The sequence below is a fragment of the Streptomyces sp. NPDC003379 genome, from assembly GCF_053589195.1.
In genome coordinates this window covers 1-55,789 of the sequence record NZ_JBSFRK010000037.1, presented here as the reverse complement: position 1 = coordinate 55,789, position 55,789 = coordinate 1, and the positions used below count along the sequence as shown (strand labels likewise).

Here is a 55,789-nt window from a genome sequence, read left to right as displayed (position 1 = left end):
CCCAGCTGAGCGGTGCGAAGAAGCCGAACGAGGCCAGCGGGCTCGCGTTGTGCAGTGCGCCCTCGGAGTCGAGGGTGAAGCCGCCCAGCAGCCAGTGCCCGGTCGGCACGGCGAGCAGGGCGAGGGCACGCAGCCCGTCTATGGCGCGGTCGCGGTGGAGCGGAGTCTTGGCGTCTATGGCGGACGTCGCCCGGAGCAGTCCGCTCAAGGTCGGAAGGCTCATGTCCGCGCTCCGATGGTTTGAGTGCTGCCGGTGGAGTCGCCTCCGTCGGCGATGCGGGCGAAGGCCCGCAGGGAGTCAGTGCCGGGGGCGAAGTAGCCGGTGTGGCCCTCGGCTCGCTCGGCGGGGACGTGTCGCGCTCCGAAGCCTGGGGCGGTCGGGTCCTCGCCGTGGCCGAGGCCGAACAACTCGACGTTCGGCACCTTGCCGATCCAGTCGCTGTCGTCCCGGGCGGCCCAGACGCGGGCGGCGGTGTGCAGGTCGGCCACGCTGTCCGCACGCATACCGGGGGAGCCGAGGACCACCAGGTCGCTCGCGGGGAGCCGGGGAGCGGCCAGGCCGCACACCACCGAGCCGTAGCTGTGGCAGAACACGGAAGGCCGCGGGGCACCGGACGCCGTCAGGCCCTGCGCGAAGCGTGCGAGGCGCGGCGCACCCGCCTCGGCGAGCCGTCCTGTGGCGGCGTCGGGGCCGAGGCCGACCGGCGTGGTGTACCCCACCCAGGCCACCACGGCGGTGCGGGCGCCCGCCGCCGCGTGCAGGGAGCGGCCCATCCCAGCCGGTGTGCCGTACTTGTCCTTGGCGCGGTCGAAGCTGTTCAGGTCGATGTCAGAGCCCGGCACGACGATGGAGACGTGTTCGGTCCGCTCCAAGTCCCCGTACACTTCGGCGATTTGGCCCCGCCCTCGCGGGTCGAATGCCAGTATCTGCCGACCGTGGGTGAGCAGTTCGTCGTAGCGGACGATCAGGGCTCGGGCGCGCTCACGGTCCTGCACGGTGAGATCGGGATCGGTCGACCGGGCCTGCTCGCGTACCCGCTCGGTTCTCAAGCCGCGTGAGTTGGCCTCGTACCGAAGCGCTATGGGCGTTCCGTCGAGATTTCCGACGACCGAGGGATGTCGAGCCACCAGCTCTTGGCGCTGGGCAACGCTCAGCGAGTCGAAGAACGCGGCTATACGGGCGGGTGAAGCGGTCTCGGGGTCCGGCAGCCGCACCCCGAGGGCATGGTCCGCGCGCCACGAGCTCGTGCCTGGCGGTGGGCCCGTGAGCGGCTGCTGTTCATTGCCGACCGTCCAGCCCGCCGTGCCGGCCACGACCGTCGTCGTGAGCGCGGCGGCGACCAGCGCCCTCTTGCTCCGTGCTTTCCATGACCGAAGCCGCATGGCCGGTCTCCCTCCCCGCTTCGTGGCGCGCTGTGGCCTGACGAAGTGAAGGTAGGGAGACGGTGGGTGGCGGCACGTCACACCGCGGAGCCAACTCTCAGGTGATACCGGGGTATGCGGTGGTGATACCGGGGTAGGGGGTGGACTACTGCTCGCCGGGTGTGACGAGGCCCGCCTCATAGGCGAAGATCACGGCCTGGGCGCGGTCCCGCAGCCCCAACTTGCTGAGTACACGGCCGATGTGGGTTTTCACCGTCTGCTCGGCGAGCACCAGGCGCTCGGCGATCTCCTGGTTGGACAGACCGCGGGCGATCAGCACCAATACCTCGGTCTCACGCGGCGTCAGGCCGTTGAGCTGAAGCGACTGGTCCTTGCGCGGTGCGGGGCGCTGCTTCGCGAAGTCCGCGATGAGACGGCGGGTCACCGAGGGGGCGAGCAGCGCCTCACCGGACGCCACCACGCGTACGGCCGAGATCAGATCGGCGGGTGGCGCGTCCTTGAGCAGGAAGCCGGAAGCCCCGGCACGCAGCGCCTCGTACACGTAGTCATCCACGTCGAACGTGGTGAGCATCAGCACCTTCGGCAGGTGCACCACGCCCGGTGGCGGGTCCAGAAGGGCGCGGGCGGCGGCGAGTCCGTCCATCTCCGGCATGCGGACGTCCATCAGGACGACATCGGGATGAGTGCTGCGGCTGACCTCGACACCCTTCTTGCCGTCCGGTGCCTCGCCCACGACGTCGATGTCGCTCTGTGCCGACAGCAGGGCGGCGAACCCCGCCCGCACCATGGCCTGGTCGTCGACGATGATCACGCGGATGGTCATGCGGTGCCGGAGTCCTTCGGGAGGAGGGGGAGCCGGGCGGCCACGCGGAAGCCGCCGTCGGGCAGCGGCCCGACGTCTACCGTGCCGCCGACCAACCGTACGCGCTCGCGCATACCGACGAGGCCGTGCCCCGTGCCGCTGCCCTCCAGCGGGGAGACGGACTCCTTGGAAGGGCCGTTGACCACGAGGATCAGAAGGTTCTCGTCGTCCAGGCTGAGCGTGATCCTGGTCTGCGCACCCGGCGCGTGGCGCATCACGTTCGACAGGGCTTCCTGGACGATGCGGTACGCGGACAGGTCCACGGCCGGTGTCACCTGGGCCAGTTGTGTGAGGATCGCCAGCTCGGGGCGCGACAGGTCGATCGGTATACCGGCTCGTATCGTGGCCTCGACCAGGTGCGGCAGCCGGTCGAGACCGGGCTGGGGCGCCCGCTCGCCGTTCACCCCCTCGCTGCGCAGCACCGCGAGCAGCCGCCGCATCTCGGTGAGGGATTCCCGGGCACTCGCCGCTATGCTCCCGAACTCCTCGCGCGCCGCGTCGGGAAGGCCGTCGAGTCGGTAGGGCGCCGAGTCCGCCTGGACGGTGATCACCGACATGTGGTGGGCGACGACATCGTGCAACTCGCGGGCGATGCGGGCGCGTTCCTCAAGAAGCGTGCGCTGGGAGCGCTCGGCCTCACTGATGGTCTCCTGCTCGACGAGCCTGCGCCGGGCGTCACCGCGCTCACGCAGCAGGGCCCCGAGCAGCAGCACGGCCCCGCTCAGCACGGTCAGCAGGACGCCGGTGTCCTGGCTTCCGCCGCCGCGGAACGCCCCGAGCACCAGCCCGGTGACCACGGTGACCAGCCAGACACCGAGGAGCGTGCGGCGACTCTCCCGCAGGGACAGCGCACAGCAGAGGACCAGATAGCCCACGATGATCATGGGAGTCCAGGGGGCGGGACGGCTGGAGTCCGCGGCCATCGTGGCGATCGCGCCGATGAGGTCCGCGACGATCACGATCCACCACGCGGGAAGCGGCCGGGTGACCGCGAGGAACAGCGGAGCGGACTGGGCGACGGCCAGGGCACCCGCCAGTCCGCCGGCCACCCCATAGTCATGCGTCATTACCTGGACGGTGACCGGGATGAGGACGACGACGAAGCCCAGCGCGATCACATGGGGCAGCGCCCGCACCCAGCGTTTGGGAGCGCCCGCCAGCAGCGGCTCGGTCGAGCCGGCGGGCGTCGAGAGCGAGGCCCCCGCTGTCCGCAGGCCGTCGACGACCGCCGCGATCGCACGCCGGAGGCCGGGCCCGCGTCGCCCCGGCTCGGAGGCCGGGCGGCGGGGCCCTTGGTCGGGAGGTCTCGTCGTGCTGCTCATGGCCTGATCAGCGTAGGCATGAAGTCCCCCTCGCGCCGTCATACCGGGGAGCTGGACCGCACCCCATACCCAGGTATCACCGTCGCCCCACGGGTAGCACCAGGGACGGCGCGGATTACAGCTCCGCCAGCAGCTCGGCCTTCTTCATCGTGAACTCTTCGTCCGTGAGCAGCCCCGCTTGATGCAGCTCGCCCAAGTGCCGGATGCGATCCGCGATGTCCGCCGGATCGCGCCGGACGGCCGGCGAGGACGTGGCGGCTACGCCGTCGGACGTCAGGGCCGGGCCGGAGGTCCGCACCGCGGCGAGGACCGACGCGGCGAACGGCAGCGACTCGTGGACCGGGCCGTAGCCGAGCCCGAAGACGACGGCCGCCGGGTCCTGGTCGGCCTGCGCGGGCTGCGCCACGGGAGTCTCACGGCGCAGCAGCCGCAGATGCCCCTCGAAGACCTCCGGGGAGCGCCACTCGATGCCGCTCAGGTCCGTGACGGGAAAGCTCTGGTCACCGGCCTTCCACTTCGCCGACGAGGCGCCCGTCCAGAACCACCGGAAGGACACCAGCTTGCCGTCGAAGGACGCCTTCCCGTCGTACGCCTTGAACTGCAGCGGCGCCTCGGGCGCGGCCACCAGATAGCGATCACAAGGCCCGCCGTCGTCGTCCGCCGCGATCTGCGCCCGCAGCTCGTCCGCGTAGTACTCGGCGAGCACCTCCCGCTCGGCGGGCAGCACCAAGCGGTACGGGTCGCAGCCGTCCTTGAGCTGGCCGGCCGCCACCTCCATCAGAGGATCGGCGCCAGGTCTCGGCACGGCATGCAGAACGACGGTCCCGCGTTTCCCCGGGGAGAGAGTCACCGCTGCGATCGCCTCATGCGGGATACGCCGTTCACCGAGCGCTTGGTAGAGCTTCGGCGTGCGGATCCCCCGTTCGAAGCGGATGAGCACGGAGTCGGACTCGAACTCCCAGGCGGCATGAAATCCGGCCAATACGTCACCCATGCGGCTCATCGTAGGCGGCACGCGCGCCTCCGTCCCTCCTGCGGCGGGCCGCTGTTTCGTCGATTTCTACGCGCGTCAGGCCGCTGCCGCGCCGGAAAAGCCCTTCCGGCAGGCGTCGTCCCCACTCGCGCAGCGCACCCCGTGGTACGAGCCAGTGCCGATCTGGGCGAAATTGCGCAGACTCTCCGTGCCCGGCTCGAAATAGCCGGTGTGTCCCTTGGCGTCCGCCGCGGACAGCACCCGCGCACCGAAACCGCCGGACACCGGGTCGGCGCCATGGCCGAGCCCGCCGACCTCCATGTACGGCACATCCTGAATCCAGTCGTCGCTGTCCCGGGCGGCCCAGATCCGGGCCCCCGTACCCAACTGCGATGCCCTGTCGGCGCGCATGCCGGGGCTGCCCGCGACCGTGATGTCGGCGACCCGCGAGGGCAGGGTCCGCGCGGCCACACCGCACACCACGGAGCCGTAGCTGTGGCAGTACAGCGCGACCGGCGAGCGCCCGGGGAGCCCTCGCACCATGGAGTCGAGACGCATGGCCCCGCTCTCGGCGCGCATGGCCGTGGCCGCGTCCACGCCGATGCCCACGGGCGCGGTGTAGTCGGCCCAGGCGATCACGGCGGTGCGCGCGCGTGGGCTCACAGAGCGCTCCTCGCGGTAGAGCGCTTTCGCCATGCCCACCGGTGCCGAGTACTTGCGGAACGTCCGCTCGAAGGTCAGCACGTTGGTGTCGACACCGGGCACCACGACGGAGACACGGCGGGCCTTGTCGAGGTTCCCGAAGACCTCCGCTATGCGCCCGGAGCCCATGGGGTCGAAGGCGAGGACCTGGCGTCCGGGGCGCATCATGACTCCGAACCGCTTCATTCTGCGCTCGGCCTCCTGCTGTCCCAAAGGGGAGAGGCGTTTGTCGTGCATGCGCTCCCGCTCGACCTTGCGGGCCTGGCCCAGGGCGATGCGGTTCGCGCGATAACGCAGCTCGGAAGGCGCGCCGTTCATGTTGCCGACCGCCAAGGGGTAGCGGCCGGCGAGCCGGTTGCGCTGCTGCTTGTCGAGCGAGGCGAAGAAGTGGGTCAGTCGAGCGGCGGGAGCATCGGGGTCGGGCAGCGCGTGCCCGTCGATGTTCCCTCGCTCCCATGCGGAGAGCGCGGCTTCGAGAGGCGACGAGTCGCCTCTGTTGTTGCGCACGGCGGTCCAGCCCGTGGTCGCCAGCATGACGAAGACGACGGCCAGCGCAAGCAGAGCGCGCCAGGCGTTGAGTTGGGGGGATGAGTCGAAGGAAGTCACTGCGGAACACCCTAGGAGAACCCCGATGCATACCGTGCATCGCGTGATGCAGATCACGTTTCCGTAAGGGTAATTGTGGCAAAGCGGGCGCATTCCAAGCGCTCCGTCACGCTCCGTCAATTGGGCGGTTCTCCACCACCGGGACGGCTAGTGAGTGTGCCAGTCCTGCGCCAGCGCAGGCCCCAAGTGGTCGAGATACTGCTCCGTGAGCTCGCGGATCGACTCCACGCTGGTGTCCTCACCCGCGCCCCACAGTCGGCCCGAGACCCGCATCACGCCGCTGAACGCCGCCACGGCCACGCGCGGGCGCGGATCGGTGTCGACGTCGAGCCCCTCACGTTCGGCGATCACCCGGGCGATCTCGTCCTCGGTCTCCATGGAGCGGCGCAGGTGGGCGGCGAGCAGGGAAGGCGTCGATTCGATCATTTGGTACGTGCTCATGTGGAGCTCGACCGGCACGACCTCCTTGATGGACTGACCCATCGCCTCCCAAGCACCCAAGGTGGCCCCGCGCAGCGCCACGAGCGGCGCTTCATGGGCGGGGCGTTCCCGCAGGGCCTCGACGAACCGCGCGTCCACCATCTCCTGGACGGCGAAGGCGGCCTCTTCCTTGTTGGCGAAGTACCGGAAGAACGTGCGCTGGGACACGTCGACGGCCTCGGCGATCTCGTCAACGGTCGTCTCCTCGAACCCCTTGGTCGTGAAGAGTTCGAGCGCCGCACGCAGGAGCGCGTCCCGGGTGCGCTGCTTCTTGCGCTCCCGCAACCCCGGCCGCTCCCGCAACCCCGGCCCGGCGGGTTCGGGAGAGGCGCCCTTGGGGGCTCCGGTGGCCTCGGCCCGGGTCTCCGCGGGGTCTGTCGCTCGCTGCCCGGTCTTCACGCCATGGCCCTCTCTCCGACTGTTCGCCCAGCTCAGCATATCGGGGGGCCGTGTGACGGCTATGTGGCAGTTACCGACTAGTGAATTTGTTTGTCAACTGTCAGCGACTGTCACTAGCCTGGGTGCATGACTAGTCAGACCACCGTTGACAAGGCGGACAAGGCGCCGGAGCCCGTGCCCGCTCCGGCACGGGCCAAGGGGCTCCGCGGCCACCCCTGGCTGACGCTCTTCTCTGTCGCGATCGGCGTGATGATGGTCGCCCTGGACGGCACCATCGTGGCGATCGCCAACCCCGCCATCCAGAAGGATCTCGGCGCCACCTTCGCGGAGGTGCAGTGGATCACCAACGGCTACTTCCTGGCGCTCGCCGTCTCGCTGATCACCGCGGGCAAGTTGGGTGACCGCTTCGGCCATCGTCAGACGTTCCTCATCGGCGTGGTGGGCTTCGCCGCCGCCTCGGGAGCCATCGGGCTGTCGGACACCATCCCGCTGGTGGTCGCCTTCCGCGTCCTCCAGGGACTGTTCGGCGCTCTGCTGATGCCTGCCGCACTCGGCCTGCTCCGCGCCTCGTTCCCGGCCGCGAAGCTCAACATGGCCCTCGGTATCTGGGGCATGGTGATCGGCGCGTCCACGGCGGGCGGCCCGATCCTCGGCGGCCTGCTCGTCCAGCACGTCAGCTGGCAGTCCGTCTTCTTCATCAACGTGCCGGTCGGCGTCCTCGCCGTCGCGCTCGGCCTGGTAATCCTCAAGGACCACCGCGCCGAGAACGCCCCCAAGTCGTTCGACATCCTCGGCATCGCGCTGCTGTCGGCGGCCACGTTCTGCCTGGTCTGGGCGATCATCAAGGCTCCGGAATGGGGCTGGGGCGACGGCATGACCTGGACGTTCATCGGCGCGTCCGCGCTGAGCTTCGCGGTCTTCGCCGTGTGGGAGTCCAAGGTCAAGGAACCGCTCATCCCGCTGGCCCTGTTCCGTTCCGTGCCGCTGTCCGCCGGTGTGGTCCTCATGGTGCTCATGGCCATCGCCTTCATGGGCGGACTCTTCTTCGTCACGTTCTACCTGCAGAACGTGCACGGGCTGAGCCCCGTCGACAGCGGAATGCATCTGCTGCCGCTCACCGGAATGATGATCATCGGCTCGCCGCTGGCCGGAGCCATGATCACCAAGACCGGCCCGCGCGTTCCGCTGGCCGGCGGCATGCTGCTCACCGCCGCCGCGATGTACGGCATGTCCACGCTGGACGCGGGCACCGGCAGCGGCCTGATGTCGCTCTGGTTCGCGCTCCTCGGCCTCGGTCTCGCCCCGGTGATGGTCGGCGCGACCGAAGTCATCGTCGGCAACGCCCCGATGGAACTCTCCGGTGTGGCCGGTGGCCTCCAGCAGGCCGCGATGCAGATCGGCGGCAGTCTCGGCACGGCGGTCCTCGGCGCCGTCATGGCCTCGAAGGTCGACAGCGACCTGGCCGACAACTGGGCCGACGCGAAGCTTCCGCCGCTCAGCCCCACCGAGCTCGACAAGGCCGCTGAGGCCGTTCAGGTCGGCATCGCGCCGGTCCCGCCGAAGGCGCCGCCGTCGGTCACCGACCAGATCACCGCGGTCGCACACGACACGTTCATGTCGGGCATGGGCGTGGCCTGCCTGGTCGCGACCGGCGTCGCGGTCGTCGCCGTGTTCGTCGCGTTCCTGGCCAAGCGCGGAGCCAACGCCGAACCCGGCGTGAGCGTGGGCCACATCTAGGACATCGTGGGCCGCATCTAGACGTGGGCCGCGCCGCGCAGCGACATGGGCGCGCCGCACAGTCGCGGACAGCCGCGGACAGCCGTGTGACGACGAGAGTCGACGAAAGTCAGGGAAAGCCCCTCAGGGACATCCTGGGGGGCTTTCCCCTATCCGGGTGACGCACATTCGTACCCCTTCCGATGGCACGGTCGGCCGGTCCACAGTTCAGACAGGAGATCCGCACGACGCGGACAACTGAGCCACACCACACGGGGGTTGAGCCATGCGTACGACCATGCCCACGACCATCACCGCCGCCGCAGTCACCGCCGCACTCGCCGCGGTGATCCTCCCTTCCACGCACGCCGCGGCCGCGACCCCGCCGACGCTCGGCGGATGCGGCCCCGGCGAGCTGTGCCTCTGGGAGAAGGCACAGTTCAAAGGCGCCCGGCACACATACGAATTGGCGGACATCGACATCGAGAGCTGTATCGCGCTGCCGGAGGGGGGCAGCGCGCAGGCCATCGCCAACCGCACCGGCCGGCCCGTCACCGTGTACCAATCCGCGGAGTGCGCCGAGACCGGCGAATTCAACACCTACCCGGGCAGCGGCACCTGGGCGCCCCAATCCCCTTATCGCGTACGGGCCTTCAAGGTCTGGGAGAGCTGAATGGGGGTACTCGCGGATCCGAGCCCGAACCGGCTGACTCAAGGAGTGACGATGGCGGGCTTCGGACACACCACGCGCAAGTACCCCCGCTCACGCGGCCGTACGTGGTCGCGGAGCGGGCCGGACCGCGCGACGCTCGGGATAGTGGGAGCCATCTGCGCGATCGCCGGCTTCTTCGTGCTGGGGATCATCCTCGGCCCCATAGCGATCGTCTGCGGCTGGCTCGGCCTGGGCCGCAGCTGGGCCGGTGCCCGCCCGGCACCGGCCCTGGTCGCCCTCGTCCTGGGCGTGATCGACACCGTCCTCGCGCTCATATGGATAACCGCGGGGACCACGATGAACGGCATGTTCTGAGCCCAAGGGCGATCCGGCGACCCGCCCCCGCCTTCGCTCAGGACCTCCCCGTCTCGCCGAGCGCCTCCGCCCCCTTGGCGGCGGCCTCGGCGGACATGGGGTGAGGCACCGCGCCCGCCGACTCCGGACCAGATAGGGGGCGAGGTGCCGCGCCCGTCAACGCCGAGCCCGACCCTGAACCCGACCCCGACCCTGAACCCGACCCCGGCCCCGACCCCGAAAGCGACAGGGCCGTCACCTGCGCCCGCAGCGCCTTCACCTCGGCCGTCAACGCCTCGATCGCCGCTGTCTGGCGCCGCTCCTCCACATCGTCCTTCTCGAAGCGGGCGATGAACCACGTCGCGATGTTCGCGGTGACGACACCGAGCAGCGCGATGCCCGACAACATCAACCCGACCGCGAGCACCCTGCCGAGGCCCGTCGTCGGGGCGTGATCCCCGTACCCGACCGTCGTCATGGTGGTGAAGGACCACCACACCGCATCACCGAGCGACTTGATGTTCCCGTTCGGCGACTCCCGCTCCACGGAGAGCACCGCCAGCGAACCGAACATCAACAGGCCGACCACCGAGCCCACGACATACGTCGTCAGCGTTATCTGCGACGCCATGCGGGCCCGGCGGCCGACGAGCATCAGCGTGGAGACGAGCCGAAGCAACCGCAGCGGCTGAAGCATCGGAAGGATCACGGCGCACAGGTCGAGCCAGTGAGTGCGGACGAACCGCCCGCGGTGATCGGTGAGGAGGAGACGCACGAGGTAGTCGAACGCGAACGAACCCCAGACGATCCACTCCACGACCGTGCAGGTCTTCGCCACCGCCCGGTCGGCGTCGGGCATGACGATCGGTACGGCGTAGGCGACGGCGAACGCCACCGCGAGCACGAGGAGCGGGCGTTGGGTGCGCCGCTCCCAACGGATCTGTGCCGGTTGTTCCTTCATGGAGGCATCGTAGGAAGCGTTGGGCTCATCGTAAGAACGCTGGACGCATCGCAGGAACCCCGGGACGCGCCGCAGTCGTCCCAAGGCACACCGCAGGAATCCCGGGACGCACCGCAGTCGTCCCAAGGCACACCGCAGGAATCCCGGGACGCACCGCAGTCGTCCCAAGGCACACCGCAGGAATCCCGGGACGCACCGCAGGAACCCGGGACGACGCACCGCAGGAAACGCCAGAGGGCGACGAGACCCGCCACGGTCCGCCGCCCTCTGGATAAGACGTGTGCTGGATGTCCGGGTTACGCGTCGCCCCCGGCCGCGCCGGGGTCGGCGGCCGTGACGTCGAGGAGCTGGTAGCGGTCGATCGCCTGCTTCAGGACGGAGCGGTCGACCTTCCCGTCGCGGGCCAGTTCGGTCAGCACGCCCACCACGATCGACTGGGCGTCGATGTGGAAGAAGCGGCGGGCCGCGCCACGCGTGTCGGCGAAGCCGAAGCCGTCCGCACCGAGCGACTGGTAGGTGCCGGGCACCCAGCGGGAGATCTGGTCGGGGACGCTCCGCATCCAGTCGGAGACGGCCACGAACGGGCCCTGGGCGCCGGACAGCTTCCGCGTCACGTACGGGACGCGCTGCTCCTCCTCGGGGTGCAGGAGGTTGTGGCGCTCCACGTCCACGGCCTCGCGGCGCAGCTCGTTCCAGGAGGTCGCCGACCAGACGTCCGCCTTGACGTTCCACTCCGAGGCGAGGATCTGCTGGGCCTCGACCGCCCATGGCACCGCGACGCCGGACGCGAGGATCTGGGCCGGGATGGCGCCCTGGTCACCGGTCTTGAAGCGGTAGATGCCCTTGAGGATGCCGTCGACGTCCACGTCCGCCGGCTCGGCCGGGTGCTGGATCGGCTCGTTGTAGACGGTGAGGTAGTAGAAGACGTCCTCACTGTCAGGGCCGTACATCCGGCGCAGGCCGTCCCTGACGATGTGCGCGATCTCGTAGCCGAAGGCGGGGTCGTAGGCGACGCAGCCAGGGTTGGTCGAGGCGAGCAGCTGCGAGTGGCCGTCGGCGTGTTGCAGGCCCTCGCCGGTCAGCGTCGTGCGGCCGGCGGTCGCGCCGAGGACGAAACCGCGCGCCAGCTGGTCGGCCATCTGCCAGAACTGGTCGCCGGTGCGCTGGAAACCGAACATCGAGTAGAAGACGTACACGGGGATGAGCGGTTCGCCGTGGGTGGCGTAGGCCGAGCCCGCGGCGATCAGGGAGGCGGTGCAGCCGGCCTCCGAGATGCCGTCGTGCAGCATCTGGCCCGTGGGCGACTCCTTGTAGGCGAGGAGCAGCTCGCGGTCCACGGCCTCGTACTGCTGGCCGAGCGGGTTGTAGATCTTCGCGCTCGGGAAGAACGCGTCCATGCCGAAGGTGCGGTACTCGTCGGGGGCGATCAGTACGAAGCGCTTGCCGATCTCCTTGTCCCGCATGAGGTCCTTCAGGATGCGGACGAACGCCATGGTGGTGGCGATCGACTGCTGGCCCGAGCCCTTCTTCGCGGCCGCGTACGTCTTGTCCTCGGGGAGCGGCAGGGGCTTCGAGCGCACGACGCGGGTCGGGACGTAGCCGCCCAGACCCTTGCGGCGGTCGTGCATGTACTGGATCTCTTCGGAGTCGCGGCCCGGGTGGTAGTACGGCGGGGCGCCGCCCTCCAGCTGCTTGTCCGTGATCGGGATGTGCAGACGGTCGCGGAAGCCCTTGAGGTCGTCGACCGTCAGCTTCTTCATCTGGTGCGTGGCGTTGCGGCCCTCGAAGTTCGGGCCGAGGGTCCAGCCCTTGACCGTCTGGGCGAGGATCACGGTCGGCTGGCCCTTGTGGGCCTTGGCCGCCGCGTACGCCGCGTAGACCTTCTTGTGGTCGTGACCGCCGCGGCCCAGGTGCAGGATCTGCTCGTCGGTCATGTGCTCGACCATGGCGCGCAGTCGGTGGTCGTCGCCGAAGAAATGGTCGCGGATGTAGGCGCCGGTCTCGGTGGCGTACGTCTGGAACTGGCCGTCGGGCGTGGTGTTCAGCTTGTTGACCAGGATGCCGTCCCGGTCCTGGGCGAGCAGCGGGTCCCAGCTGCGGTCCCAGACCAGCTTGATGACGTTCCAGCCGGCGCCGCGGAACTGCGACTCCAGCTCCTGAATGATCTTCCCGTTGCCGCGCACCGGGCCGTCGAGGCGCTGGAGGTTGCAGTTGACGACGAAGGTGAGGTTGTCCAGGCCCTCGCGGGCGGCGATGGAGAGCTGGCCGAGCGACTCGGGCTCGTCCATCTCGCCGTCGCCGAGGTAGGCCCAGACGTGCGACTTGGAGGTGTCGGCGATGCCGCGCGCCTCCATGTAGCGGTTCATCCGGGCCTGGAAGATCGCGCCGAGCGGGCCGAGGCCCATGGAGACCGTCGGGAACTCCCAGAAGTCCGGCATCAACCGGGGGTGCGGATAGGAGGAGAGGCCGTGGGGCGCCTTGGACTTCTCCTGGCGGAACGCGTCGAGCTGCTGCTCGGAGAGCCGGTCCAGGAGGAAGGCGCGGGCGTAGATGCCGGGGGAGGCGTGGCCCTGGAAGAAGATCTGGTCGCCGCCGTCGCCCTCGTCCTTGCCGCGGAAGAAGTGGTTGAAGCCCACGTCGTAGAGCGAGGCGGAGGAGGCGAAGGTGGCGATGTGGCCGCCGACGCCGATGCCGGGGCGCTGGGCGCGCGAGACCATGACCGCGGCGTTCCACCGGGTCGCGTTCAGGACCTTGCGTTCGATTTCCTCGTTGCCGGGGAAGAACGGCTCGTCCTTGGTGGCGATCGTGTTGACGTAGTCCGTGCTGCGCATTTCTGGAACGGCCACGCGCTTCTCACGTGCGCGCTCGATCAGCCGGAGCATCAGGTAGCGGGCCCGCTCACGGCCGCGTGCGTCGACCGCGGCATCGAGGGAGTCCAGCCACTCCTGGGTCTCTTCGGGATCGAAGTCCGGGACCTGACTCGGCAGGCCGCCAATGATGATCGGGTTGCGATCGGATCCGGAAGCCACGCTGTTCCTTCGCTGTTGGGGCTTTCACCTGGGTTCTGCCTGGCCGTGCACCGCTCCCATCGTGTACCCGACGGACGCGAACGTCATCTCTACCGACGCGAACATCATCTCTACCGATGGGTAACCGAGGCGTTCCCCCGGCGTCCCTGGGGTAGGCTCGACCAAATCGCAACGATACGCCCATCCTGCCTAGCCGCTTCGCAGAGCCGTTCGGTCCCGTACGGATGAGGTGGCAGTTGCGGCGACACGGCGGGGAACGTCACCGTTTCGGCGGTCTCGGCGGCCGGGTACTTGCGCGATCCGTCCCGCCCGTGTGGACTACGGCCAACGCCCCGCGCACGCGCGTGGCTGAAGGCATTCCCGAAAAACATGATCAGGAGGCAATCCGTGAGCGCGACCGCGGACCACGCGGAGACGAACCTTGCCGTAAGGCTTGGTTTCCAGCCCGACCAGGTGGTCCAGGAGATCGGCTACGACGACGACGTCGACCAGGAGCTCCGTGAGGCCATTGAGGAGGCCACTGGCACTGAGCTCGTCGACGAAGAGTACGACGACGTGGCTGATGCCGTGGTGCTCTGGTTCCGTGAGGACGACGGGGACCTGACTGATGCGCTGGTGGATGCCATCGCGTACATGGAGGAGGGCGGCCAGATTCTGCTGCTGACTCCGAAGACCGGTCGTGACGGCTACGTCGAGCCGAGCGATATCGGCGAGGCGGCCACCACCGCGGGTCTTTCCCAGACCAAGAGCATGAACGCCGGCAAGGACTGGAGCGGTACCCGCCTGGTCACGCCCAAGGCGGCCGCCAAGAAGCGGTAGCCACGCGCGCGCCGAGCCGCGATCCCAGCAGAGACAGCCGTGAGGCCCTCACCGACGACCATCCGTCGGCGAGGGCCTCACGTGTGTGCCGGGAGCGTGTGTGCCGGGAGCGTGTGGGTGGGGAGCGTGTGGGTGGGGAAGCCCCGTGCACGTGCCCCAGAAGGCGTAGATCGGCGCACGTAGGGTGGGTCTCACCCGAACGGCCCCACCCGAGGGGCCCCGTCGAAGGGATGCGTACTCATGGCGCTCGCTGGAATCGCGACCGGCACCAAGGCCCCGGAGTTCGAGCTCAAGGACAACCACGGCCGGACCGTGAAGCTCTCCGACTTCCGCGGCGAGAAGAACGTGGTGCTGCTCTTCTACCCGTTCGCGTTCACCGGCGTGTGCACCGGCGAGCTGTGCGCGCTCCGCGACGAGCTGCCGAAGTTCGTCAACGACGACACCCAGCTGCTCGCCGTCTCCAACGACTCCATCCACACCCTGCGCGTCTTCGCCGAGCAGGAGGGCCTGGAGTACCCGCTGATCTCCGACTTCTGGCCGCACGGCGAGGTCTCGCGCGCGTACGGCGTCTTCGACGAGGACAAGGGCTGCGCGGTGCGCGGCACCTTCATCATCGACAAGGAGGGCGTCGTGCGCTGGAGTGTCGTCAACGACCTGCCCGACGCGCGTGACCTGAACGAGTACGTCAAGGCGCTCGACACCCTGTGATTCTTGAGGTGCAGAGCCTGTGGTCGCCGGGAACCGGTCACTAGGATCCATTCGTTGATCCGATGGCAACGCAACGCTTGGGGCTCCCCGCCCCTGGACACCAATTGGGAGGACTCGTGGGAGTCAGCCTCAGCAAGGGCGGCAACGTATCGCTGAGCAAGGAGGCGCCTGGCCTGACCGCGGTTCTGGTCGGTCTCGGCTGGGATGTCCGCACCACCACCGGTACGGACTTCGACCTCGACGCCAGCGCGATCCTGACGAACGCGGAGGGCAAGGTCAGCAGCGACCAGAACTTCGTGTTCTTCAACAACCTGAAGAGCCCCGACGGCTCCGTCGAGCACACCGGTGACAACACCACCGGTGAGGGCGAGGGCGACGACGAGGTGATCAAGGTCGACCTGGCGGCGGTGCCCGCCGACATCGAGAAGATCGTCTTCCCGGTCTCCATCTACGACGCGGAGACGCGCCAGCAGTCGTTCGGCCAGGTCCGCAACGCGTTCATCCGCGTCGTGAACCAGGCGGGCGGCGCGGAGATCGCGCGGTACGACCTCTCCGAGGACGCCTCGACGGAGACCGCCATGGTCTTCGGTGAGCTGTACCGCCACGGCGCCGAGTGGAAGTTCCGCGCGGTCGGCCAGGGCTACGCGTCGGGCCTGCGCGGTATCGCGCAGGACTTCGGCGTCAACGTCTGAGCCGAGCAGCCCCTCCGCCTTGTCGTCCGGCGCCGCACACGCACCAGGTGCGGCGCCGGACGTGCTCACCACCGCTGCTCACCACCGCGTGTCCCCGCCACCGTGGGGGCGCTCCCGTCACCTCGGGGAGGACCACGAACATGGGCGTCACACTCGCCAAGGGAGGCAATGTCTCCCTCTCCAAGGCCGCACCGAACCTCACCCAGATCCTTGTCGGCCTCGGCTGGGACGCGCGCTCGACCACCGGCGCCCCCTTCGACCTCGACGCCAGCGCGCTGCTCTGCGACGCGGGCAGGGTCCTCGGCGACGAGTGGTTCGTCTTCTACAACAACTTGAAGAGCCCTGACGGCTCCGTCGAGCACACGGGTGACAACACCACCGGTGAGGGCGACGGCGACGACGAGTCGCTCCTGGTGGACCTCTCCAAGGTGCCGGCCAACTGCGACAAGATTATTTTTCCGGTCTCGATTCATGACGCGGACAATCGAGGGCAGGCGTTCGGCCAGGTCAGCAACGCGTTCATCCGTGTGGTGAACCAGGCGGACGGGCAGGAGCTGGCACGCTACGACCTGAGTGAGGACGCCTCGACGGAGACCGCCATGATCTTCGGTGAGGTGTATCGGTACGGAGGCGAGTGGAAGTTCCGTGCCGTCGGGCAGGGGTACGCGTCGGGCCTGCGAGGTATCGCTCTAGACTTCGGGGTCAACGTTTCGTAAAGCCGGGGACCGGCGCGGGGGAGACCGCTAAACGGGAGCCCGTACACACACGATTGGGTAACCAGTGATTCTGAAAACCTTCGGCTGGTCGTTCGCGGTGACCGCGCTCGGCCTTGTCGCGGCGGTGCTCTACGGGGGGTGGACCGGGTTCGGCGTCGTCGCGATCCTGTCCATCCTCGAGATCTCGCTGTCCTTCGACAACGCGGTGGTCAACGCCGGAATCCTGAAGAAGATGAGTGCCTTCTGGCAGAAGATCTTCCTCACCATCGGTGTCCTGATCGCGGTCTTCGGCATGCGGCTGGTCTTCCCCGTCGTCATCGTGGCCATCAGTGCCAAGACCGGCCCCATCGAGGCGGTGCGGCTCGCGCTCAACGACAAGGACCGGTACCAGCAGCTGGTCACCGACGCCCATCCGTCGATCGCCGCCTTCGGTGGCATGTTCCTGTTGATGATCTTCCTCGACTTCATTTTCGAGGACCGTGACATCAAGTGGCTGGGCTGGCTGGAGCGCCCGCTCGCCAAGCTCGGCAAGGTCGACATGCTGTCGGTCTGCATCGCGCTCGTCGTACTCATGATCACCGCGATGACCTTCGCCACCCAGGCCCACCAGCACGGTGGCGTCCATGTGGACAAGGCGCAGACCGTCCTCATCTCAGGGATCGCCGGTCTCATCACCTATCTCGTGGTGGGCGGCCTCTCCGGCTACTTCGAGAACAAGCTGGAGGAAGAGGAGGAGCGCGAGCACGAGGCCGAGGAGGAGGCCAGGAAGAGCGGCAAGAAGGTGCCTGCCGTCGTGATGGCGGGCAAGGCCGCGTTCTTCATGTTCCTCTACCTGGAGGTCCTGGACGCGTCCTTCTCCTTCGACGGCGTCATCGGCGCCTTCGCGGTCACCAACGACATCGTGCTGATGGCGCTCGGCCTCGGCATCGGCGCCATGTACGTCCGGTCGCTCACGGTCTACCTGGTCCGTCAGGGCACCCTCGACGACTACGTCTACCTGGAGCACGGCGCGCACTACGCGATCGGCGCCCTCGCCGTGATCCTCCTCATCACCATCCAGTACGAGATCCACGAGGTCATCACCGGTTCCGTCGGTGTCATCCTGATCGGCTGGTCCTTCGTGTCGTCCGTACTGCGCAACAAGCGGCTCGCGGCGGCCGAGGGGCAGGGCAGCCCCGGTGAGAAGACCGAGGTCTCGTCCGGAGTCTGACGCTGACTGATTCCCTCGCCGAACTGTCCGATTCCGTACTCCGGAGTGTGACGGCGGCCAGGGTGAGGAACGCTCTGTGCGGGGCGGCCGTCGAGGAGATGTCCTCATGGCCGCCCCGTCGCTGTACGTACGTGGCACGAGGACACTTGGGGGCGGCATGTCCTTCTGGGACGGTCTGTGGCGAGGGCGTTCGATGGACTTCGAATCGGGCAGCGCCGCGACCAACTCCATCGAACTGACCAAACGGAACCCGACGGTCTCGCTCAGCAAACAGGGCGCGGCCACCGGCAATCTGCGCGTCAACCTCTCCTGGCAGATGCGTACGTCCGACATCATCGGCAAGCAGCGGCGCAGCGGCAGTCTGCTGCGGCATCCGCTCAAGATGTTCCAGCCCGACGTGGTGCAGGCGCACACCCAGGGCGTGGTCAACGTGGACCTCGACATCGGCTGCCTGTACGAGCTGATGGACGGCACCAAGGGCGTCGTGCAACCGCTGGGAAGCTTCTTCGGCAGCCTCAACGCGCCGCCGTACGTGAAGCTGAGCGGCGACGACCGGTTCGGCTCGCCCTCCGGCGAGACGATCTACGTCAACCTCGACCACCGCGAGTCCATCAAGCGGCTGCTGGTCTTCGCGTACATCTACGACCAGACGCCGGCCTTCGACCGCACGCACGCCAAGGTCACCCTCTACCCCAGCAACGGGCCGAGGATCGAGATCGACCTGGACGAGCGCCAGCCGCAGGCCCGCTCGTGCGCCGTGGTCTCCATCGAGAACGTCAAGAGCGAGCTGATGGTGCGCCGCGAGGTGAAGTTCGTTTACGGCTTCCAGGCCGAGCTCGACCGGCTCTACGGCTGGGGGCTCCAGTGGGGCCGGGGCTACAAGACCAAGGTGGGCTGACCCCGTGCCGCCCGCCGCGCCTGCCGCCCCCGCCGAGCCCGCCGTGCTCTCAGCGGGGCAGGAACTGCGGCCCCTGCGGAGGCAGCCGGAAGTTCGGGTCCGGCATCGGGGCCACCGGCTGCGGATAGCCGTACGAGGGCTGCGCGACCGGTGGCGGCCCGCCGATCGGCGCGGGCTGCGTGGGCGCCGCCGGAGGGTAGCCGTACGAGGGCTGCGGCGCCGGGTGCCGGGGCGGCTCGGTCGGATAGCCGTAGGCGGGCTGGGGGAGCGGCTGGGCCACGGAGGGCGGGGGCTGCGCCATGGACGGCTGCGGCTGGGGCGCGGGCGGCTGGGGCGGCAGCGGGAAGTCCGCCGAGGGCAGAGGCACGGAGGGCTCGGGCGCGCCGGAGTCCGTGTCGTCCACGGAGATCCCGAAGTCGGAGGCGAGCCCCTCCAGGCCGTTGGTGTACCCCTCGCCGAGCGCCCGGAACTTCCATCCCTCGCCGCGGCGGTAGAGCTCCCCGCAGATCAGCGCCGTCTCCTCACCGGTCTGCGGAGTGATGTCGAAGTACGCGAGCGGCTCACCGTCGGCGACCGCGGCGTCGTACAGGAGGATCCGCAGCGACGGTACGCGTTCAAAGGCGACGCCCTCCGCCGACGCGGTCAGGAGCACGCGGCTCACCGCGCCCTCCATCCCGGCCAGATCTGTCTGGATCGTGTCGGTCAGACCCTCGGCGACCCGCTTCTTGCCGAGCCGCCAGACCTTGCCGCCGGGGTGGCGCGGCTGGTTGTAGAAGACGAAGTCCTCGTCCGAGCGCACCCGGCCGTCGCCCCTGAGGAGCAGCGCCGACGCGTCGACGTCGGGGACGCCCTGTCCGGGGGTCCAGCGCAGCACGGCCCGGACCGCCGAGGCCTCCAGAGGGACGTTGGACCCCTTCAACATCGCGTGCGTCATGCGATCATCCTGCCTTCCCCCGCACGGGCGGGACAACGCGGGGGGCTCAAGGTCCCGACCGCGTCGGCAGGCGCCTGACCTGCGGGTGGTGCGAGCGTGCGACGGTTGTGTGGTGAGCGTGTGCGACATGGCCGGGTTACCTGAAGTTCATGCCCGGAGGGAACCCCCGGCACCCGTCTCTACGTACTATTACCGGCCACATCAGAACGGCCCATGTCGACGGAACAGGCGATAGCAGGGGAATCTCATGCGTCATTTCGGGCACATCGCCCCAGAGGTGCGACAGCGCCTCTTCCATCGGGAGCCGTGTGCCTTCACCGCGGACTCCCCGCCCCACCTGCTCGCGTCCGCCCTGGGGGCCACGCTCTACAGCCCGGCCACCCGCCCCCGCCTCGCCGACGACATCCTGAAGCAGGCAGGCCGCGGCGTGACGTCCATGGTGGTCTGCCTGGAGGATTCCATCGACGACGCCGAGGTGGCCGACGCCGAGGAGAACCTGATCCGGCACTTCGCCGACCTGGCGGGACGGGGCGTCGAACCCCCGCTGCTCTTCATCCGGGTCCGCGCCGCCGAGCAGATACCCGACCTGACGCGCAGGCTCGGGTCGAGCCTTCGGTTGTTGTCCGGATTCGTACTGCCCAAGTTCACCGAGGAGCGGGGAGTCCCGTTCCTGGAGGCGATCACGGTCGCCGAGGCGGCCGACGTGGCCGGCGGGCGGCGGCTCTTCGCCATGCCCGTCCTGGAGTCGCCCGAGCTGCTGCACCTGGAGAGCCGCGCCGAGACCCTCGCCGGGATCGCCCGCACCGTCGACAAGTACCGCGACCGGGTGCTCGCGCTGCGCCTGGGCGTCACCGACTTCTGCTCGGCGTACGGACTGCGCAGACCGCCGGACATGACCGCCTACGACGTGCACATCGTGGCCTCCGTCATCGCGGACGTGGTGAACGTGCTCGGCAGGGCCGACGGCACGGGATTCACCGTGACCGGGCCCGTGTGGGAGTACTTCCGCGTCCAGGAGCGCATGTTCAAGCCGCAGCTGCGCCGCAGCCCCTTCCTGGAGGGCCGGGCCGAGGAGCTGCGGCAGGCCCTCATCGAGCACGACATGGACGGCCTGCTCCGCGAGATCGAGCTCGACCGCGCCAACGGCCTGCTCGGCAAGACCTGCATCCACCCCTCGCACGTGCCGCCGGTGCACGCGCTCTCGGTCGTCAGCCACGAGGAGTTCAGTGACGCCGAGGACATCCTGCGCCCCGAGCGGGGCGGCGGCGGGGTGCTGCGCTCCTCGTACACGAACAAGATGAACGAGGTGAAGCCGCACCGCGCCTGGGCCGAGCGGACCCTCAGGCGCGCCGAGGTCTTCGGCGTCGCCAAGGAGGACGTCGGCTTCGTGGAACTGCTCACCGCCGGGTTGCCCGGCTGATGAACGTAAGGAACATGACGTACGTGACACAAGAAGCGGTGTGGTCGGGGAGCTGGGTCGCCGAGCGGCTCGGGGTCGGGCTCGACGGCGACGAGGCGCTGCCCGGCCTGCTGGGGCTCGCGCTGCGCCGCAACCCCAGGCGGGCACACCTCCTGGTGTCGAACGTACTCGGCAAGCATGTGCCGCAGCGCCCCTCGGTCGTGTACGCGGCCGGGCACGGCCTCGGCGTCCGGGTGCGGGAGCTGCTCGGCGACGACGAGGCCCGGCGCGCTGTCGTCCTCGGCTACGCGGAGACCGCGACCGGCCTCGGCCACGCGGTCGCCGACGGTGTGGCGTTCGCGCCCTACCTGCACTCCACGCGGCGCCCCGTCGAGGGTGTCGAGCGCGCGGGCGGCTTCGAGGAGTCCCACTCGCATGCCAGTTCCCACCTGGTGCTGCCCGAGGACCCCGGGCTCCTCGCCGGGGACGGCCCGCTGGTCCTCGTGGACGACGAGTTCTCCACCGGCAACACGGTCCTGAACACCATCCGCGCCCTGCATGAGCGCTTCCCGCGCGAGCGGTACGTGATCGTGGCCCTTGTCGACATGCGCTCACCGGACGACCGGGGCCGCCTTGCCGCCTTCGCCCGCGAGATCGGCGCCCGCGTCGACCTGATCGCGACGGCGTCCGGGACGGTGCGGCTGCCCGACGGCGTCCTGGAGAAGGGGCAGCGGCTGGTCGCCGAGTACGAGAAGGCTGCCGACGCCGTTCCGCGGCCCGGCGGGGAGCGCGGGCCGGTCACCCGCGTCGAGCTCGACTGGCCCGCCGGGGTGCCGGACGGCGGGCGGCACGGATTCACGCCCGCGCACCGCTCGCGCCTGCGCGACGCGCTGCCCGGCATGGCCGAGCGCATCGCGGAGGCCCTGCCGGACGGCGCGCGTCGCGTACTCGTCCTCGGCTTCGAGGAGCTGATGTACGCGCCGCTGGTCCTGGGCGTGGAGCTGGAGCGGCGGATCGGGGCGGGGGCGTCGGGTGGGGTCGAGGTGCGGTACTCCACTACGACGCGGTCGCCCGTGCTCGCCGTGGACGATCCCGGCTACGCGATACGCACCCGCCTCGTCTTCCCCGCGCACGACGCGCCCGCCGACGGGGCGGGGCCCCGGTTCGCGTACAACGTCGCGGGCGGTGGCTTCGACGCGGTCGTCGCGGTCGTGGACTCCGTGGCGGACACGCCCCAACTGCACGCCGAGAACGGGCTGTTGGCGCGGCTCTCGGCGCACGCCGGGCACGTCCTGCTGGCCGTCGTCCCCTCGTACGTCCCTTCGTGCGTCCCTTCGTGCGTCCCCGAAAGGTCCTCCATGCTGCCCGAGCCACTCCGTGGCCCCGCCTTCTCCTCGTACGCGCCCGAAGACGTCGGCTGGCTGCTCCAGGACCTCTCCGACGTGACGCTCGAGGCCCCCACGGAGGAGCGCGAGGAGGCGATACAGAGCGGTGGCGCGCACTACGCCGAGTCGCTGCCGGTCGAGTACCAGCCGAGCGAGCGCTACCAGGAGCTGTTCCGCGCCGCGCTCGACACCTCCGCCGCCCGCATCGCCCAGGCCGTCGGCACCGTCACCGATACCGTGCTCGCCGAGCGGGCGCCGCGTCCGGTCGTCCTCGTGTCGCTGGCCCGTGCCGGTACGCCCGTCGGTGTCCTGATGCGGCGCTGGGCCGCGCACCGGCACGGCCTCGACCTGCCGCACTACGCCGTGTCGATCGTGCGCGGGCGCGGCATCGACGCCAACGCGCTGCGCTGGCTGGCCGCCCACCACGACCCCGCCGACGTGGTCTTCGTCGACGGCTGGACCGGCAAGGGTGCGATCACCCGTGAACTCGCCGACGCGGTAAGGGAGTTCGAGGAGGGCGGCGGTCCGGTGGGCTTCAGCCCGGAGATCGCGGTGCTGGCGGACCCCGGCTCGTGCGTACGCACCTACGGCACCCGCGAGGACTTCCTCATCCCCTCCGCCTGCCTCAACTCCACGGTGTCCGGACTGATTTCGCGCACCGTGCTGCGCAAGGACCTCGTCGGCCCGGACGACTTCCACGGCGCCAAGTTCTACCGCGAGCTGGCGGACGCCGATGTGTCCGGCCACTTCGTCGACGCGGTCGCGGCCCGCTTCGACGAGGTCGCCGACGTGGTGGACGCACAGGTCAAGGAGGCGCTCTCCGCCGACCGGGCGCCGACCTGGGAGGGCTGGGCCGCCGTCGAGCGGATCAGCGAGGAGTACGGCATCCACGATGTGAACCTCGTCAAGCCGGGCGTCGGCGAGACGACCCGGGTGCTGCTGCGCCGCGTCCCCTGGAAGATCCTGGCCCGCGCGGGGGCGGGGGCGGACCTCGACCACGTACGGCTGCTCGCCGAGCAGAGGGGTGTCCCCGTCGAGGAGGTCGGCGAACTCCCGTACACCTGTGTCGGGTTGATCCACCCGAAGTACACGCGGGGCGCGACGGGCGCGGACGGCAAGGCGGTCGCCGCGGGTGGCGAGACGGTGGCTGCGGGTGGCGAGGCGGTGGCTGCGGGCGGCGAGACGGCCGCCGCGGACGGCGAGGCGGTGGCTTCCCAGTGACCAAGCTCGTCGCCAGCGACCTCGATCGCACGCTCATCTACTCCGCCGCCGCCCTCGGCCTGACCATGCCCGACGCCGAGGCGCCGCGCCTGCTCTGCGTCGAGGTGTACGAGGGCAAGCCCCTGTCGTACGTCACCGAGACCGCCGCCGGGCTCCTCGACGAGCTGGGCCGCAGCACGGTCTTCGTACCGACCACGACGCGGACGCGCGAGCAGTACGGGCGCATCCATCTCCCGGGCCCGGCGCCGCGGTTCGCGATCTGCGCCAACGGCGGGCACCTCCTCGTCGACGGCGTCTCCGACCCCGACTGGCGGGCACGGGTCGCGCGCCGCCTCGCCGACGAGTGCGCCTCGCTCGACGAGGTCCGCGCGCATCTCGTGCGCACCGCCGGTCCGGCCTGGCTGCTCAAGGAGCGCGTCGCCGAGGACCTCTTCGCGTACCTGGTCGTCGAGCGTTCGCTGCTGCCCGACGGCTGGGTCAAGGAGCTGGGGGAGTGGGCCCAGGGCCGCGGCTGGACGGTGTCGTTGCAGGGCCGCAAGATCTACGCGGTGCCGAAGCCGCTCACCAAGAGCGCGGCGGTACGGGAGGTCGCGCGGCGGATCGGCGCGGAGGAGATCCTCACCGCGGGGGATTCCCTGCTCGACGCGGACCTGCTGCTCGCCGGGGACCGCGCCTGGCGCCCCGGCCACGGCGAGCTGGCCGACACGGGCTTCGTGGCGCCGGGGCTCACGGTGCTCGCGCAGCGGGGTATCGCGGCGGGGGAGGAGATTCTGCGGGCCTTCCTCGGGGCGGGTGCCTCGGGGCCCGGCTAGCCTGTTCGTATGCCTCGATACGAATTTCGCTGCCGGTCCTGTGGTGACACGTTTGAACTGAGCCGGCCCATGGCCGAGTCCGCCGATCCCGCGGTGTGCCCTGTGGGGCATGAGGACACGGTGAAGTTGTTGTCGACGGTGGCTGTTGGGGGGTCGTCGTCGGCGGCGGCGCCTCGCGGTGGCGGTGGTGGTGGCGGTGGTTGCTGTGGTGGGGGTTGTTGCGGCTGAGTTCGCCGTGAGGGGTGCGGTGGTCGGGCCGGGGACAGTCGTCCGGGCAGGCGGGGGGACCTCAGTACCTCAGGAGTACCTCAGGTCCCATGCCCCCGCTCCTCCCGGATCTGCGCGACCACGCGCGCCACTGTGGAGCGGACCGACTCGGTCTCGGTCAGGAAGTGCCAGTAGTCGGGGTGGCGGCCCTCCAGGGAAGCCACCGCGCGGTCCAGACGGGCCACCGAGTCGTCCAGCGGGCGGGCGTGGCGCGGCTCGGGGGTCTGGCGGCCCGACATCGCGAGGCGCTGCGCGTCGCGGATCGCGAAGCGGGTGCGCTCGATCTCCCGCTGGGGGTCCTTCGCCACGGCGTTGAGCCGCTGGAGGCGGTCGCCGGCGGCGGAGACCGCCTCGTCCGTGGAGTTCAGCAGGGCCCGGACCGTGGAGAGCAGTGCCGTGGCGTCCGGCCAGCGCTGCTCGTCGCGGGCCTGACGGGCCTCCTTGAGCCTGGTCTCCGCCTGCCGCACGCTCTCCGCGGCCTGGTCCGGCACGCGCTGCAGGTCCTGCCAGCAGGCGAGGGTGAACCGGCGCCGCAGCTCGCTGAGGATCGGCTCGACCTGACCGCTGCGGGTGGTCAGGGCCTGCGCGCGGGTACGCAGCGACACGAGCCGCCGGTCGATCTCGGCGGCGCGCTCGGGCAGCCGCTCGGCCTCGGCGCGCACGGCCTCGGCGTCGCGCAGTACGCGGTCGGCGCGCTGCAGGGTCTCCGGCACGCCGTGCCGGCCCGCGCCCTGGTTGAGCTTGGTCAGCTCGGGGCCGAGGGCGGCGAGGCGGGCGGCGAGGTCGTCGGCCTTCAGCCCGGCCGCTCGGACGGCATCGAGGGCGTTGCTCGCGGCCAGCAGCGTCTGGCGGGCCCGCTCCACCGCCGGGGCGAGCCGGGCGAGCTGTGTCTCCGCCTTGTCGAGCAGCGGGCCGAGCCCCTGCTGGAAGCGCTCCAGGTCGGCCTTGGCCCTGCCCAGCTCGTCCTTGGCCGCCGTCAGCTCGGTCCTGGCACGGGCCGCGACCGACGCCTCCAGGTCGTCCCGGTCGAGGTCGTGGGCGTCCACCGCGCTGATGTACTGGTGACTGACCTCGTCGATGCGCCGCCCCATCGCCTCGAAGTCGGAGACGGCGCGCTGGGCGGCCGGTGAGGAGTCCACGGCGACGATCGTCTCGATGGAGATCCGCAGGTCGCGCTGCGAGGTGTCCAGTTCGTAGAAGGCGGCGGCAGCGGCGTCCTTCGCGGCCTGCGCCTCGGCGCGCACGCTCTCGCCACGGCCGCCGAACCACCGGCGCGTGCCCCCGCCCGCGAACGCGGCGGGAGCGGTGGCGGCGAGCAGCGGCAGGGGGAGGAGGACGAGGGTGAGGACATCACGCAGGGCCGCGCCGGCCGCGCCGCGACGACCAGGGATACCGCCAGGACCACCGCGCCCCATACGGCTGAGACCACTGAGACCACTGAGACCGCGCCTGACGCCACTGAGACCGCGCCTGACGCCGCTGAGACCGCGCCTGACGCCGCTGAGACCGCGCAGCCCGGGCCGCGCGCTCCCGTGGGACGGCCGGGCGGAGGCGTGCGGCGCGCCCACTGCGCCTGGCGCTGCCGTCGTGGTCTCGGCCCCCGCTCCGTCCGGTGTGTACGGCCGCCAAGGTGTCGCCGTCACTGTCCCTCTCCCGTGCTGTCATCCGCCCTGCCCGGTGTCACATTCTCCCACCGGTTAAGGACGAACACACGGGTCGGTTAGTTCGCGCTGCGCACGGTGACTTCGCCGTCTTCGCTGCGGGCGGACAGGTGGTGGGGGCTGTTGCCGTCGCGCGGCACCGAAATGTCGGTGGCGCCGTCGCCGGACTCGACCTCCACTTGGTACGAGGCGGCCTCCCCGCCCTCCTTGCCGGGCACCGCGATGTCGAGGGACCCGTCCTGCGTACGGGCGTCGACGCGGTCGGGCACGGCGGCCAGTGCGAGCCGCACGGCACCGTCCCGGGAACCGACGGTGACGCGCCGCGAGGTGATGCCCTGCGCGGTGACCGAGCCGTCCTCGCTCTGTACGTCGAGCGGCCCGGCGGAGTCCTCGACCGTGACGGAGCCGTCTTCGCTGCGCAGTTCGAGCGGCCCGCGGGAGTCCTTGACGGAGACGGAGCCGTCCTCCGTGTGCACCTTCAGGGTGTCCCGGAAACCGCGGGCGGTGACTTCCCCGTCCCCGTTCTCGACGGTGACGGCGACGCCGCGGGGAACCTCGACGCGGTGCTTGGCCGAACAGTCGGTGATGACTCCGGAGCAGTTCATGCGGAGTGTCAGCCGGTTCCCGTCCATCGTCCACGTCACCTCGGGGTCGCCGCCGAGGGCCGTCCGCGCGTCGAACCACCGGGTCACCCGCACGCCTTCGGCGCCTTTGCCCGCCGGCACCAGTTCGACCGCGGAGTCGTCGGAGTCGACGGTGAGCGTCTTCCCGGCCAGGGCGAATGTCCGGTGCTCCGGGTCGGCGTCGTCCGAGGCGTCTGCTCCGCACCCTCCGACGAGCGTGACGACGGCCACCGTCGCGATGGTGGCGGCGAGTGCGCGCGGTGCGCGCGGGCGACGGGCGCGGACAGGCATGACGGTTCCCCCTGGAATGATCTTGGGCTTCTCTTCCCGACTGTAGAGGCAGGACGGCGTCGGGAGGATGCGGCCCTCTACCGGGTCCAGGGTGGGGTTAACCCCCGTCCGCCGACCTTGTGCGGGCGAGGCCGCCACGGGATTGCGAGGCACCGCCTGCGGCAAGGTAGGCTGTCCACTCGTTCCGGGTGCGTAGCTCAGGGGTAGAGCGCCTCCCTTACAAGGAGGATGTCGGCGGTTCGAAACCGTCCGCGCCCACCGGGTCCCAACAGCAGCGGAGCCCCTTACCGAACTCGGTAAGGGGCTCCGCTGCGATCGTTCGGGAGGAATCCGGGAGGTCGTCTCAGCGGCCCGTCAGCGGCCCGACCCCGGATGCGTCCTGCGGTACCTCCGGTCCCAGCGCTCCTGGCGTTCCTTGCGGAGACGGTAGTCGCGGTAGGTCTTGGGGTAGCCGCCGCCGCCTCCGCCTCCGGAGCTGCCTCCGCCGCTCGTGCTGCCGCCTCCGGTGGTGCCGCCCGAGCCGTTCTTCGTGGCCGAGTCGCCGCCCTCGTAGAACCTCACCAGGTAGAAGGCGAGGGCCGCCGCGGCCAGCCAGAGCAGGGGCTGGTCGAAGCCGAGGCCGATGAGGGCCAGGATCGCTACGACGATCAGTACGTTCATTGCGTGCACCTCCGCGACCCACAAGGGCCGACAAGGGCCGACAGGGGGCTGGTAGGGGCGAGTCAACGCCCGCCCACCCTGGCTGTCAATGGCTTGGTGAGGGCGGATCGTCCGGTGTCTCGTGGGCGCGCTTGAGGCCGGACCTCGCGGTCACCACGTCGGGGCCCGAGAGCTGTTCCCAGTAGCGGTGGCAGGTCACGAAGACCGCCAACTCCCGTTCGCGCGCGCGGAGTTTCTCGACCTCGGCCTGTTCTTCCGGGGTCCAGCCGGGGGAGGCGGGGCGTTCCGTGCTGCGCCAGCCGCCGGTGTCGCTGAAGCCGTCGAGGGGTTCGACCGACCACGGGAGGCGCTTGAGCAGGGCCAGCAGCTCGGAGCGGACCTGGTGCAGTTCCTCCTGGCCGGCGAGGAGGTCGCTCGGGAAGTCGTGGGGAGAGGTTGGAGGCACACGGGTAATGGTACTCCTGTTCGAATTACGTGTGCGAGCGATGGGGCGAATGACGGTGCGGACGACATGAGGGGGGCGGGGGCGAGGGCGGTGAGCGGCTTGGTGGGAGCTTCGGCCCCGGCGCCACGCCCGCCCCCGCGGTGGCAAGCTGAAGGCATGTGCCGAAGCATCAAGACGCTGCGTCCGCCCGCCATTCCCGATGACGCCACCGAGGAGGAGATCCGGGCCGCCGCGCTTCAGTACGTGCGCAAGGTGTCCGGGTTCCGCGCTCCGGCCGCGCACAACCGTGAGGTCTTCGACCGGGCCGTCGACGCCGTGGCCGAGGCCACCGCCGAGCTGCTCGGCGGGCTTGAGGTGCGCGGGGCCCGCGCGTCGTGAGCCAGGGTCAGCCGGTCGCCCTGGGGTGCCGCACCAGGAACGCCGCCGCCCCGCCCGCCGCGAACAGCGCGAGCACTGAGACGCCCGTCGCCAGCCAGGTCGCGCCGAGCCACTGGCCGCCGAAGTAGCCGAGCGCGACGCTGTAACCGGCCCAGGCCAGGCCCGCCAGCACCGACCACGGCAGGAACTCGCGCAGCCTGCGATGGGCCGCTCCCGCGCCGAGCGAGACGATCGAGCGGCCCGCCGGGGCGAAGCGCGCGATGACGACGAGGACGCCGCCGCCCCGGGAGAGCGCCGCGCCCAGCCGTTCCTGGGCGGTGGTCAGCCGCCGGGAGCGGGCGATGGCGCGGTCGAGGCGGTCGCCGCCGCGCCAGGCCAGGCGGAAGGCGGCCATGTCGCCGAGCACGGAGGCGGTGGCGGCGCTGAGCGTCAGCAGCAGGATGTCCGGGACGTTGTGCGGAACGCGGCCGGTCCCCGCCGCGGCTGCCGCGGTGGCCGACATGATGACGAGGACGCCGCTCGGCAGGACGGGGACGAAGACGTCGAACAGGACGGACAGGGCCACGACCGCGTAGATCCATGGGCTGCCGGTCAGCGCCCCCACACTCTCAACAAGCACCGCGACTCCCCCTGATTCCCCGATCGGCAGCGCGTTGCCGCTGTGTCGCGGGGAACGGCAGGGGCGGCCTGATGACAGCTGTACAGCGTACGCCGCACAATGCGCCCTAGATCCACAGGGGCCTCATATGTCCGCCACCGCCACGTCACGTGAAGGCGGCAAGCAACGGCGCCCCCTTTCTCGTACGTACGAGTCTCGTACGTACGAGATACGTGCGAGACATATCAGATACGTAGGGGAAAGGGGGCGCCGTCGAGCGTGGAGCCGCGCGTGGAACCGAGCGTGGAGCCGTCAGGCCGCGACCGGCGTGCGCTCCGAAGCCTTGTCGTCCTCGCTCCCGCCGCGCGAGGCGAAGAGCCGGTCCAGGCCGAGCGCGCCCGAGCCGGTGAAGACGAAGAGCAGCATCGCCCAGCAGAAGATCGCCGACGCCTCGCCGCCGTTCTCCATGGGCCACAGCGCCTCCGGCTGGTGGACCTTGAAGTAGGCGTAGGCCATCGAGCCGGACGAGATGAACGCCGCGGCGCGGGTGCCGAGGCCCAGGAGGACGAGGCCGCCGCCGACGAGCTGGATCACGGCCGCGTACCAGCCGGGCCAGGTGCCGGCGTCGATGGTGCTGCCGTCGCCGCCCGCGCCGCCGAGGACGCCGAAGAGGGAGGCGGCGCCGTGGCAGGCGAAGAGCAGGCCGATCACTATGCGGAACAGGCCTATGGCGTAGGGCTGGGCGCTGTTGAGACGTCCAGTCATGGTGGGGGACTCCTTCGGTTGGGGACGGAACCGAGCGGAGGCCCAAGATTAGGGCAACCTAATTATGCTTGCAAGTTCAACATTTGGTCGGTCGCGGATTCCGCTTCCGGCGTCGGCGGCGCGTTCTCGCTCCCGGTCGCCGTGCGCAGGGCGGCCCGCGCCACCGCGTCCGCGTCCGACAGCGTGACCGAGTCGACGCCGGGCCGGGCACCGGCGGCCGTCACCCAGTGCACTCCCTCCGTGGGCACGCCGAACGCGAACCGCCGTGCGTGGGCCCGCCCTTGACGGTCGATCAGATGGTACGGGCGCGGTGTCACGTCCAGGCCCCCGGTTTCGTAACCGCCGACCACATGGGGGCGGCACCGGCCGGCTTCGAGGAGCCGGCCGAGCAGGTCGTCGGCGGTGCGGCGCAGGTCCGGCTCGGGCAGCCGGGCCTCGATGAGTGTGGTGACGCGCACATCGGAGCCCGGCACGTCCGGGGAGTGCGCGAGGAACGCCCCGCCGTCGGGCCGCACCGTCAGACGCGGGCCGAGCACGTCCAGGACGCCCGCCTCGATCAGCGCCGCCATCTCCTCGATGCGGCGGCGCGGCGGGCCGATCGAGAGGAACGCGTTGAGGGGCGTGTACCAGCGGTCGAGGTGGTCGCGGCGCGAGGCGCCGGGGAGACCGCCGTGGTCGACGGTCCTGCGGAGCTCGTTGCGCAGGTCGCGCAGCACATCGAGCGCGGCCTTCAGGGGGCCCGTGACATTGCCGAGCGCGGCCTGCGCGGCGTCCTCGCGCAGATGGCCGAGGAGCCAGGCGCGGTGCTCGTGCGGGGAGGTGAAGGGGCGGGCGGGGTGCGGCCGGGAGAGCCGGTCCCAGGACCAGCGGTCGGCCTCTGGCACCTGGAACTCGGTGAGCAGCAGGGACTCTTGAGGGCTGTGGTGGGGCGTGGCGAGAAACCGTTCCCGGAAGTCTTCAAACCGTTCCCGGAAGTCTTCGGAGTCTTCAGGGTTGCCGTGGTTGCCGTGGCCGCCTCGCGCGGCGAGCAGCGCCGCGTAGTAGACCGTCTCCACCTCCTTCGCGACCAGGGGCCATATCTCGTCAAGGAAGTCGGGGGCGTCACCGTTGTCGGCGCGCTTGCGGAAGCGGGATATGACGTCGTCGGTGAGGACGGCGGGCTCGTGCCGTCCGTAGGGACCCTTCGCGTTGTCCCCGCGCGCCTGGTACGGGACGCCGCGCCGCGACCCCGCGTACAGCCGCGGCTCATGCCCCGAGGGCTCGTAGCGCAGGGTGCCGTCCGCACTCCGTACGTACCGGCCGCCGCGGCCGGCGCTCAACAGGGCCATGTGGTCGAAGAAGTTGAGCCCGAGGCCGCGCAGCAGTACGGGCTCGCCGGGGGCGATCGCCGCCAGGTCCGTGTCCAGGTCGGCGGGGTTGGCGGGCGGGAGGTGGCGCAGGCCGTGCAGCTTGGCGTGCTCGGTCAGGCGTTGCCCGTCGCGATCGGGGCGGGTCGGCAGATGCCCTTGCGCGAGGACGACGGCGGAAAGCCCGGCCAGTTCAAGGCCGTTGTCCAGTACGAGGGTCTGGAGCCCGTCCGCTGTCTCGTCGAGCCGCAGAGCGCGCGCCGCGTGGACCCGGACGCGGACGGAGTCCGGCGCGGCGCGCACCACCTCGGCGAAGACCCACTCCAGATAGCGGCCGTAGCAGGCGCGGGTCGGGTAGTCGTCGGGACCGAGCCCCGGCACGCGTCCGGCGGCCGCCCATTCGTACAGGCTCGGACCCGGCCGTATCGGGCCGGAGCAGTCGACGCTCTCGTCGGTGAAGAGGGTCACCTGCGAGGCGACGGTGTTCATCAGGAGCTCGCCCGGCTGCGCCGTCCGCCAGACGCGCCCGGCGCCCGGCGGCGCGGGATCGACGACATGCACCGACAGCCGCGTCCCCGCGGCGAGGAGTTCGGCCGCCGACGCGCAGAGCCGTTCGAGCACGCTGGTCCCGCGGGGGCCCGCGCCGACCAGGGCGAGGGCGGTCACGTCCGGTGCGGTCGCGTCCGGTGCTGTCGCGTCCGGCTGGGCCCCGTCCGGCTCGTCCGCGACCGGTGCGGGCGAGCGAGGCTCGGGCGGTCGAGGCTCGGGCGGGCGCGGCGCTGGCAGAGATGCGGACAAAAGCAAGACTCCCGGGGCATAGGGAACGCTCGGCGAACGCTGGAAGCGGACGGTCCGCCTCATCATGCCGCCGGAACCCCGGATGCCGAACCCTGGGTGGAGGATCCGGATGTGGGTGTGGGGTGTGTCACATGCGGGCTGACTCGCCTACGACAGGCGCCGCTCCTCCGCCGTCTCCAGGCGTACGTCCGCACCGCGTGCCGCCCGCGCCTGGTCCAGGCGGAGTCGGGCCGAGCGGCCGCGCAGCGTCAGGGTCATGAGCTGGTTGCCGAACCAGGGGCCGCCCGTGCGGCGCCAGTCGATGCCCGCCTGGGTCACCCCGCCGTGCCGTGCGAAACGGCGGCCGAGTGCGCGGCCCACGCGGCTCCAGCCGAAGCGGAAGCCGAGCTTGATCGACGCGGGGATGGAGTTGTGGACGGGGGAGCAGGTCAGCTGGAGGACGCGGGCGTCGGGACCGGTGCCCTTGGGCCAGGTCGGCTCGGCGACGTACGCGTGGTGGACGTCGCCGGAGAGCACGCACACCGTCGCGGGGGCCTGCGCGCCCGTACCCGCCTCCATGATCAGGTCGGTGAGCGCCTCGAAGGACGTCGGGAAGGCCGACCAGTGCTCCAGGTCCGAGCGCCTGCGGAGGTTCTCGCCGAAGCGGGCCCAGCGGGCACCCCGCTCGCCGCGGCACAGCGCGGCGTTCCACCCCTCGGCGTCATGGACGAGGTGCGGCAGCAGCCAGGGGAGCGAGGTGCCGATGAGCAGGTGGTCGAAGGTCCCCGCGCCGTCGATCGCCTGCTCGCGCAGCCACCGCGCCTCCTGGGGGTCGAGCATGGCGCGTTCGCCCTCCGTCAGGACGCGGGCCGCGCGGGTGTCGACCATCAACAGACGTACGCGCCCGAAGTCGCGCCGATAGCTCCAGCGCGCCGAGGTGGCGTCGGAGTCGGCCTTGGCGGCGAAGGCGCGCAGCGCGTCCGTGCCGTCGGGGGTGGCGCGCACGGAGGCGTAGACGGGGTCGGTCTCCAGCTCCTCGGGCCGCAGATTGCCGAGGTGCTGATGGACCCAGTACGACATCAGACCGCTCAGAACGCGCTCACGCCACCAGGGCGTGACCCGCATCTCGGCGAGCCAGGCCGCGCTGGTGTTCCAATCATCAACGATGTCGTGGTCGTCGAAGATCATGCAACTGGGCACGGTCGACAGCAGCCAGCGGACCTCCGGGTCGAGCCAGGACTCGTAATAGAGGTGCGTGTACTCCTCGTAATCCGCGACCTGCACGCCCGGAGGGTCGGCGAGATCACGGCGGGCGGCGAGCCAGCGCCGGGTCGCCTTGGAGGTCTGGTCCGCGTACACCTGATCGCCCAGGAGCAGCAGGACGTCCGGACGCGCGGCGGCCGGGTCCTCGGCGATGCGGGCGGCGAGCGTGTCCAGGGCGTCGGGCCCCACGGGGTCGTCCTCGTCGGACGGCGGCGCGGCCCAGCGGCACGAGCCGAAGGTGACGCGCAGCTCGTCGGCGCCGTCCTCGGCGGGGGTGCGGATGGTGCTGGCGGGGAAGCGGGAGTCGGGAAGGGGCCAGACTACCTCGCCCGCACCGTCCCCGACGGCCCCGGCGCCCGTCTTCCGGCCCTCGGCACCCGTCTTCCGGCCCTCGGCACCCGTCTTCCGGCCCTCGGCACCCGTCCTCCGGCCCTCGGCACCCTCGGCGCCCGTCGCGCCGCCGAGCCGCACCTCGTACGCCGTCTCCGTGCCCGGGGTCAGCCCCCTGACCGGGATCAGGGCGTAGTGGTGCCCGGCGACCTGGAAGGTGCGCGCCGAGCCGCGCGCGCCGTCCGCGCACCGCACCTCGGCCGTGCAGGGCCGGTCGGTCTCGACCCAGACGGTCGCCGTGGCGCCGTCGACGTACCTCAGCAGTGGACCAAGGCGCAGCCGTGCCACAGGTGATCACCCTCCTCCGTCGCCCCGTACGGTACGGAACGACGGAGGCGGGCGGAGTGGTTCCGGCGAGGCCGGCCTGTCCGGCCTGTCCGACCTCCCTGTGCCTTCTCTGTGCTTTCCCGGTGCCTTCCCTGTCCTCAGCAGCGGTTGAGGACAGAGGCGAGGGCGCTCTTCTCCTCGGAGTTCACCGTGAGCTTGTAGTGGTGCTTCACGTCCACCCACATCCGGACGTAGAAGCAGTGGTACGAGGCGGTCGGCGGCATCCACTCCGCCGGGTCCTTGTCGCCCTTGGCCTGGTTGACGTTGTCGGTGACGGCGACCAACTGGGGCCTGAACAGGTCGTTGGCGAAGCCCTGGCGCTGCGCGGTGGTCCAGCCGTTGGCGCCGGACTTCCAGGCCTCGGAGAGCGGCACGACGTGGTCGATGTCCACGTCGGACGCGGCGGTCCAAGTCCCGCCGTCATAGGGGGACTTCCACGTTCCGGAGACGGCGGCGCAGCTGGCGTTCTGCTGTACGTCGGTGCCGTCGCGCTTGAGGACGACCTCCCGGGTGTTGCAGGTGCCGGACTGGGTGCTCCAGTGCGGGAACTTGTCCCGGCTGTAGCCGTCGGAGGAACCTTCCGCCTTGACGGTGAGTTCGCCGAGGTAGACGCGGGCGATTTCGACGCCGACCGGGGTCGGGGGAGCGGCCTGGGCCGGGGTGCCGGTGAGCAGGGTGGCCGCGCAGGCCAGCAGGGCGGTGCCGCCGAGGGCGGCCAGGCGGCGCCGACGGCTCGGTGCCGCCTGGCTCTGGGTCGTCTGGCTCCGGGGTGCCGGGCTCCGGGGTGCGGGGCGTCGACGCGCGTAGAGAGCGGACATGTGAACTCCCTTGTTGTGGGGGGTTGTTGGGGTCGTTGGCCGAGGGTCGACCGGTGGGGCGGTCATGGTCCCCCGGTGGGGTTACGTGCGGATGTGCATCCAGTGACAGGGTCGCGTCAATCAGGAGCGGACTTCAAGAGTTCTGGCGCCACGTCATATGCGCGCCGGAGCGCGGGAGTTGTGTTTGCGTGGCCTACGTCACTCCGGAGCGGGCCAAAAGGCCCGGCCGGGGGCCGTCGGGCATCCCGTATGATGGACGGCGCAGAAGGGGAGTAGCTCTTCGCCGGACCGTCGACATACTGCTCAGCTCGTCTGAGCCGGCGCCCGGAGGCAGGCCCTTGTGGGTCGGCCGGCGAGACCTTCGGCAAGCAGTGCAGGCGTACGCACCCGCGTACGTCCTGACGTGCACCTTCGTGTGCGTCCGTGTGCGCTGCCGTGCCGAGGTGTCGTATGCGGAGCGATGCGAGACTCTCGGTGGGGCGGCCCCGACCGATTGAGGAACCCTTGATCAGCTTCAGCGTGATGGCGCTCGTCTTCGGCGTCGTCTTCCTTGCCGAGCTGCCGGACAAGACGGCACTGGCCGGGCTCGTCCTCGGCACGCGCTACCGCGCCTCCTACGTCTTCGCCGGAGTCGCGGCGGCCTTCACCGTCCATGTGGTGCTCGCCGTCGCGGCGGGCAGCGTCCTGACCCTGCTGCCGCAGCAACTGGTCCACGCACTGACGGGCGTCCTCTTCCTCGGCGGCGCCGCGATGCTGCTCCTGAAGGGCGGCGGCGACGAGGAAGAGGTTAGGCAACCCGAGGACCAGAGCTTCTGGAAGGTCTCGGGGGCGGGCTTCATGCTCATCCTGGTCGCCGAGTTCGGTGACCTGACGCAGATCATGACCGCGAACATGGCCGCCCGCTACGACGACCCGCTCTCCGTCGGCCTCGGCGCCGTGCTCGCGCTGTGGGCGGTCGCCGGGCTCGGCATCGTCGGCGGAAAGGCGCTGATGAAGAGGGTGCCGCTGGCGCTCATCACGAAGATCGCGGCGCTGCTGATGCTGGGGCTCGGGGTGTGGAGCCTCTACGAGGCGATCGCGTGACGTCGGTCCTTTTTACGTGACGCCAGCCTTTTTACGTGACGTCGGCCTTTTTACGTGACATCGGCCTTTGCACGTGACGCCGGTCTTTTTGCGTGACGTCGGTCCCTTTACGTAACGCCGGTCCCTTTCGCATGGCGCCGGTCCTTTTTGCGCGGGCCTTGGCCGGTCTGACCTGCGGCGTTGGCTTTTGGCGCCCTCGTTTTGTACCGTGCAGGAACAAAGTGGCTCCGCCCGTACTCCCTGACCGGCGGGCGGGGCCGCCTTGATCTTCCCGCCGCGGGTCCGTCCCGCGCGATCTCCCTCTGCGCTCTGGAGTACGTCGATGACGGCCACGACCGCCGACTCTGTTCTGACCGCCCGGGCCGTCCTCCTCGACATGGACGGCACCCTCGTCAACTCGGACGCCGTCGTGGAGCGCTGCTGGCGGCGCTGGGCCGACCGGCACGGGCTCGACTTCGACGAGGTCATCAGGGTCGTCCACGGGCGGCAGGGGTACGCGTCGATGGCGGTGCTGCTGCCGGAGCGGCCCATGGAGGAGAACCACGCGGAGAACCGCGAGATGCTCGCCGCGGAGACCGCCGACATGGAGGGCGTCGTGCCGGTGCCGGGCGCGCCCGCGTTCATGGCCTCGCTGGCTCGGCTCCGCCTGCCGCACGCGCTCGTGACCTCCGCCGACGTACCGCTCTCCACCGGGCGCATGGCCGCGGCCGGCCTCGCGCTGCCGGATGTGCGGGTGACCGCGGAGAGCGTGGGCGCGAGCAAGCCGGACCCCGAGGGGTTCCTCAAGGGGGCGGCGGCGCTCGGGTTCGACCCGGCGGACTGCGTCGTCTTCGAGGACTCGGAGGCGGGCATCCTCGCGGGCCGGGCGGCCGGCATGCGCGTGGTGGGCGTCGGCGCGCGGGCCGCTGCGCTGAGCCCGACCGTGCATGTGGACGACCTGACGCGGGTGGGGGTCGCGGACGCGGGGGGCGGGGAGATTCGGCTGACGTTCGGCTGAGGTTCTTGCGCTTCCTTGGGTTCTTGAGCTTCCTGAGGTTCCTGGGTTCCTGAGGTTCGGCTGAGAGGCGTGGGTTCGCGGGGCCGGGGAGATCGGTTGGTGCGGCTCACGCTGTGTGCGGGGACGGCGAAGAGCCTGGCTGGCCCCCCTCGAACACAGCCCGGCGCCGCTCAGCCGCGCCGGCGTCGGAGGCGGGCCGCGGCGAAGGCGCCGCATACCGCGCCGACCGCGAGCACGATCAGGCCCCTGAACCAGACCTCGCGCTCGATCTGGGTCGCGAGGGCGACGCAGGACACCGCCCCGAGGAACGGCACTACCGTCGGCGCCCGGAAGTGGTCGCGGACGGCCCTGTCGCGGTCGCGGCGCAGTACGAGGGTCGCGGTGTTGACCAGGAAGAAGACCACCAGGAGCAGCAGCACCAGCGTCGAGGCGAGCGTCGCCACGTCGCCGGTCAGCGCCAGCAGGAGGGAAAGCCCCGTCGTCGCGGCGATCGAGGCCCACGGCGTCCGCCGGCCCGGCAGCACCTTCGTCAGGAACCCCGGCAGCAGGCCGTCCCGCGCCATGCCGAACGCGAGGCGCGACGACATGATGCCGGTCAGCAGCGCGCCGTTGGCCACGGCCACCAGCGCGATGGCGCTGAACAGCTCCGTGGGCACACCCCCGGCCGCCCGGACGACTTCGAGCAGCGGTCCGCTGGACTCGGTCAGCGTCCTGGTCGGCACGGCAGCCGCGGCGGCGGCGCCCACCAGCGCGTACACGGCACCGGCGGTGACCAGCGCGCCGAAGAGCGCCCTCGGATACGAACGCCGCGGGTTGCGGGTCTCCTCGGCGACGTTGACGGACGTCTCGAACCCGACGAACGAGTAGTACGCGAGCACCGCGCCGCTCAGCACCGCCGCCGCGGGCCCGTGGCTCTCCGTACCCAGTTGCGTGAGCCTTCCCAGGTCGCCGTCGCCGCGCAGCAGGATCCAGAGGCCGAGGCCGATCACGATCAGGAGCCCGCTCACCTCGATGACGGTGGCGACGACGTTGGCCCGCGTCGACTCCCTGATGCCGCGCGCGTTGAGCAGCGCCAGCGCGGCCAGGAAGACGATGACGACGAGCGCCACCGGGAGCGTGATGAACTCCGACAGGTAGTCGCCGCCGAACCCGCGGGCCAGCGCGGCCACCGAGACGATGCCGGCGGCGAGCATGCAGAACCCGGCGAGGAACCCCGCGAAGGGTCCGTACGCGAGGGTCGCGTAGTGGGACGCGCCGCCCGCGCGCGGGTACTTCGTCACCAGTTCGGCGTACGAGGCCGCCGTCAGCAGCGCCAGGCACAGTGCGACGACGAGCGGCACCCATACGGCGCCGCCGGAGTCGGCCGCTACCTGGCCGACGAGGACGTATACGCCGGCGCCCAGGACGTCTCCGAGGATGAAGAAGTACAGGAGCGGGGTGGTCAGGGCCTTCTTGAGCGCCGTCGGGGCGTTGGACGCGGGAGGCGCGGTGCTGGGACTTTTCACGCAGAGCCGTATACCCGGTGCGGCGCCCCCACCACGGGACTTATGGCTCTCTTGGCCCTGTTGCCACTCTTGGCTCCCTCGTCTCCGACTCCAGGCTGCGTCGCGTCTGGCGGCCGTACTCGCCCGGGGGGTCCGAGGTCAGGCCGCGGGCCCACTGGTAGCGGGTCACCGCGGCGGTGACCTGCCGGGTGTACGTGCCGTCCGGTTCACCCACGTACAGATACAGCTGGGCCAGACGGCCCTGCAGCTCCGCGACCCCGGGGCCCTTGTCGCCCTCGCTGAGGGTGGCCGTGCGGGCGACCGGTCCGCCGGACGGCGTCGTCGCACCCACCGAGCCCGTCGCCCGCGCGGTCGGCGGCGGCGTCGATGACGACGGGGGCTGTGGCGACGCCGAGCGCTTCCGCGAGGGCGAGAGCGGCGGCACCGCGGCGCGCGGCGTGGCGGACGGGGCGCTGCTGGGGGACGCGGACCGCTTCGCCGAGGGCGGGGCGGGCTTCGTCGGATCCGCGAGGGCCGACGTCGGGGCGTCCGGCAGCGCACGGTCCCGGACCGGCTGATCGGCGGCCGAGGAGAAGAGCCCGGTCGCGAAGACGACAGCAGCGGCAACGACCACCACGGCACCGGCGCCGACCCCACCGAACAGGACGTACCGCCGCGTCCGGGCCGCTCCCGCATACGCCGCAGCCTCCCGGGCAGACCTCCCTGCCGGTAGAGACACCGTCCCGGTCCCGGTCCCGGTCCTGGCCTCGTCTGAGCGGCGTATGTCCGTGGGGTCGGGCGGCGGTCCCGCTCCCCTCCGGGAAGGCTCGGACGGCACCGGCCCGCCGCTAGGTCCGTCCCCAGCCGGGTCGCCCGTGTCGGGGTCCGTCTCCGGGCCCGGCAGGGACACGTAGGGACGTATCCGTAGGGGGCCGTAGTCCTCCGCTGCCGCTGCCTCCTCCGAGCGTGTGCGGTGTGCCGCGTCCGCCGCGTGGCGGGCGCAGCCGCACGCCGGTGCGGTGCCCAGCGGGCGCGTCACCCCGCACCGAGGGCACCGCTGCCCGTCCTGTCCGGTCATCGCCGCACCCCTGCCCTCCCGTGCCCCGCCCGCCCCGAGAACTCCAGCGAATATGCAGACCGAGGCTTCAACAGGCCATAACCGGTCACACGGACCACGATGGAGGAGGAGCACCCTCAGCCCTAGGCGGATTCCGGACTCCCAGGAGGTGCCCATGAGCCAGGACGTCAGCGCCCGCCCCGCGGGGCACGGCCCCGACCCCGCGCACGGTCAGGGAGCGAACGGGCATCCGCCCGGCGGCGTACTGGTCTCCATCGGCGCGCTGCTTCTCGGCATGCTGCTCGCCGCCCTCGACCAGACCATCGTCTCGACCGCCCTGCCGACGATCGTCAGCGAGCTGGGCGGCATGGACCACCTGTCCTGGGTGGTCACCGCGTACATGCTGGCCGCGACGGCCGCGACGCCGCTCTGGGGCAAGCTCGGTGACCAGTACGGCCGAAAGAAGCTGTTCCTCACCGCGATCCTGATCTTCCTGGTCGGCTCGGCGCTGTGCGGCATGGCGCAGAACATGCCGCAGCTCATCGGCTTCCGCGCGCTCCAGGGCCTCGGTGGCGGCGGGCTCATGGTGCTGTCCATGGCGATCGTCGGCGACCTCGTCTCACCGCGCGAACGCGGCAAGTATCAGGGCCTGTTCGGCGCGGTCTTCGGCGCGACCAGCGTGCTCGGACCGCTGCTCGGCGGCCTCTTCACCGAGCACCTCAGCTGGCGCTGGGTCTTCTACATCAACCTGCCCATCGGCGTGATCGCCCTGCTGGTCATCGCCACCACGCTGCACATCCCGGTGCGCGACACCAAGCACACCATCGACTACCTGGGTACGTTCCTCATCGCGTCGGTCGCCACCTGCCTTGTCCTCGTCGCCTCGCTCGGCGGCACCACGTGGAGCTGGGCATCGCCGCAGATCATCGGCCTCGCGGTACTCGGCGCGGTCCTCGCCGTGGCCTTCGTGGCCGTGGAGCGCAAGGCCGCGGAGCCGGTGCTTCCGCTGAAGCTGTTCCGTATCCGCACCTTCACGCTCTCCGCGGTCATCAGCTTCATCGTGGGCTTCGCGATGTTCGGGGCGATGACGTATCTGCCGACGTTCCTCCAGGTCGTGCAGGGCGTCTCACCGACCATGTCGGGCGTGCACATGCTGCCGATGGTCGTCGGCATGCTCCTGTCGACGACCGGCTCCGGGCAGATCGTCAGCCGCACGGGCCGCTGGAAGGTCTTCCCCGTCGCGGGCACGGCCGTCACCGCGCTCGGCCTGATCCTCCTCCACCAGCTCGACGAGAACAGCTCCACGGCCGAGATGAGCGTGTACTTCTTCGTCTTCGGCCTGGGCCTCGGCCTGGTCATGCAGGTGCTCGTGCTCATCGTGCAGAACGCGGTCAGCTACGAGGATCTGGGCGTCGCCACATCAGGCGCGACCTTCTTCCGCTCGATCGGCGCGTCCTTCGGCGTCGCGATCTTCGGCACGATCTTCACCAACCGCCTCGGCGACAAGCTGACCGACGCCCTCGCCGGGCAGCAGCTGCCGCCCGGCGTCGGCGTCAGCACCCTGGAGGCCGACCCGCGCGGCATCGCACAGCTCCCCGCCGGTCTGCGGCCCAGCGCCCTGCACGCGTACGCCTCGTCGATCACGGACGTCTTCCTGTACGCGGCGCCGGTCGCGGTGGTCGCCTTCGTCCTCGCCTGGTTCCTGCGCGAGGACAAGCTGCGCGGCTCCGTCACGGCACCCGACACGACGCAGACCCTGGCCAGCAACCCCGTCGAACGCTCCTCGTACGACGAGGTGGCGCGGGCGCTCTCCGTCCTCGGGACGCGGGAGGGCCGACGCGAGATCTACGAGAACATCACCGCGCGGGCCGGGTACGACCTGCTGCCGGCGGCCAGCTGGCTGCTCCTGCGCGTCGCCCGGCACGGCTCCGTCGAACCGGGCGTGCTCGCCGAACGCACCACCGTGCCGCTGAGCGTCATCACGGCGGCCGCCCGCCAGGTGGAGGAGCGGCGCCTCGCCGAACGCCGCGGCCTGGAGATGTTCCTGACCGACCGCGGCCGTGAGGTCGCGAAGAAGCTGGCCAAGGCCCGCGAGGAGTCCCTGGCCGAACTGCTCGGCGACTGGTGGGGACCGGAACGCCCGACCGACCTCGTCCAGCTGGTCGAACAGCTGAGCGGGGAGCTGTGCGGATCGGAGTCGGAGCGGCCGCACAGGGGCGGGGCGACGGTGGTCAAGGCGGCGTGAGGCCCGCCGCCGGCCCGTGAGTCCGTACGTGCGTCAGTCTCTTGCCGTACCAATGCTCGGCGTACACGCGTTCTCCGTACGGCTCGATCTCCTCGTACCCGTGCCGCGCATACAGCGCGCGGGCCTCCACCAGGTCGGTCCGGGTGTCCAGAATGATCCGCTCCGCGCCGAGCGCACGGGCCGTGTCCTCGGCGGCGGCCAGCAGGACGGGCCCGCCGCCCCTGCCGCGCGTGTCCTCGCGTACGAAGACACGCTTGAGCTCGGCGGTCACGGGGTCGAGCAGCCGCACTCCCGCCGTCCCGACGGGCTCGTCCCCGTACCGTGCCACGAGCAGCACCCCGTCCGGCGGCGCGAGATCGGCCCCGGACTCCGCGGCGACCTCGCGCTCCAGCTCCTCGGGGTCGGTGGGACGGCCGTCGCGGAGCAGATACCAGCGGTCGCTGACCTCGGTGTAGTACGCGCGCCACAGCGCGGCGGCCACGGGCGAGTCGTACGCCTCGGGAGCGACGGTCCAGGAGGCGGTGCGGGCGGGAGCGCGGGAGGTCATGGCGCCATTGTCCGGGCACAAGGACGGCGCCCCGCAAGCGAATTGACTCGCGGGGCGCCGTCCGGAGCGGACCGGTCAGCCGCCGGTCACGGTTCTTGCTCAGTTCTTGGGGGCGGCCTGCTGGATCACCTCGAAGGACCAGACCGTGGAGCCCGACGCGGCAGGCTTGGGCCGCTCACCGCCGCCCGCGCCGCCGCCCTGGTGCGCGGCCTTCATGGGGCCCTCCATCCACGCCTGGAAGGAGGCCTCGTCGCGCCAGCGGGTGTAGACGAGGTACTGGTCCGTGCCCTCGATGGGGCGGAGCAGCTCGAACCACTCGAAGCCGTCGGAGTTCTCCACCGCGCCCGCGCGGGACGCGAAGCGCTTCTCCAGGATCTCGCGCTGTTCCTCGGGGACGGTGAGGGCGTTGATCTTCACGATGCTCATGCGGCCATCCTGCCGTACGGACGGACGGGCGGACGCGCACGTACGCACGTACGCACGCATGCCGTTCGGATCTCAGAGTCGCAGCAGGCGCTCGGCCGTCTCGCGGTAGTCGCGCAGGGCCAGGCGGAGCTGTTCGGTGTCGGTGGCCGAGGACTCGGCCGGGGCGCCCTCGGTGGCCAGGGTGCCGCCCGGCGCCACCCCGGCGGCCGGAGGCGCGCCGCCGTCCGGTGCGCTCCGGGCCGGGGTGGTCTGCCAGGACGAGCGCAGGACGCGGCGGCGTTCGGCCAGGGTGTCGGTGAGGCGGGCGATGGCGTCCTCCAGGACGTGGTCGACCTCCTCGACCGCGCCGCGCGGACCGTCGACGAAGCCGTTGACGGCGTTCTGGAGGCGCAGGGTCAGCTTGTCGCGGTCGGCGGGCGGGAACAGCGTCGTGTCAGCCATGCTGAACTCCCCTTCGGGTGATGCCGGTCGAACGCTTGCCGGACGTGTGCTTGCCCGAGCGTGCCGTGGCGGAGTGGTCGGGGTGGTCCGCGATCAGGTCGTCGAAGAGCGCCCGCGCCTCGATCATGGCCGCGCGCATCTCCTCGGTGCCGGTGCGGCTCTGCTCGGCGCCCGTCGTGTCGAGCGCCGCGCGGTGCACCCTGCGGTAGCCGTGGACGTGGGTCGCGTGGTGCACGGAGAGCGCGTCGAGCTGGTCCTCGTAGTGGCCGGCGTCGGGGAAGCCGCGCGCCCCGGCCAGTTCGGCGATGAGCCGGTCCGCCTCGGCCACGGCCTCGCGCGGGGAGTCGACGAACCGCTCCTGGGCGAGGTTCCAGCGGGCGGAGTACTGCTCACGCGCGGCGGACTCCAGCGGCCGCGTCCGCAGGGTGCCGTGCCGCTTCACGCGCTCGCCGAGGTCGCGTTCGGCCGCCCTGGTGTCGCCGTCGTGCCGGGCGACCGCACGGTCGTACTCGGGCCCGAAGCGGCGCTTGAGGCTGTGGCCGCCGCCCGCGTTCCGGCGCCTGCGGTACAGCACGAACGCGGCGGCGGCGAGGGCGACGACGACCACGATCAGAACGATGATCATGACTGTGGACATGGATGGGTGCCTTCCCGGGGGTGGGCCTTGCGGTGCGGTGCGAGGCACGGCGTGCGGGCCTCGCACCTGTCCCCGGGGCGAGTTGCCAGGAAGCGGGCCGTCAAACGGCGCGGACCGGGCCGGGCGTGGGCTCAGGCGGGGTGGCGCTCCCGCCAGTCGCGCGCCACTTCGTCGACGTCGTACGGGGTGAGGCCGAGCGGTGGTCCCGGCGGCGGGGTGCGCAGGGCGGCGCGGATCTTCTCGTTGAGGTCCGTCATGAGCTTGCGCGCCATGCGTTCGGACGGGGCGTCCGCGGCGGCGGCCAGCGTGTCCTCGGCCTCCTTGCGCAGGGCGAGCGTGGGGGAGAGGTAGGAGAGGCCCTCGCGGGCCATCTTCTGCTTGACCCACCACATCTCATCGTACGTGGGATCGGGGCCCTCCGGCAGCGGTTTGCCCTTCCCCGGCAGAGAGGCGAAATCGCCGCGTTCCTCCGCCTCACGGATCTGCTTGTCGATCCAGGACTCGAAGTTGACTCCAGGTGGCTTGCGCTCAGTCATGTGTGCATTGTCGCAGGAGGGTCGTGCGTCCGCCCGGGGGCGCGACCTAAGATGCGGCAGCGCGCGACGGTCAACCACGCTCGCGCCGCCCCGAGTTGAAGGAGCGTACGTACGTGCTGGAGCTGACGATGGCCTCGGTGTCCGGGGCGGATGCGGGCGCGACCGCGGGCATGCTCATGGCCGACGCGCCGAGCGAACCGGGTGCGGTGCTGCGCGTGGGGCGCGACGCGAGCGTGTGCCGTCTGGTGACGCCGGGCGACTGGCTGTTCGTGTCCCGTACGCACCTGGAGTTCCGCTGCGGGCCCGACGGGGCCTGGTCCGTGACCTGGCTGCACGGCTCGAACCCCGACCCCGCCTCCGAGGTGCGGGTGGTGTCCGAGGGGGCGGCGCGGCCCCTCGCGTACGGAGGGATGGCGCCGCTCTCCAGGGGCGGCTCGGGCGAGGTGGTCATCCAGGACAGGTCGGGGCCGCGGAGTGTGAACGTCGGCTTCTATCACGAGGGTTGAGGGGCGGTGCGCGCTTCGTAGGCGCAGGGTGTGTGCCGCCGCGTCGTCGTCAGTCCAGTACGCGGGCCAGCGCGAAGCCGTCGTACCCCTTGGTGCCCACCGTCTGCACCGCCGTCGCGCTGAGCTTGGGGTGCCGCGCCATGATGTCCAGCGCGGCGCGGGTGCCGCGCACGCTCGGGTCCGGGTCGGCGGGGTCGGCGACGGCGCCGCCGCGTACGACGTTGTCGAGGACGATGAGGCTGCCGGGACGGGTCAGCTTGAGCGACCACTCCACGTAATGCGGGTTGTTGGCCTTGTCGGCGTCGATGAAGACGAAGTCGAAGGGCGCGGGGTTCTCGGTGTGTTCCGCGCCGAGCGCGGCGAGCGACTCCAGGGCGGGGCCGACGCGGATCTCGGTGAGCTTGTCGAGCCCGGCGCGGGCGAGGTTGCCGCGGGCCACGTCGGCGTGCTCGGGCTTGTACTCCAGGGTGACGAGATGGCCGTCGGCGGGCAGGGTGCGGGCCAGCCAGATCGTGCTGTAGCCGCCGAGCGTGCCGATCTCCAGGATGCGGCGGGCGCCCTGCGTCCGGGCGAGGAGCTGGAGGAGCTTGCCCTGGTTCGGGGTCACGCTGATCGGCGGCAGGCCGGCCGCCTCGCTGTCGCGGAGGGCGGCGGCCAGGGGCTCGTCGGCCGGGGCGAGGAGGTCGGTGAAGTAGTCGTCGACGGAGTTCCACTGCTGCGGGTTCATGCGGATGTACGTTCCCTTCGACTGTCTAGTTAGTTTCGCTAAGGAGACTAGTCGGATGGGGGGCCGGTTGTCAGTGGGCGCTCGCATACTTGGGGTTGGAGATTGGCGGCTTCAGTGAACGGGCGTGTGACGGGGATCGGGATGGGCGATGGTCGATGGGAGATGGGAGATGGGTGTGGCTTACGGGGTGGAGCGGGTGGAGGCGGGGCGGGAGCTGACCGGTGCGGTGGTTCAGGGATTCGCCGAGCGGTGGCTTCCGGAGATGGCGCGGATGGGCGAGGGCGCTGACGGTGCGGGCGACTTCGTCTGCTCGCCCGCGGGCATGTGGCTCGCTCTGGCCGCCGTCGCGGCGGGGGCCGGGGCGGAGACCGCCGACGAGTTGAGGGGCTTGCTCGGGGTCGCGGGGGCGGACGCGGCGCGTGCGGTGACGGACGGGGCGGGGGTCCTCGCGGGCACGGACGCGGTGGGCGTCGCCACGCGCGTGTGGAGCCGTGTCCCCGTCTACCGGGAGTACCGGGAGGCGCTGCCGGGCATCGGCTTCGGGGCCATGGACGTCCACGGCGCCGAGGGTGCCGACGCGTGGGTGCGGGAGGCCACGGGCGGCATGATCGAACGGCTTCCGGTGTCCGTCACGCCGGGCACGCTGCTTCTCGTCGTCAACGTCCTTGCGCTGAAGGGTTGTTGGGAGGTCCCCTTCGAGGGGGCCGGTACGCGGGACGCCGCCTTCACCGACGTGGCGGGCGTTGTCCATCGGGTGCCGACGATGCATCGGTCGGTCGCGCTCGGGGATGCGTGGGTGGTTGACGGCGGTGGGGCTCCAGGGAGCGGGGGCGCGGGGAGCGGGGGTGCGCGGGTCGTCGAGATGCGGTGTGTCGCGCGGGGCGGGCGGCCTCCTGTGCGGGTCCGCTTCGTCCTCGGGGAGCCGGGGGCGGGGCCCGCCGCCGTGCTGCCGCTCGGCTGGGCGCCGCGCGAGCGGCGCTCGTCGCTCGACGCCGAGCAGGTCCTCGTGGCTCTGCCCCGCCTCTCGCTGCGCACGCGGACCGACGCGACCGGGCAGTTGGCCGCGCTCGGGGTGCGGCGGGCTGTGAGCGACGCGGCGGACTTCTCCGGGATGTCGCCGGAGCGGCTCGCGATATCGCAGGTCGTTCAGGAGGCGGTCGTGAAGGTTGCGGAGGAGGGGGTGGAGGCGGCGGCGGTTACGGCTGTGCCCATGCGGCCGGGCGCGGGGCGCCTACGGCGGGTCGAGCGGGTCGCCTTTGAGCGGCCTTTTGGGGTTGTGGTGCTGGATGGGGCTGGGGAGGTGCCGTTGTTTGCGGCTTGGCAGGCGGGGGCGCCGGGCGGGCCGTAGGCCTCTGGCGGCCCCGCCCCTCACACCCCTGACCCCCGGCGCGGCTCCGTTCCTGAAGCTCCGCCCCGGGCCTCGTTCCTCAAGCGCCGGAGGGGCTAAGTCGCGCGGCTCCGTTCGCGGGGGCTCCGCCCCGAACCCCGCTCTCCAGCGCCGGAGGAGCTAAAGATGCGCGGCTCCGTTCCTGGGGCTCCGCTCCGGACCCGCCGCTCCTCCAGCGTCGGAGGGGCTGAAGTCGCGCGGCTCCGTTCCCGGGGCCCCGCCCCGGACCCGCCGCTCCTCCAGCTCCGGAGGGGGTGAAGTCGCGCGGTTTCATTCCCGGGGGCTCCGCCCCGGGCCCCGCCCCTCAATCTCCGGAGGGGCTAAGTCGCGCGGCTCCACTCCCGTGGCTCCGCCTCAGTCCCCGCTCCTCCAGCGCCGGAGGGGCTGGATCTATCCGGAGGGGCCGGATTTGCGCGGCCCTATTGAGCCCGTCCGGCGATTGAGGACGAGCTCGGCGCAGCCGGCGATTTACGGTGCGGCCGCCTTCGGCGAGTCAGCGTTCGACCGCCGGCGGCGACCCCGGCAGCGGCTTGCCCGCCGATTCCGTCATGTACCAGACGGCGATGCCGCCCACCACCGCCGCCGCCATCATGTAGTACGCGGGCATCATCCTGTCGCCCGTCGCGCCGATCAGCGCCGTCACCACCAGCGGTGTCGTGCCGCCGAAGACCGAGACGGAGATGTTGAAGCCGATGGAGAGCGATCCGTAGCGGACCTTGGTGGGGAAGAGGGCGGGGAGGGCCGAGGGCATGGAGGCCGTGAAGCAGACCAGGAGCAGGCCGAGGGCGGCCAGGCCCAGGCCGATCGCCCAGAGGGAGCCCTCGCGGATCAGGAGCAGAGCGGGAACGGAGAGGAGGAGGAAGCCGACGCAGCCCGTGGCGATCACCGGGCGGCGGCCCACCCGGTCCGTGAGCGCGCCGACGAACGGCTGGGCGCACATCATCAGCGCCATGACGGCCAGGATGACGAGGAGGCCGTGCGTCTCGTCGTACTTCAGTTCACTGGTCAGATAGCTCGGCATGTACGACAGCAGCATGTAGTCCGTGACGTTGAAGACCAGGACCAGGCCCATGCAGAGGAGGAGCGCCTTCCACTGCCCGGTGACCATGTCGCGCAGCCGTACCTTCGCGCGGGTCTGCTCGTCCTTGTGGGCCTTCTCCAGCTCGGCGGCGAACGCCGGGGTCTCCTCCAGCCGCATCCGCAGATAAAGGCCGATCAGGCCCATCGGGCCCGCGATCAGGAAGGGGATGCGCCAGCCCCAGGAGAGCAGGTCATCGGATGACATCAGAGCCGTCATGAGGGTGACCAGGCCCGCGCCGCCGATATAGCCCGCCAGCGTGCCGAACTCCAGCCAGCTGCCGAGGAAGCCCCGCTTCTTGTCGGGGGCGTACTCCGCGATGAACGTGGAGGCCCCCGCGTACTCGCCGCCCGTCGAGAAGCCCTGCACCAGGCGGGCGAGGAGCAGCAGGATCGGGGCGCCCACGCCGATCGACGCGTAGGACGGGATCAGGCCGATCGCGAACGTGCCCGCCGCCATCATGATCATCGTGACGGCGAGGACCTTCTGGCGGCCCACGCGGTCGCCGAGCGGGCCGAAGACCATGCCGCCGAGCGGCCGGATCAGGAAGGCCGCGGCGAAGGCGCCGAACGTGGAGAGCAGCTGGGCGGTGGGGTTGCCCGAGGGGAAGAAGACCTTGCCCAGCGTCACGGCGATGTAGCTGTAGACGCCGAAGTCGAACCACTCCATCGCGTTGCCGAGGGCGGCCGCCTTCACCGCGCGCTTGACCATCGCGGGGTCGGTGACGGTGACGCCTGCGGTGGCGTCCGGGGCTGTGGTGTCCGAGGGCCGGGGGGCGGGCCCCGGAGCGGACGGGGGCTTCCGGAGTGCGACGGGTGTGGCGCTCGCCAAGGGTTCGCTCGCCTGCTTTCGGTGGACGACAAGGGCGGGGCCGCCCACGGAAACCGGGGCGGCCCGAAATCGACCATAGGTGCATGAACCACCGTTACGTTCGGTACATAAATGGCCACAGAAGGCGCGAAAATGGCCGCCAGCCAGGTCAAACAGTGTTTCTTCCGGTACGGGGGACAAGGTGTACTTGTGATCTATTTCGCTGCCCCGGCCAGGAACCGCCCCCGTCGGCGGTCCGGCGGTTGGGCGCGTCGGCGAAAAGCCGATAGAAAACGATATGGCCGCCAGGTGACATGGCGGTTGCGTGCGTCCTACAGCAGGGACGCGGACTCTCCGGGCCGCACCGGGCCCACCACGACCGGGCCGCACTCGGGCCCTTCACAGAGAGGGCCGCAGACGTGACGAATAGGGCGGGAGGGCCGACGGGGCGTGGTGAATGTTGAGCGCAGGCGACCGGGCGAAGCCTTGGGGGCGGGACAGGCGGGACAGGCCGGTGGATCCGAGGCGCGGATCGGCGCGATCCGGGTCGCTCTCTGGCTGATCGCCGCCGTCCTGGCCATCCGGCAGGTGGCCGCCGTCCTGCGCACCCCCGAGGGCGAGCGCCTCATCGACCTGGAGACCTGGGTCGGGCCCAGCGGCGTCCTGCACGTCAACGGCTCCCTCTACGACGCGGACAGGTTCACCGGCACCCCCTTCGCCGGTCTCGTCCTCAAACCCCTCGCCCGCTCGGGGGAACAGGCGCTCGGCTGGGCCTGGACCTTCGGCACACTCGGCCTCGTCGTCGTCCTCGGCCTCGTCGCCGCCCGCGCCCTGCCGCAGCCGGTCTCCCGGCGCACCTCGCTCCTCGCCGCCCCCGTGGCGATCAGCCTGCTCATCCTGTCGCTGCCGGTGCGCAACACCCTGTATCTCGGCCAGACCAGCATCCTCCCGGTCCTCCTCGTACTGCTCGGCCTCTTCGCCGTCCGCGGCGAGCGGGCCAGCGGCGTCCTCATCGGCGTCGGCGCGGCGCTCCAGCCGCCCATGCTGCTCTTCGCCGGGCTGCTCTGGTTCACCGGCCGCAAGAGGGCCGCCGCGTCCACCGGCGTCACCTTCGCCGCCTGCACGGCGCTCGCCTGGGCCGCGATGCCGCACGACTCGTGGACGTACTGGATACATCACCTCGCCGGAGCGGGCCTCGGCGCCAGCCCGGACGCCGACGCCAACCAGTCGCTGCACGGCATGCTGCTCCGCCTCGGCCTCGAAGGCTCCCTGGAGACGGGGCTCTTCCTCGCCCTGAGCATGGCCGTCGCCTTCCTCGGCCTGCGCCGCGCCGTGCGCTACGCCAAGGACGGGCAGCTGCTCCTGGCCGTCGCGATCACCGGCTGCGTCGTGGTCGCGGTATCGCCGACGACCTGGCAGCACCAGCTCCTGTGGGTGCTCTTCGCGGTGGCCGGCCGGGTCGGCAAGCGCCAGTCCGACCGGTACATGTGGCCCATCGCCGTCGTTCTCGTGTCGACGCTGCCCGCCAAGATGATGCTGCCGAACATGCCGGTCACCGAGCCGGTCCGCGACAACGTCGTGCTGATCGCGGCGCTCGCCGCCGCCACCGTCGTACCGTTCCTCCTGCGCACGCACCCGCAGTACCGCAGGCCGATCCCCACGAACTACGCCGCGCCCGTCGCCGCCCGTTGGAGCCGGGTGCCGCTGATCCCGTTCTGGCGGCGCGTCCTGACCCGCCCCAACCTGCTGCTCGAACTGCTCCTGATCCGCGTCGGCTACTCCGCGTACCAGCAGGTCAGGCTCGCCGCGACCGGCGGCACCATCTCCGGGGCCCGGGCCACCGCCGAGCACCACGGCGAGCAGGTCCACGCGATCGAGCGGTTCCTGTACCTCGACGTCGAGCACTGGTTCAACCACCTCACGGTGCGAACCGGCCGGCTGGAGGACTTCTTCAACTTCTACTACACGTCGTTCCACTTCGTGGTGCCGCTGACCGTCCTCGCCGTCCTCTACGCGCGCCGCCCCGCCGAGTACCGCTGGGCGCGCTCCGCGCTCGGCTTCGCGACGGTCCTCGCGCTCATCGGCTTCTGGGCCTACCCGCTCGCCCCGCCGCGCCTGATGCCGGACCTCGGCTTCATCGACACCGTGCACGGCGTGCAGGACTTCACCAAGCCGAACTACGGCACGCTGACCGACCTCACCAACCAGTACGCGGCGATGCCCTCGCTGCACTTCGGCTGGTCCCTGTGGTGCGGCCTGGTCATCGTGGTCCTCGCGCCGAAGTGGTGGATGAAGGCGCTCGGCCTGCTGCACCCCTTCTGTACGCTCTGCGCGATCGTGGGCACCGGCAACCACTGGGTGCTCGACGCGGTGGGCGGCGCGGCCGTCGTCGGCGCGGGCTTCGGCCTCACCTACCTGCTGTCGGGCCCCCGGGTGCGAGAGCCCCTGAAGGCCGCCGTGGGCGCCGGGGCGCCGCCCGTCATCGACATGTCGAAGGACTCGGCGAAGGGCCGTACCCCGAGCTGATCCGGTAGGTGCCCGGCGCGGGCACCGAGAGACGCGTGAACTCGCCCTGCCGCTTCAGGCAGGCCCCCTCGGCCCGCAGCCACGGCGAGTACACGAGGCGGACCGTCACCGAGCCGCGCTCCGGGACGTGTACGACCACGTCGGAGCCCGTGGTGCGGACGACGGAGGCGGGCTCCGACACCAGCGGCACCGGATTCCTCACCCGGAAGATCCGCCAGTGCGCGTCCCTCCACACCGGCTCCAGCCACTCGGGGCCGCTCGCCACCAGCTCCGCCTCGTCCTCGGCGGGCCCGTCCGGTCTGCCCGAGGGCAGCACGACATACCCCACGGCCCACCTGTCGAGCCACGCGCGGTAGGTGGCCGCCGAGAACGTCCCGTCGTAGAAGAGGCGGCCGCGTTCGATGTCGAGCTGGCGGTTCCAGCCGCGCGCCATGTTCACATAGGGCGCGAGGGCGGTCGCCTCGCGGTGGTTGCGGGCCGGGACCACCTCGACGCGCGTCCGGTCGGCCCGCAGCCGCTCCAGCTCCCGCACCACGCCCTGGGTGTCGGCCGCCCAGCCGGGCACCTTCGTGGACACCGTGAGGTCTTCGACGGTCTTCTGGAGCACCCAGGCCGAGGAGAGCACCAGCGCCACCGTCAGCGCGATGCGCCGCGCCCGGTCGCGCCCCGGGGCGAGCAGCGCCGCGAGCAGCGCGGCGGGGCCGACCAGCTCCGCGAGGCGCTCGACGTTGGTGCCGATCGGGGAGGGGATGAGATACGTCAGCACCGTCCCGGCCGCGTACACGGCCGCCCCCCAGCGCGGCACCCGCCACTCGCGGGGGCCCGCGAGGATCAGCGCGAGGCTGCAGATCACCGGCGGGAGGATCCGGTCGAACGGCATCGGCTGCTCACCGCTGAACGGGAAGAGCACCGTCGTGGTCGCCACGACCAGGAAGGGCGGCACGATGAGCGCCGCGGCGCGCCCCCAGTCGCGTACGAAGAAGTAGGCCGCGCCCGCGACGACCAGGAAGAGGCCCGCCACCGGCGACGCCATGGTGGCCAGCGCCGCGCACACCACGGCGACGACCGCACGCCGCCCCCGCACGAGCGCCAGACAGGCCGCGAAGGCGAAGGCGAGGCCGAGCGCGAACGTCGTGCGCCCCGAGGCGACGTTGCACCACACACCGAGCGAGGCGAGCACCGCGGGCCACAGGGGCCTGCGGACGCCGGTGCGCTCGATGAGCGCGGCGACCAGCCAGGCGCCCGCGATCCCGGAGAGCACCGTCACGGTCTTCACACCGACGGCAGCCATCAGATAGGGCGAGATCAGGCTGTAGTTGGCGGTGTGCATGCCGCCGTACCAGAAGAGGTTGTACGCGGTCGCGCCGTGCTCGGAGGCGAACCGCGCCCAGGCCTCCTGCGCGGCGAGGTCGCCGCCGCCCGTCGCGAGGAACGCCGCCCACACCGCGTACAGGGGAAGGGTGGGGACGGTGGCGAGCAGGGGGACGCGGTGCCGTCGGCAGAAGGTCCGGAAGGAGGACTTCCGCTCGGTGGGCGTGCTGCCGGGCGGGGCGATCGAGAACTCGGCAGAGACCACGGCCACCGTTTCCGTTCGAAGTCTTGGAAAGGCAAGGTTCACCTCTCAAGACGCGGCACGCAACGGAAACGTTGGTTCCGTAAAGCGAGTTGACCCGATGTGCTGAACGGGCTGACTCCCGAGAGGCGGGTCAGCCGGTGCTGACCCGCAGCTCCTTGACGCCGTTGAGCCAGGCGGAGCGGAGTCGGCGGGGGTCGGAAACCAGCCGCAGGCCGGGCATGGCGTCGGCGATCGCGTGGAAGATGAGGTTGATCTCCAGGACCGCGAGGGACTTGCCGAGGCAGAAGTGCGGGCCTCCGCCGCCGAAACCCAGATGCGGGTTGGGGTCGCGGGTGATGTCGAACGCGTCGGGGTGTTCGAAGACATCGGGGTCGTGGTTGGCGGAGGAGTAGAAGATGCCGACGCGGTCGCCCCGCTTGATCTCGGCGCCGCCCAGCTCGGTGTCCTGCGTCGCGGTGCGCTGGAAGGAGACGACCGGGGTCGCCCAGCGCACGATCTCCTCCGCCGTGGTCGCGGGGCGTTCGCGCTTGTAGAGCTCCCACTGGTCGGGGTGGGTGAGGAAGGCGTGCATGCCGTGGGTGATGGCGTTGCGGGTGGTTTCGTTGCCGGCCACGGCGAGCAGGATCACGAAGAAGCCGAACTCGTCGCCGGAGAGGTTCCCCTCGTCCTCCGCCGCCACCAGCTGGCTGACGATGTCCTTGGCCGGGCACTCCTTGCGGGCCGCGGCGAGGTTCATCGCGTAGCTGACGATCTCCAGCGCCGCCTCGGCGCCGATCTCCTCGGTGATGGCGTACTCCGGATCGTCGTATCCCGCCATCTTGTTGGACCAGTCGAAGATCTTGGAACGGTCCTCCTGGGGTACGCCGATCAGCTCGGCGATGGCCTGGAGCGGCAGTTCGACGGCCACGTTCGTCACGAAGTCGAAGGCGCCGTCGGGGCCCGCGTTCTCCAGGGCCGTCGCCACGATGGAGGCGGCGCGCCGGCGCAGGGCGTCCTCCAGCGAGCGAATCGCACGGGGCGTGAAGCCGCGCTGCACGATCTGCCGGACCCGGGTGTGCTCAGGCGGGTCCATGTTGATCATGATCAGCTTCTGGACGTCTATCTGGTCCCGGCTGATCGTCTCATTGAAGCGGATGATCGCCGTGTTGGTGTTCGAGGAGAACAACTCCGGGTGCGTGGAGACGTACTTGACGTCCTCGTGCCGGGTGACGGCCCAGTAGCCCGCGTCGTCGAATCCGGAGACGCGGGGCGGCTGGACGATCCAGCGCACCGGTTCCGTCTGCCGCAGCTGTGCGAACTCCGGGAGGGGTACGCGGTCTTGAAGCAGGTCGGGGTCGGTGAAGTCGAACCCGTCGGGAAGCGCTGGACAGGGCATCGGCAACTCCTGGCGTGGGCTGGGTTCTGACGAGCCATCAGGACATGACGCTTGGCTCGCAAGGTAATAACGGGTTCTACAAGTGGCAAGGCCCATGGCGCGGCCGGTTCCGTGCGGGTCCGGCGCGAGGTGCGTGCAAGACCCTTGCGGCGCCGGGGTCCGGCTCAGCAGACTGCTGAACAGAACTAGAACGCGTACTAGTTCCTCTCGCGAGGCGCCGGGACGGCTCGCGGGACGTGGACGGAGAGGACCAGCCCCATGGCCGCGGAACCTGTCATCGTCGAAGCCGTACGCACCCCCATCGGCAAGCGCGCGGGCGCGCTCGCCAACCTCCACCCCGCCTATCTGCTCGGGGAGACCTACCGCGAACTCCTCGGACGCACCGGCATCCACGCCGACTGCGTCGAACAGATCGTCGGCGGCACGGTGACCCACGCCGGGGAGCAGTCCATGAACCCCGCGCGCACGGCCTGGCTCACCATGGGGCTTCCGTACGAGACGGCGGCGACGACGGTGGACTGCCAGTGCGGCTCGTCGCAGCAGGCCAGCCACATGGTCGCGAACATGGTGGCGGCCGGGGTCATCGACGTCGGGATCAGCTGCGGCGTGGAGGCGATGTCGCGGGTGCCGCTCGGCTCCGGCTCCAAGCACGGACCCGGGAAGCCCTTTCCCGACGAGTGGAACGTCGACCTGCCCAATCAGTTCGAGGCCGCCGAGCGCATCGCCCGCAAGCGCGGCCTCACCCGCGAGAATGTGGACTCGCTCGGCCTCATCTCGCAGGAGCGGGCGGCCGCGGCGTGGTCCGAGGAGCGCTTCAAGCGGGAGACGTTCGCCGTCCAGGTGCCCACCACGGAGGAGGAGCAGGCCGCCGGGCAGGGCATGTGGCGGCTCGTCGACCGGGACGAGGGGCTGCGCGACACGACGATGGAGGGGCTCGGCGGGCTCAAGCCGGTCATGCCGACCGCCGTGCACACCGCCGGGAACTCCTCGCAGATCTCCGACGGCGCAGCGGCCATCATGTGGGCGTCGAAGCGGATGGCACGGGCCCTGAAGCTGAGGCCCCGGGCCCGGATCGTCGCTCAGGCCCTGGTCGGCGCCGATCCGCACTTCCACCTGGACGGGCCGATCGACGCGACGCGGGCCGTGCTCGGCAAGGCGGGGATGTCCCTCAAGGACATCGACATCGTCGAGATCAACGAGGCGTTCGCGTCCGTGGTGCTGAGCTGGGCGCAGGTCTTCGGGCAGGACCTGGAGAAGGTGAACGTGAACGGCGGCGCGATCGCCCTCGGCCATCCGGTAGGGGCGACGGGGGCGCGGCTCATCGCCACGGCCCTGCATGAGCTGGAGCGGCGGGACAAGGAGTTCGCGCTGGTGACGATGTGTGCGGGGGGTGCGGTGGCGACGGGCACGATCATTCAGCGTCTGTAGGACCTGCGGAAACACGAGACGCCGGACGGGCTGGATATCCAAACCCTACGGCGGGATATAAAAGACCGACCGGGGTGTTTG

At 70.9% G+C, this 55,789-nt stretch carries 51 protein-coding genes, 1 tRNA gene and 1 pseudogene (1 of these 53 cut by a window edge); 23 read left to right on the top strand and 30 right to left on the bottom strand.

Annotation, left to right across the window (positions count from 1 at the left end; all coding sequences use genetic code 11):
* The 7 genes from ACWDVB_RS29930 to ACWDVB_RS29900 form a co-directional block, all read right to left on the bottom strand.
* Positions 1–223, bottom strand: the start of a protein-coding gene (locus tag ACWDVB_RS29930; protein WP_451512968.1) for an acyltransferase family protein. The gene continues 1,004 nt to the left of window position 1, outside the view; the window shows 223 of its 1,227 coding nt (coding positions 1–223); the start codon lies at positions 221–223; its stop codon lies off the left edge, out of view.
* Positions 220–1,383, bottom strand: coding sequence for an alpha/beta hydrolase (locus tag ACWDVB_RS29925; RefSeq protein ID WP_451512967.1), 1,164 nt, complete (start codon positions 1,381–1,383; stop codon positions 220–222). The genes ACWDVB_RS29930 and ACWDVB_RS29925 overlap by 4 nt, the downstream gene beginning before the upstream one ends.
* Before the next feature lie 145 nt (positions 1,384–1,528).
* On the bottom strand, positions 1,529–2,206 hold the full coding sequence (locus ACWDVB_RS29920) for a response regulator (protein ID WP_451512966.1): 678 nt from the start codon (positions 2,204–2,206) through the stop codon (positions 1,529–1,531).
* Positions 2,203–3,567 (bottom strand): sensor histidine kinase, encoded by a 1,365-nt coding sequence (locus ACWDVB_RS29915; RefSeq protein WP_451512965.1) that lies wholly within the window; start codon positions 3,565–3,567, stop codon positions 2,203–2,205. Before ACWDVB_RS29915 ends, ACWDVB_RS29920 begins: the two co-directional genes overlap by 4 nt.
* A 115-nt stretch (positions 3,568–3,682) precedes the next feature.
* A complete protein-coding gene (locus tag ACWDVB_RS29910) occupies positions 3,683–4,561 on the bottom strand; it encodes a DUF4429 domain-containing protein (RefSeq protein ID WP_451512964.1) in 879 nt (292 codons plus the stop codon).
* Positions 4,562–4,636: 75 nt separating this feature from the next.
* Positions 4,637–5,848, bottom strand: coding sequence for an alpha/beta hydrolase (locus ACWDVB_RS29905; RefSeq protein ID WP_451512963.1), 1,212 nt, complete (start codon positions 5,846–5,848; stop codon positions 4,637–4,639).
* Positions 5,849–5,995: 147 nt separating this feature from the next.
* Positions 5,996–6,631: a TetR/AcrR family transcriptional regulator gene (locus tag ACWDVB_RS29900; RefSeq protein WP_451513216.1), complete on the bottom strand. Its 636-nt coding sequence runs from the start codon at positions 6,629–6,631 to the stop codon at positions 5,996–5,998.
* 345 nt (positions 6,632–6,976) lie between these two features.
* On the opposite strand from ACWDVB_RS29900, the gene ACWDVB_RS29895 reads away from it, so the two are divergent.
* The 3 genes from ACWDVB_RS29895 to ACWDVB_RS29885 all read left to right on the top strand — a co-directional run bounded on the left by ACWDVB_RS29895 (position 6,977) and on the right by ACWDVB_RS29885 (position 9,470).
* A complete protein-coding gene (locus tag ACWDVB_RS29895) occupies positions 6,977–8,464 on the top strand; it encodes an MFS transporter (RefSeq protein ID WP_451513215.1) in 1,488 nt (495 codons plus the stop codon).
* A 265-nt stretch (positions 8,465–8,729) separates the two neighbouring features.
* Positions 8,730–9,116 carry a peptidase inhibitor family I36 protein gene (locus ACWDVB_RS29890; RefSeq protein WP_451512962.1) on the top strand — a complete coding sequence of 129 codons (387 nt, stop codon included), beginning with the start codon at positions 8,730–8,732 and terminating at the stop codon, positions 9,114–9,116.
* Between the two features lie 51 nt (positions 9,117–9,167).
* Positions 9,168–9,470 carry a small hydrophobic protein gene (locus ACWDVB_RS29885; protein WP_451512961.1) on the top strand — a complete coding sequence of 101 codons (303 nt, stop codon included), beginning with the start codon at positions 9,168–9,170 and terminating at the stop codon, positions 9,468–9,470.
* 37 nt (positions 9,471–9,507) lie between these two features.
* Here the strand turns inward: ACWDVB_RS29885 and ACWDVB_RS29880 are convergent, their stop codons facing one another.
* Together ACWDVB_RS29880 and aceE are read right to left on the bottom strand one after the other, a co-directional pair.
* Entirely contained in the window at positions 9,508–10,410 is a 903-nt protein-coding gene (locus ACWDVB_RS29880; RefSeq protein WP_451512960.1) for a potassium channel family protein, read from the bottom strand.
* Positions 10,411–10,706: 296 nt separating this feature from the next.
* The gene (aceE, locus tag ACWDVB_RS29875; RefSeq protein WP_451512959.1) at positions 10,707–13,439 is read right to left on the bottom strand and encodes a pyruvate dehydrogenase (acetyl-transferring), homodimeric type; all 2,733 of its coding nucleotides are present in this window, start codon (positions 13,437–13,439) and stop codon (positions 10,707–10,709) included.
* A gap of 387 nt (positions 13,440–13,826) precedes the next feature.
* On the opposite strand from aceE, the gene ACWDVB_RS29870 reads away from it, so the two are divergent.
* From ACWDVB_RS29870 to ACWDVB_RS29845, 6 genes are all read left to right on the top strand, one after another.
* Positions 13,827–14,258 (top strand): DUF3052 domain-containing protein, encoded by a 432-nt coding sequence (locus ACWDVB_RS29870; RefSeq protein ID WP_451512958.1) that lies wholly within the window; start codon positions 13,827–13,829, stop codon positions 14,256–14,258.
* Between the two features lie 240 nt (positions 14,259–14,498).
* Complete coding sequence (locus ACWDVB_RS29865; RefSeq protein ID WP_451512957.1) at positions 14,499–14,966, top strand: peroxiredoxin; 468 nt, start codon at positions 14,499–14,501, stop codon at positions 14,964–14,966.
* A gap of 116 nt (positions 14,967–15,082) precedes the next feature.
* Positions 15,083–15,658 (top strand): TerD family protein, encoded by a 576-nt coding sequence (locus tag ACWDVB_RS29860; RefSeq protein WP_451512956.1) that lies wholly within the window; start codon positions 15,083–15,085, stop codon positions 15,656–15,658.
* 140 nt (positions 15,659–15,798) lie between these two features.
* Positions 15,799–16,374: a TerD family protein gene (locus tag ACWDVB_RS29855; protein WP_451512955.1), complete on the top strand. Its 576-nt coding sequence runs from the start codon at positions 15,799–15,801 to the stop codon at positions 16,372–16,374.
* Between the two features lie 64 nt (positions 16,375–16,438).
* Complete coding sequence (locus ACWDVB_RS29850; protein ID WP_451512954.1) at positions 16,439–17,584, top strand: DUF475 domain-containing protein; 1,146 nt, start codon at positions 16,439–16,441, stop codon at positions 17,582–17,584.
* A gap of 157 nt (positions 17,585–17,741) precedes the next feature.
* Positions 17,742–18,482: a TerD family protein gene (locus ACWDVB_RS29845; RefSeq protein WP_451513214.1), complete on the top strand. Its 741-nt coding sequence runs from the start codon at positions 17,742–17,744 to the stop codon at positions 18,480–18,482.
* Positions 18,483–18,531: 49 nt separating this feature from the next.
* Here ACWDVB_RS29845 and ACWDVB_RS29840 read toward each other — a convergent pair whose 3' ends face one another.
* Complete coding sequence (locus tag ACWDVB_RS29840; RefSeq protein WP_451512953.1) at positions 18,532–19,416, bottom strand: TerD family protein; 885 nt, start codon at positions 19,414–19,416, stop codon at positions 18,532–18,534.
* Positions 19,417–19,663: 247 nt separating this feature from the next.
* Between ACWDVB_RS29840 and ACWDVB_RS29835 the strand changes: the two genes are divergently transcribed.
* Genes ACWDVB_RS29835 through ACWDVB_RS29820 form a run of 4 tightly spaced genes read left to right on the top strand, consistent with a single transcriptional unit; the run spans position 19,664 to position 24,461 of the window.
* A complete protein-coding gene (locus ACWDVB_RS29835) occupies positions 19,664–20,836 on the top strand; it encodes an HpcH/HpaI aldolase/citrate lyase family protein (protein WP_451512952.1) in 1,173 nt (390 codons plus the stop codon).
* 14 nt (positions 20,837–20,850) lie between these two features.
* A complete protein-coding gene (locus ACWDVB_RS29830) occupies positions 20,851–23,421 on the top strand; it encodes a phosphoribosyltransferase (RefSeq protein ID WP_451512951.1) in 2,571 nt (856 codons plus the stop codon).
* On the top strand, positions 23,418–24,233 hold the full coding sequence (locus tag ACWDVB_RS29825) for an HAD family hydrolase (RefSeq protein ID WP_451512950.1): 816 nt from the start codon (positions 23,418–23,420) through the stop codon (positions 24,231–24,233). Before ACWDVB_RS29830 ends, ACWDVB_RS29825 begins: the two co-directional genes overlap by 4 nt.
* 9 nt (positions 24,234–24,242) lie before the next feature.
* The gene (locus tag ACWDVB_RS29820; protein WP_451512949.1) at positions 24,243–24,461 is read left to right on the top strand and encodes an FmdB family zinc ribbon protein; all 219 of its coding nucleotides are present in this window, start codon (positions 24,243–24,245) and stop codon (positions 24,459–24,461) included.
* Between the two features lie 80 nt (positions 24,462–24,541).
* Here ACWDVB_RS29820 and ACWDVB_RS29815 read toward each other — a convergent pair whose 3' ends face one another.
* Together ACWDVB_RS29815 and ACWDVB_RS29810 are read right to left on the bottom strand one after the other, a co-directional pair.
* Entirely contained in the window at positions 24,542–25,915 is a 1,374-nt protein-coding gene (locus tag ACWDVB_RS29815) for a hypothetical protein (protein WP_451512948.1), read from the bottom strand.
* Between the two features lie 305 nt (positions 25,916–26,220).
* Entirely contained in the window at positions 26,221–27,075 is an 855-nt protein-coding gene (locus ACWDVB_RS29810; RefSeq protein WP_451512947.1) for a DUF4097 family beta strand repeat-containing protein, read from the bottom strand.
* A gap of 186 nt (positions 27,076–27,261) precedes the next feature.
* Between ACWDVB_RS29810 and ACWDVB_RS29805 the strand changes: the two genes are divergently transcribed.
* Positions 27,262–27,333: transfer RNA gene (locus ACWDVB_RS29805), tRNA-Val, on the top strand.
* Positions 27,334–27,429: 96 nt separating this feature from the next.
* On the opposite strand, the gene ACWDVB_RS29800 is transcribed toward ACWDVB_RS29805, so the two are convergent.
* Entirely contained in the window at positions 27,430–27,735 is a 306-nt protein-coding gene (locus ACWDVB_RS29800; RefSeq protein ID WP_451512946.1) for a hypothetical protein, read from the bottom strand.
* Between the two features lie 85 nt (positions 27,736–27,820).
* Complete coding sequence (locus tag ACWDVB_RS29795; RefSeq protein ID WP_451513213.1) at positions 27,821–28,189, bottom strand: hypothetical protein; 369 nt, start codon at positions 28,187–28,189, stop codon at positions 27,821–27,823.
* A 147-nt stretch (positions 28,190–28,336) separates the two neighbouring features.
* Here ACWDVB_RS29795 and ACWDVB_RS29790 point away from each other — a divergent pair, with 147 nt between their 5' ends.
* Positions 28,337–28,558: a DUF2277 domain-containing protein gene (locus ACWDVB_RS29790; protein WP_451512945.1), complete on the top strand. Its 222-nt coding sequence runs from the start codon at positions 28,337–28,339 to the stop codon at positions 28,556–28,558.
* Between the two features lie 7 nt (positions 28,559–28,565).
* Here the strand turns inward: ACWDVB_RS29790 and ACWDVB_RS29785 are convergent, their stop codons facing one another.
* From ACWDVB_RS29785 to ACWDVB_RS29765, 5 genes are all read right to left on the bottom strand, one after another.
* Entirely contained in the window at positions 28,566–29,177 is a 612-nt protein-coding gene (locus ACWDVB_RS29785) for a DedA family protein (RefSeq protein ID WP_451512944.1), read from the bottom strand.
* Between the two features lie 291 nt (positions 29,178–29,468).
* Positions 29,469–29,921 (bottom strand): DoxX family protein, encoded by a 453-nt coding sequence (locus ACWDVB_RS29780; RefSeq protein ID WP_451512943.1) that lies wholly within the window; start codon positions 29,919–29,921, stop codon positions 29,469–29,471.
* A gap of 62 nt (positions 29,922–29,983) precedes the next feature.
* A complete protein-coding gene (locus tag ACWDVB_RS29775; RefSeq protein WP_451513212.1) occupies positions 29,984–31,933 on the bottom strand; it encodes an FAD/NAD(P)-binding protein in 1,950 nt (649 codons plus the stop codon).
* Positions 31,934–32,212: 279 nt separating this feature from the next.
* A complete protein-coding gene (locus ACWDVB_RS29770; RefSeq protein WP_451512942.1) occupies positions 32,213–33,985 on the bottom strand; it encodes an alkaline phosphatase D family protein in 1,773 nt (590 codons plus the stop codon).
* Positions 33,986–34,122: 137 nt separating this feature from the next.
* Positions 34,123–34,842: an HNH endonuclease family protein gene (locus tag ACWDVB_RS29765; RefSeq protein ID WP_451512941.1), complete on the bottom strand. Its 720-nt coding sequence runs from the start codon at positions 34,840–34,842 to the stop codon at positions 34,123–34,125.
* A 504-nt stretch (positions 34,843–35,346) separates the two neighbouring features.
* On the opposite strand from ACWDVB_RS29765, the gene ACWDVB_RS29760 reads away from it, so the two are divergent.
* Positions 35,347–35,925, top strand: coding sequence for a TMEM165/GDT1 family protein (locus tag ACWDVB_RS29760; RefSeq protein ID WP_451512940.1), 579 nt, complete (start codon positions 35,347–35,349; stop codon positions 35,923–35,925).
* Positions 35,926–36,247: 322 nt separating this feature from the next.
* Complete coding sequence (locus ACWDVB_RS29755; protein ID WP_451512939.1) at positions 36,248–36,922, top strand: HAD-IA family hydrolase; 675 nt, start codon at positions 36,248–36,250, stop codon at positions 36,920–36,922.
* Positions 36,923–37,092: 170 nt separating this feature from the next.
* Here ACWDVB_RS29755 and ACWDVB_RS29750 read toward each other — a convergent pair whose 3' ends face one another.
* Both ACWDVB_RS29750 and ACWDVB_RS29745 read right to left on the bottom strand, forming a co-directional pair.
* Positions 37,093–38,427 (bottom strand): APC family permease, encoded by a 1,335-nt coding sequence (locus tag ACWDVB_RS29750; protein ID WP_451512938.1) that lies wholly within the window; start codon positions 38,425–38,427, stop codon positions 37,093–37,095.
* A 40-nt stretch (positions 38,428–38,467) separates the two neighbouring features.
* The gene (locus ACWDVB_RS29745; RefSeq protein ID WP_451512937.1) at positions 38,468–38,758 is read right to left on the bottom strand and encodes a peptidoglycan-binding domain-containing protein; all 291 of its coding nucleotides are present in this window, start codon (positions 38,756–38,758) and stop codon (positions 38,468–38,470) included.
* On the opposite strand from ACWDVB_RS29745, the gene ACWDVB_RS29740 reads away from it, so the two are divergent.
* On the top strand, positions 38,694–38,984 hold the full coding sequence (locus ACWDVB_RS29740) for a hypothetical protein (RefSeq protein ID WP_451513228.1): 291 nt from the start codon (positions 38,694–38,696) through the stop codon (positions 38,982–38,984). The two genes, ACWDVB_RS29745 and ACWDVB_RS29740, sit on opposite strands and share 65 nt — an antisense overlap.
* A gap of 654 nt (positions 38,985–39,638) precedes the next feature.
* The gene (locus ACWDVB_RS29735) at positions 39,639–41,708 is read left to right on the top strand and encodes a DHA2 family efflux MFS transporter permease subunit (protein ID WP_451512936.1); all 2,070 of its coding nucleotides are present in this window, start codon (positions 39,639–39,641) and stop codon (positions 41,706–41,708) included.
* Here the strand turns inward: ACWDVB_RS29735 and ACWDVB_RS29730 are convergent.
* The 5 genes and pseudogenes from ACWDVB_RS29730 to ACWDVB_RS29710 form a co-directional block, all read right to left on the bottom strand.
* Entirely contained in the window at positions 41,695–42,255 is a 561-nt protein-coding gene (locus tag ACWDVB_RS29730; RefSeq protein WP_451512935.1) for a GNAT family N-acetyltransferase, read from the bottom strand. The genes ACWDVB_RS29735 and ACWDVB_RS29730 overlap by 14 nt on opposite strands.
* 99 nt (positions 42,256–42,354) lie before the next feature.
* A complete protein-coding gene (locus ACWDVB_RS29725) occupies positions 42,355–42,681 on the bottom strand; it encodes an antibiotic biosynthesis monooxygenase family protein (protein WP_451512934.1) in 327 nt (108 codons plus the stop codon).
* A gap of 72 nt (positions 42,682–42,753) precedes the next feature.
* Positions 42,754–43,071, bottom strand: a pseudogene (locus tag ACWDVB_RS29720) (hypothetical protein); the annotation flags it as partial.
* A gap of 43 nt (positions 43,072–43,114) precedes the next feature.
* A complete protein-coding gene (locus ACWDVB_RS29715) occupies positions 43,115–43,759 on the bottom strand; it encodes a hypothetical protein (protein ID WP_451512933.1) in 645 nt (214 codons plus the stop codon).
* A 131-nt stretch (positions 43,760–43,890) separates the two neighbouring features.
* Positions 43,891–44,295, bottom strand: a complete 405-nt coding sequence (locus ACWDVB_RS29710; protein WP_451512932.1) for a DnaJ family domain-containing protein — start codon at positions 44,293–44,295, stop codon at positions 43,891–43,893.
* Between the two features lie 113 nt (positions 44,296–44,408).
* Between ACWDVB_RS29710 and ACWDVB_RS29705 the strand changes: the two genes are divergently transcribed.
* Positions 44,409–44,801 (top strand): hypothetical protein, encoded by a 393-nt coding sequence (locus ACWDVB_RS29705; RefSeq protein WP_451512931.1) that lies wholly within the window; start codon positions 44,409–44,411, stop codon positions 44,799–44,801.
* 49 nt (positions 44,802–44,850) lie between these two features.
* On the opposite strand, the gene ACWDVB_RS29700 is transcribed toward ACWDVB_RS29705, so the two are convergent.
* Positions 44,851–45,528 (bottom strand): O-methyltransferase, encoded by a 678-nt coding sequence (locus tag ACWDVB_RS29700; RefSeq protein ID WP_451512930.1) that lies wholly within the window; start codon positions 45,526–45,528, stop codon positions 44,851–44,853.
* A 169-nt stretch (positions 45,529–45,697) separates the two neighbouring features.
* Here ACWDVB_RS29700 and ACWDVB_RS29695 point away from each other — a divergent pair, with 169 nt between their 5' ends.
* On the top strand, positions 45,698–46,876 hold the full coding sequence (locus ACWDVB_RS29695) for a serpin family protein (RefSeq protein ID WP_451512929.1): 1,179 nt from the start codon (positions 45,698–45,700) through the stop codon (positions 46,874–46,876).
* Between the two features lie 532 nt (positions 46,877–47,408).
* Here ACWDVB_RS29695 and proP read toward each other — a convergent pair.
* Positions 47,409–48,824 carry a glycine betaine/L-proline transporter ProP gene (proP, locus tag ACWDVB_RS29690; RefSeq protein WP_451512928.1) on the bottom strand — a complete coding sequence of 472 codons (1,416 nt, stop codon included), beginning with the start codon at positions 48,822–48,824 and terminating at the stop codon, positions 47,409–47,411.
* A gap of 429 nt (positions 48,825–49,253) precedes the next feature.
* Between proP and ACWDVB_RS29685 the strand changes: the two genes are divergently transcribed.
* On the top strand, positions 49,254–51,329 hold the full coding sequence (locus tag ACWDVB_RS29685; protein ID WP_451512927.1) for a bifunctional glycosyltransferase 87/phosphatase PAP2 family protein: 2,076 nt from the start codon (positions 49,254–49,256) through the stop codon (positions 51,327–51,329).
* Here the strand turns inward: ACWDVB_RS29685 and ACWDVB_RS29680 are convergent.
* Both ACWDVB_RS29680 and ACWDVB_RS29675 read right to left on the bottom strand, forming a co-directional pair.
* On the bottom strand, positions 51,283–52,905 hold the full coding sequence (locus tag ACWDVB_RS29680) for a hypothetical protein (RefSeq protein WP_451512926.1): 1,623 nt from the start codon (positions 52,903–52,905) through the stop codon (positions 51,283–51,285). The genes ACWDVB_RS29685 and ACWDVB_RS29680 overlap by 47 nt on opposite strands.
* A 130-nt stretch (positions 52,906–53,035) precedes the next feature.
* Positions 53,036–54,280, bottom strand: coding sequence for a cytochrome P450 (locus tag ACWDVB_RS29675; protein WP_451512925.1), 1,245 nt, complete (start codon positions 54,278–54,280; stop codon positions 53,036–53,038).
* A gap of 258 nt (positions 54,281–54,538) precedes the next feature.
* Between ACWDVB_RS29675 and ACWDVB_RS29670 the strand changes: the two genes are divergently transcribed.
* The gene (locus ACWDVB_RS29670; RefSeq protein ID WP_451512924.1) at positions 54,539–55,708 is read left to right on the top strand and encodes a steroid 3-ketoacyl-CoA thiolase; all 1,170 of its coding nucleotides are present in this window, start codon (positions 54,539–54,541) and stop codon (positions 55,706–55,708) included.
* Positions 55,709–55,789: the final 81 nt, after the last annotated feature.

What these genes read in the sequence shown, in the direction of transcription:
- ACWDVB_RS29925 (WP_451512967.1), bottom strand. Translation starts at nt 1,383, where the DNA reads ATGCGGCTTCGGTCATGGAAAGCACGGAGCAAGAGGGCGCTGGTCGCC.
- ACWDVB_RS29920 (WP_451512966.1), bottom strand. Translation starts at nt 2,206, where the DNA reads ATGACCATCCGCGTGATCATCGTCGACGACCAGGCCATGGTGCGGGCG.
- ACWDVB_RS29915 (WP_451512965.1), bottom strand. Translation starts at nt 3,567, where the DNA reads ATGAGCAGCACGACGAGACCTCCCGACCAAGGGCCCCGCCGCCCGGCC.
- ACWDVB_RS29910 (WP_451512964.1), bottom strand. Translation starts at nt 4,561, where the DNA reads ATGGGTGACGTATTGGCCGGATTTCATGCCGCCTGGGAGTTCGAGTCC.
- ACWDVB_RS29895 (WP_451513215.1), top strand. Translation starts at nt 6,977, where the DNA reads ATGATGGTCGCCCTGGACGGCACCATCGTGGCGATCGCCAACCCCGCC.
- ACWDVB_RS29890 (WP_451512962.1), top strand. Translation starts at nt 8,730, where the DNA reads ATGCGTACGACCATGCCCACGACCATCACCGCCGCCGCAGTCACCGCC.
- ACWDVB_RS29885 (WP_451512961.1), top strand. Translation starts at nt 9,168, where the DNA reads ATGGCGGGCTTCGGACACACCACGCGCAAGTACCCCCGCTCACGCGGC.
- ACWDVB_RS29880 (WP_451512960.1), bottom strand. Translation starts at nt 10,410, where the DNA reads ATGAAGGAACAACCGGCACAGATCCGTTGGGAGCGGCGCACCCAACGC.
- ACWDVB_RS29865 (WP_451512957.1), top strand. Translation starts at nt 14,499, where the DNA reads ATGGCGCTCGCTGGAATCGCGACCGGCACCAAGGCCCCGGAGTTCGAG.
- ACWDVB_RS29855 (WP_451512955.1), top strand. Translation starts at nt 15,799, where the DNA reads ATGGGCGTCACACTCGCCAAGGGAGGCAATGTCTCCCTCTCCAAGGCC.
- ACWDVB_RS29845 (WP_451513214.1), top strand. Translation starts at nt 17,742, where the DNA reads ATGTCCTTCTGGGACGGTCTGTGGCGAGGGCGTTCGATGGACTTCGAA.
- ACWDVB_RS29840 (WP_451512953.1), bottom strand. Translation starts at nt 19,416, where the DNA reads ATGACGCACGCGATGTTGAAGGGGTCCAACGTCCCTCTGGAGGCCTCG.
- ACWDVB_RS29835 (WP_451512952.1), top strand. Translation starts at nt 19,664, where the DNA reads ATGCGTCATTTCGGGCACATCGCCCCAGAGGTGCGACAGCGCCTCTTC.
- ACWDVB_RS29830 (WP_451512951.1), top strand. Translation starts at nt 20,851, where the DNA reads ATGACGTACGTGACACAAGAAGCGGTGTGGTCGGGGAGCTGGGTCGCC.
- ACWDVB_RS29820 (WP_451512949.1), top strand. Translation starts at nt 24,243, where the DNA reads ATGCCTCGATACGAATTTCGCTGCCGGTCCTGTGGTGACACGTTTGAA.
- ACWDVB_RS29815 (WP_451512948.1), bottom strand. Translation starts at nt 25,915, where the DNA reads ATGGGGCGCGGTGGTCCTGGCGGTATCCCTGGTCGTCGCGGCGCGGCC.
- ACWDVB_RS29810 (WP_451512947.1), bottom strand. Translation starts at nt 27,075, where the DNA reads ATGCCTGTCCGCGCCCGTCGCCCGCGCGCACCGCGCGCACTCGCCGCC.
- ACWDVB_RS29800 (WP_451512946.1), bottom strand. Translation starts at nt 27,735, where the DNA reads ATGAACGTACTGATCGTCGTAGCGATCCTGGCCCTCATCGGCCTCGGC.
- ACWDVB_RS29790 (WP_451512945.1), top strand. Translation starts at nt 28,337, where the DNA reads ATGTGCCGAAGCATCAAGACGCTGCGTCCGCCCGCCATTCCCGATGAC.
- ACWDVB_RS29780 (WP_451512943.1), bottom strand. Translation starts at nt 29,921, where the DNA reads ATGACTGGACGTCTCAACAGCGCCCAGCCCTACGCCATAGGCCTGTTC.
- ACWDVB_RS29765 (WP_451512941.1), bottom strand. Translation starts at nt 34,842, where the DNA reads ATGTCCGCTCTCTACGCGCGTCGACGCCCCGCACCCCGGAGCCCGGCA.
- ACWDVB_RS29755 (WP_451512939.1), top strand. Translation starts at nt 36,248, where the DNA reads ATGACGGCCACGACCGCCGACTCTGTTCTGACCGCCCGGGCCGTCCTC.
- ACWDVB_RS29735 (WP_451512936.1), top strand. Translation starts at nt 39,639, where the DNA reads ATGAGCCAGGACGTCAGCGCCCGCCCCGCGGGGCACGGCCCCGACCCC.
- ACWDVB_RS29730 (WP_451512935.1), bottom strand. Translation starts at nt 42,255, where the DNA reads ATGACCTCCCGCGCTCCCGCCCGCACCGCCTCCTGGACCGTCGCTCCC.
- ACWDVB_RS29725 (WP_451512934.1), bottom strand. Translation starts at nt 42,681, where the DNA reads ATGAGCATCGTGAAGATCAACGCCCTCACCGTCCCCGAGGAACAGCGC.
- ACWDVB_RS29715 (WP_451512933.1), bottom strand. Translation starts at nt 43,759, where the DNA reads ATGTCCACAGTCATGATCATCGTTCTGATCGTGGTCGTCGTCGCCCTC.
- ACWDVB_RS29710 (WP_451512932.1), bottom strand. Translation starts at nt 44,295, where the DNA reads ATGACTGAGCGCAAGCCACCTGGAGTCAACTTCGAGTCCTGGATCGAC.
- ACWDVB_RS29700 (WP_451512930.1), bottom strand. Translation starts at nt 45,528, where the DNA reads ATGAACCCGCAGCAGTGGAACTCCGTCGACGACTACTTCACCGACCTC.
- ACWDVB_RS29695 (WP_451512929.1), top strand. Translation starts at nt 45,698, where the DNA reads ATGGGTGTGGCTTACGGGGTGGAGCGGGTGGAGGCGGGGCGGGAGCTG.
- ACWDVB_RS29675 (WP_451512925.1), bottom strand. Translation starts at nt 54,280, where the DNA reads ATGCCCTGTCCAGCGCTTCCCGACGGGTTCGACTTCACCGACCCCGAC.
- ACWDVB_RS29670 (WP_451512924.1), top strand. Translation starts at nt 54,539, where the DNA reads ATGGCCGCGGAACCTGTCATCGTCGAAGCCGTACGCACCCCCATCGGC.